The organism is Stutzerimonas stutzeri, assembly GCF_024448935.1.
GTDB classification, from domain to species: Bacteria; Pseudomonadota; Gammaproteobacteria; order Pseudomonadales; family Pseudomonadaceae; genus Stutzerimonas; species Stutzerimonas stutzeri_AO.
In genome coordinates, this window is the sequence record NZ_JAMOIE010000023.1 from 1 (window position 1) to 56,563 (window position 56,563).

The window sequence follows — 56,563 nt, forward strand, 5'->3', positions numbered from 1 at the left end:
ACTCCTTTATGCTTGGTAGCACTCGTAGGCGTGACTCGAGTAGATGAGCCACACTGCATATGTGCACCAAAGAATCGGATCTTGCTGACCACCGGATTCATCGGAAAGCGACTGCGTTCGCTGATCCGATTTCTACTAATCTGAGGACATACCACGTCAAGCTGACCCGTACGCGTTCCATATTGGTAAAGTATTTGGAGCGATCAAGAGCAAAAGGCACACCTAGCCGCTGGAGGACCGACGAGCGGAAGCCCCAGTATTTTTTTGTCATGCCGGTGACAGAAAGTGTCATGTGCAAAATAAGCTTTGTTGTGGTTAGAGCTGAGTGGTGCGGTGCCGCACTCGTAGTGCGTTGTGGCTGGTGTTTAGTCTGGACTCAGCTGACTTTTACAGTCAGGGATCTGACGAAAACAGTAGGGCTCTGGTTGCCGGCACGGAGCCATACATCTCATTTTGAAAAAGGTTTATCAAATAGTTGGTGCTGCACCAACTTGCAGGGCTCGCGCGATGAACCTAGCCAGCTCATCCGATGGAGGCTTGTCCAGCATGGCAATGACGGTCGCTGTGCTGGGTACGTCGTCGGTGACAGGGCGTATGATGACGTCGGAGTGCTTGTACAGGGTGACCTGCGACGACAGCCCTACGCCAATACCGTAGCCTGCGGCCACAAGCATCATCATGGGTTCGTGACCTGAAACGTATTCGGCGACGTTAAGTGATGGCAATGTGGGGGCGCAGAACCAATTGCGAATGACATCGTGCCCGCCCGAGCACCGTTCAGGATGGCAGAGAATCAACGGATGTCGGGCAACCTCGCGAAGCGGTATTTTATCGAGAGAAAGAAGTGGGTGGTTCCGAGGGATCGCGATAGCAGGACGATCTGTCCAGACCACTTCCTTGATGAGCCTACTACCGGGCTCAGTATGCACAGTGAAACCAGCATCAATCTGGTCGTGGCCTAGGGCTTTGACCATTTCGCTGACAGTCATCTCTACGATCTTTATCTCTGTGAGGGGCTCCTCCTCACGACAACACGCCAATAACCTCGTCAGTCTTGGCTGTGCAAGGTTATCGGCTAAGCCGATACGCAACCGACCACGAAATCCTCTTGCTGCAGCATGTACTCGTGCTCGTGCTCCATCCATGCGCATAAGCACATGGCGTGCTTCCTCCTGAAATACCTCTCCAGCCCAGGTCAGGCGAATACGCCCTTGGATGCGATGGAACAGGCGGGTTCCTAGCTCTGATTCCAGTTCTTTGATCGCCCGCGAGAGGGGGGAAGGCTCAATATGGACTCTGGTTGCAGCCCGCGAAAAGCTCAGTTCTTCGGCCACAACCAGGAAGTAGCGCAGGTGACGTATTCTCATACCGTAGCTGCCTTACCGTGTTGTGAGTTTGTCCAAAGGTACAGAGCGCAACAATCGGACATTGGTCAGTTTTTGTTCTTAAAAGTCAGATAGTGAACCAGACAGGAACAGGCGTAGACAATTCGCACGGGGTCTCCGTCGATGGGAGTAGCATTGTCAGGATTGAGCACTACGTCCCAAATGGAGTAGTGGCGATGGGGTTGAAGAGGGATAAAGGATCGGACCTGTGCCTGTAGCCCATCATGCCCGGGCGAAGGTGCCAGGCTGCAGGAAGCCAGTAGCTGTCTGTGAACTATCTTGGAATAAAATTGGCGTGGGGGTTGCCTGCCTGTCCAGATAAGTCCATACTTGTATCCGCTAATCAAACAGCGGAAGCGGAAACCCCTTTTAAATCAAAAGGTTGAAGGCTAGGCTCTAGTCTCGTTTCCCGCTCCAGTTTGTTGACGATAACGCAGCTGTATGTAGCGTCGTCGTTTGAGGCCGGTTGGCAGAGTGGTTATGCAGCGGATTGCAAATCCGTGTACGCCGGTTCGATTCCGACATCGGCCTCCAGTAATGAAGAAACCGCGAGCGAAAGCTTGCGGTTTTTTTGTTGTGCGCCAGGCATGGCGCGTTGCGCGCAAGCGCAACTGGCTTGGCTGGGGTGGGCTCGCTGGTGGCTTGGAGGCGTTAACCCCAGATAGCGCAAAACACTCTCTGCACTGAGCCCCGTTCGCCCCACGGCCGATACCGAAGTGTGATCAGATCTGCGGCCACCAGCTCAAGAATCCCGGGTTGCCTGTCCAGGACCCCCGACAGCTTCCGGAGCCTGACGCCATACTCGTGATTAGAGTAGTGTTCGAATATATCGGCCTGAGCATTGCGGGTCTCTCGCATGCTGATCCTCTTGGCTGTTTGATATTTTTTGTTCGCACCTAAAACATACCAAAGCCAAGAGGATTCTTTTACCCTTCCCCTAAATTATCACTTGAAAATCAGATGGTTGTTAGTTTCTGGATGGGCATTAACCAGGTCTCGTTTGCGCGTCGGACACACACAAAAAAGCTGCTCCGTACAGGGGGCAGCTTTTATGCAGATGCCAAGACATCTGTTGCACCGTTGACCCAGGCGGCGCCTGGGCCATATTCAGTCCTTAGTGGAACTGGTTCATGGTGTTGTCTTTACCGCTTGCCTTGAGAGCCGCTTCGCCAGCGAAGTACTCCTTGTGGTTGTCGCCGATGTCCGAGCCAGCCATGTTCTGGTGCTTGACGCAGGCGATACCCTGGCGCAGCTCTTCACGCTGTACACCTTTGACGTAGGCCAGCATGCCCTGATCAGCGAAGTACCCTTTTGCCAGGTTGTCGGTCGACAATGCGGCAGTGTGGTAAGTCGGCAGGGTAATCAGGTGGTGGAAGATACCAGCATGGGCGGACCCATCCTTCTGGAAGGTACGGATCTTCTCGTCGGCAACTTGCGCCAGTTCGGTTTCGTCGTACTCGACACTCATCAGCTTGGCGCGATCGTAGGCGGAAACATCCTTGCCTTCGGCAGCGAATGCATCGAACACCTGCTGGCGGAAGTTGAGGGTCCAGTTGAAGGACGGGCTGTTGTTGTAGACCAGCTTGGCGTTCGGGATCTCTTTACGGATCTCGTCAACCATGGCTGCGATCTGACCAACATGAGGCTTCTCAGTCTCGATCCACAACAGGTCCGCGCCGTTCTGCAGCGAAGTGATGCAGTCGAGTACGCAGCGTGCTTCGCCGGTGCCTTTGCGGAACTGGAACAGGTTGCTCGGCAGGCGCTTAGGACGCAGCAGCTTGCCTTCACGCTTGATCAAAACGTCGCCGTTGCCGAGTTCGGCTTCGGTGATCTCTTCGCAGTCAAGGAAGGAGTTGTACAGGTCACCCAGGTCGCCCGGCTCTTTGGTCACTGCGATCTGCTTGGTCAGGCCGGCGCCCAGGGAGTCGGTACGCGCAACGATGACGCCGTTGTCGATGCCCAGCTCGAGGAATGCATAGCGGACGGCGGCAATCTTGGCCAGGAAGTCGGCATGAGGAACGGTTACCTTGCCGTCCTGGTGGCCGCACTGCTTCTCATCGGAAACCTGGTTCTCGATCTGGATGCAGCAAGCGCCGGCTTCGATCATGCGCTTGGCCAGCAGATAGGTGGCTTCCGGGTTACCGAAACCGGCGTCAATGTCGGCAATGATCGGGACGATGTGGGTTTCGTAGTTGTCGATCTGCGACTGGATCTCGGCGGCCTTGGCAGTGTCGCCGGTTTCGCGAGCGGCATCCAAAGCGGTGAACAGCAGGTCCAGCTCGCGGCTGTCGGCCTGGCGCAGGAAGGTATACAGCTCTTCGATCAGGTCGGAGACGGCAGTCTTCTCGTGCATCGACTGGTCCGGCAGTGGGCCGAACTCGGAGCGCAGCGCGGCAACCATCCAGCCCGACAGGTAGAGGTAGCGCTTATTGGTGGTCTTCAGGTGCTTCTTGATGGAGATCAGCTTCTGCTGACCGATGAAGCCATGCCAGCAGCCTAGCGACTGGGTGTAGGCGGACGTATCGGCGTCGTACTCAGCCATGTCCTTGCGCATGATGTCAGCGGTGTACTGCGCGATTTCCAGACCGGTCTTGAAACGGTTCTGTGCACGCATACGTGCTACGGATTCGGGGTTAATCGCGCTCCAGCTGCTTCCAGCTGCTTCTTTCAGAGCGGCAACGGCCTTGATGTCGTTTTGATAAGCGGACATGGTCAATCCTTCAAAGAAATTCGTGTTTGGTTGAGCACCGACTTTTCCCACTGAAACCTACGTGCTTGCGCTGATGAAGCGGGCAAGACGTGGCAGAGCGTCGAAATATCGACCGAGACGAGGATTGAACCAAGAGGAGGAGGGTATGCAGTTACGACCGCAAGAGGATTCGGTTGGCTGTGGAATGATCGTGGCATTCCAACACACAGCGACGCGGGGCCGTTGAGTGGATCAGCGAACTGATGTCTCGAGCTGATGCGTTAATCGCTTCCCCGTCCCTCAGGACGACTCGTTCCAGTCGCAACCTCGTCAGTCCGCCTTGTGGGCAGTACAGTCACGGAACGCCTCTGCTGGTTGGCTGAGCGCGATCCGGAGACCCTTTCAGAGTCTCTGGTTAGCGGGAGCGGGGCCATCATGCTCCGGCTAAAATGGTTCGTCAAATGTTTTTGTAGTGAACTTTGTCAGGCACTACATTTCTCAGCCGAGCGTTATTTGTCTGCTGAACTTTCTTAATTCAGCGTGTCTATTTTCAGTCGTAGCGAAAGGTCTTGACGGCCGGCTGTGGAATATCTGCGTAGCATTCCGTTCTCGCTGGAGCTTGCAGATTCGTCGAGGCCGCCGAGCTCAATCCATTCGCCAAGCCGTCCGCTGACCCGAGTATCGGTTTGCTGGACGTTGATTGCGCCTGGCTGCGATGTGCTCATACGGTCGTTATGGCTGCTAATCGTAACCTGCACCTGGTCGCCCTGAACCGTAGCGGTGGCGTAGAAACCGCGCGTGACATCCCGATACTGAGTCTGTTGATAGATCTGTCCGTAGCCATCGGGCCCCGTGGTGGTGATTGGTACGCTTTGGCCTATCTGAATCAAAGCAGGATAGCCCTCGGTGGCTTGGACCTGTTGAACGCCTCCGCCTTGGCTATTGGTGCTGCGACGAATGATGCGCGCCTGATCTCTGCCTCTCTTCTCGCCGTGGCCGCTCTGCACTTCAACGTCACCGATGCGGGTTGTGCCGTCGACCCGATAGCCCCTTTCACCGCCTGCGGCCGAGTTTTGGGTATCGACACTAATAAGCAGCCTGCGAGGTTCGGTATCTAGCTTGGACAGCACAGTGCGCAGCTCAGTAATCACAGCGGACGGCGCGTTCACGATCAGCTGGTTGCCATATGCGTTGACCTTGCCCTGATCACCTACCACTGCTTGGGCGATTGGTAGCACGTCCTCCGCCATTCGGAAGTCCAGCGCGATTACTTCTGTCGCAGCATTGAGCGCCGAGCTGACGATGAACAGGCAAGCAGCGAAAAAACGACGAGTCATAGCAAAAAGCTCCGCATATCGGGATCAGGAAGGCCACGGTCCCAGGCGGCGTCGAATAGCCTTAGCTGTTGGCGAGCGCGACCAGGGTCTCGGTATAGCGCATGACCAGAGAATTGATCCGCATTCGGGCGAATCAGCATGCCGCACCCATCGACCACCAGGAACGCGGAAGTTTGTAGTTGATAATCCTGATGAGTGCGGCGAATGTGCAAGTTGCTGGTCAATCTGCGGCCCAGAGTGACCAGGCGGTGACCTTCTTTGACTGCGCGAGACGAGTCGCCCACCAAGATACGCAAACGATTGCGAGGATGGGCCCGTAAAAACTGCGAGCAAGCCTTTTGAATGCTGCTGTGGTTGTACAGCCAAGGTTCCAGGTCCGGCGTATAGATGCTCAGGCTGCGCCTGACTTGCTCGATCAGCGCAAGCGCATGCTCACGAGCTTCGCCCATGTCACTGAAAGCCTGAACTGTAGTGCTGACGCCTAGCGCAAACGGCGCTGCCTGCCATTCTTGTGGGGGAACAGGCCGTGCCGCTGGGTTACCAATCTGGAAGCGACCCGGTGATTGGAACTCGATCATCGACGGGGCGTCTTCGCTGACAGAGTGATCCGGGTCGTCATGCATCATATGGCTAGTGGCTCTTTCGTAGCATATCGACGTGTGGCAGGCCGGCCTCGAGGAACTCTTCGCTGACTACTTCGAAGCCGAGGCGCTCATAGAACGAGGTGGCATGCACCTGGGCGGTGAGTCGCTGTTCGTTGAGGCCGCGCCGCTCGGCTTCTTCAATGACTGCTTTCATCAGCGCACCGCCGACGTTCATTCCGCGCCAGTCGCGTAAGACCGAAACGCGACCGATGTGCCCGTCATCGAGCAGTCGCGCGGTACCGATCGGATAGCCGCTTTCCAAGGCGAGGAAATGCACGGCCTCGACATCGTCTGCGTCCCACTCCAGTTCCGGGGGCACTGACTGTTCAGCAATGAACACAGTTTCCCTAATCCGGCGTAGGTCGGCGTTATCCTGCTGCCAGTCGGCGATGCGAACCTCTATGTCACTCATCAGCAAACTCCAGACTTCCCTGTTTGACCAGTTGCAGCACGAGATTACGCCCATCCTCGTCGCTCAGCCAGCCAGCGAGATTTTCGGCATGGAGCGCATCGGCTGAACAGATCATCTTCAACAGCTCCTTCAGATGGCCTGGAAGCAGCCGGCTTTGACCGCTGGCGAACAGCAACAAGCCGATGTCCACTTCACTCCAGGCCAGGCGCGCGCTCAGGTTTCGCATGAGTATGGCGCCCTCATCCAGCGCTGCGAGCATTGCCTGCTCGTCGATTTCCGGACCCTGGACTCGCTCCGGATAGCGCGGTTCGGTCATGAACTGGCCGAACCAGGTCAGCAGCAATCGCTCGTCGCCCATATGCTCGGCGAGCATCGCGCGCAGGCGATCCAGCGCATCGCTTTGGATCTGGTGCGGGTCTTCGATCGGAAGCATGTCGGCATCGCTGTAGCGTTCCTCATCAGGCAGGAACTGCGCCAGGAAGTCAGTGAAATGGGTGAGGACCTCCGCTGCGCTGGGAGCTCTGAAGCCTAGCGAGTAGGTCATACAGGCGTCTTCGGCGGTACCGAAATGAGCCAGTCTCGGCGGCAGGTAAAGCATGTCGCCTGGCTCGAGCACCCATTCGTCGGTGCCTTGAAAATCCGCGAGTATGCGCAGGTCGGCATGCTTGAGCATGTTGCTCTCGCTGTCGCACATCTGCCCTAAGCGCCAGCGCCGCTGGCCATGCGCTTGGAGGAGGAATACATCGTAATTGTCGAAGTGCGGACCCACACCGCCCCCCGGCGCTGCAAAGCTGACCATGACGTCATCGATCCGCCAGTTGGGCAGGAAGCGAAAGTGCTCGATAAGCTCGGCAACTTCGGGCACCAATTGATCGACGGCCTGGACCAGCAACGTCCAGTCCCGCTCCGGCAGGTTCTGGTAGGTACCTTCGCTGAAGGGGCCGCGGTGCAGCTCCCACGGCGTTTCGCCATGCTCGATGACCAGACGTGACTCGACTTCTTCCTCCAGGGACAAACCGGCCAACTCGTCTGGAGAAATCGGGCTCTCGAACCCGGGAATTGCCTGGCGGATCAGTAGAGGCTTTTTCTGCCAATAGTCACGAAGAAACTCGCGCGCGCTGATCCCGCCAAGGATTTGCAAAGGGGTGTCGGAAGTCATGCCAGGTACCTTGCTCTGTTCAAGAGCTGCAAATAAAAACGCCCGGCACAGCCGGGCGTGCAAATAATGGGTTCGCTCAGATCCGCTTGGCCTGATCGGCTGCGTTGCCTATGTAGGCGGCCGGGGTCAGTTTGCGCAGCGCCTGCTTGGCTTCGGCCGGCATATCCAGGCCTTCGATGAAAGTCTGCAGCGCCTCGGGGCTGATGCCTTTGCCTCGGGTCAACTCCTTGAGTTTCTCGTAGGGATTCTCAATGGCATACCGACGCATGACGGTCTGGATCGGCTCGGCCAGTACTTCCCAGCAGGCGTCGAGATCCTCGGCAATTCGCGTTTCGTTGAGCTCCAGTTTACCGATGCCTTTGAGGCTGGCCTCGTACGCAATGATGCTATGAGCAAAGCCAACTCCCAGATTGCGCAGTACGGTGGAGTCGGTCAGGTCACGCTGCCAGCGGGAAATGGGCAGCTTGCTCGCCAAGTGACTCAGCAGTGCGTTGGCAATACCGAGATTGCCTTCCGAGTTTTCGAAATCGATCGGGTTGACCTTGTGCGGCATGGTCGAGGAGCCAATTTCGCCGGCAACGGTGCGCTGCTTGAAATAGCCCAGGGAAATGTAGCCCCAGATGTCGCGATCGAAATCGATAAGAATCGTGTTGAATCGAGCCACCGCATCGAACAGCTCGGCGATGTAATCGTGAGGCTCGATCTGTGTGGTGTAAGGGTTCCAGGACAGGCCAAGGTCGCCTTCGATGAATTCTCGCGCGTTGGCTTCCCAGTCAACGTCGGGATAAGCCGACAGGTGAGCGTTGTAGTTGCCGACGGCGCCATTGATCTTGCCGAGCAGCGGTACCGCCGCAACCTGCGCAATCTGACGCTCCAGGCGATAGACCACGTTAGCCAGTTCCTTGCCCAAGGTGGTGGGCGAAGCGGGCTGACCATGGGTACGGGAGAGCATTGGTAGGTCTGCATGCACGACAGCCAAGGCGCGGATCGCCTCGGCGAGCTGGCGCATCAGCGGCAGCAGTACGTCATCGCGACCTTCGCGCAGCATCAGAGCATGGGACAGGTTGTTGATGTCCTCGCTGGTGCAGGCGAAGTGAATGAACTCGTTGACCTTGGCCAGTTCTGGTAGCTGCTTGGCCTGCTCCTTCAGGAGGTATTCCACTGCTTTTACGTCGTGGTTGGTGGTTCGCTCGAATTCCTTGACCCGCTCGGCATGTTCCAGCTGGAAGTCTTCGGCAAGCTGATTGAGTAGTGCGTTAGCCTCTTCCGAGAAAGGCGCCACCTCTGGAATTCCGGCATGCGCGGCCAGACGCTGCAGCCAGCGGACCTCAACCTGAACGCGGCAGCGAATCAGGCCGAATTCGCTGAAAATGGGGCGCAGGGCGCTGGTTTTGCCGGCGTAGCGGCCATCGACAGGGGAAACCGCGGTGAGCGAGGAAAGCTGCATGGAGGGCATTCTCGGACAGTCGAGCGACGAAAAGAGGGCGCACATTATACACGAAGCGGACGGCTAATTGCCGCTGTGGCCAGTAAGTACGTTGCGCTCCGCGTTGCGGTTATTCAGATTTCAGCATGGGATAAAGCGCGTCGAGCAACTTGCGTCGGCTGAATACCATCTGCCAGCGATGTCCGCCGAGCTGGCGCCAGAGCCGCGCTGAACGAATCCCTGCCAGCAGCAGTGCGCGTATTTTTGCTGCGTTGTCGCTCTGCTGAAGATGGCGCATGTCGCCTTGGACCTGAATGCGCTGGCGAAAGGTGCTCAGTGTGTCCTGGTACAAACCGCCAAAAGAAGCGATTACGTTCTCGTGGGTCAGCCCAAAGTGATCGACTTGCTGCTGTATCTGGTCCAGGCGGCTTCCGATCACCTGCAACAGGTCACGGCGTTTATCCAGCTGTCGTTCCAGGCCGATCATCGCCAGCGCATAGCGCAGCGGCTCGCGTTGCAGGCTGCTGGTGTCTCGCTCCAGTGCGCCGACAAGGGCGCGATAGCCTTCGCGGAGGTTCAAGTCATCCCAGCCATAGATCTCCAAAGCCGGTTTGTCCTCTCGCACCAACAGGCTGCCCAACAGGTTCGCCAAGGCTGCGTTCGGCACTTGACCGGTTCGGGCTATTCGATCGACCAGTGCTGCAGCTTCGAATACAGCCCCAAGAGCTATCAGTTGTTCCTGTCGTGGCGTCATGGGCGGGCTCCGGCGAACCAGGGCTCTGCGGTCTCGATCACGCCACCACCGAGGCAAACCTCGCCATCGTAGAACACCACGGATTGGCCAGGTGTTACGGCGCGTTGAGGTTCGTCGAACACCGCTCGATAGCCGTTGGCGGTCTGTTCCAGCGTGCAGGTCTGGTCGCTCTGCCGATAGCGAACCTTCGCCGTGAGCCGCAGGGGGACGGTCAGTTCGATCGGATTGACCCAGTAGATTTCTGAGGCGAGCAGGGCGCGAGAAAACAGCCAGGGATGATCGTTGCCTTGACCTACCACTAGCACGTTGCGCTCGAGATCCTTGCTTAACACGTACCAGGGCTCGTCGCTCGCGTCCTTGAGGCCGCCGATACCCAGACCCTGTCGCTGGCCGATGGTGTGATACATGAGGCCGTGATGGCGACCTATGGTTTCGCCGTCTATCGTTTCGATGTTGCCCGGTTGAGCAGGCAGATATTGCTTGAGAAAATCGCTGAAACGGCGCTCGCCGATGAAGCAGATGCCGGTCGAGTCTTTCTTTTTTGCCGTCGCCAAACCGTGTTTTTCGGCAACTGCCCGGACCGCTGGCTTTTCCAGCTGCCCCACCGGAAATAAGGCCTTGCTCAGCTGCTCGCCGCCAACAGCGTGAAGGAAATAGCTTTGGTCCTTGTTCGAGTCCAGCCCCTTGAGCAACTCGCTGCGCCCATCGATGTCTCGCCGCCGTACGTAGTGTCCGGTCGCGATCAGGTCGGCGCCGAGCGCCAGGGCATAGTCAAGGAACGCCTTGAATTTGATCTCGCGGTTGCAAAGGATGTCGGGATTCGGCGTCCTGCCTGCCTTGTACTCAGCCAGAAAGTGCTCGAACACGTTGTCCCAGTACTCAGCGGCGAAGTTTGCCGTGTGCAGTTTGATGCCGATCCTGTCGCAGACGGCCTGGGCGTCGGCCAGATCCTCCCGGGCAGTGCAATACTCGGTTCCATCATCTTCTTCCCAGTTCTTCATGAACAGGCCTTCGACCTGGTACCCCTGTTCGAGGAGCAGCAGAGCGGAAACTGACGAGTCGACACCGCCGGACATGCCGACAATGACGCGCAGCTTTTCAGGGGCAACGAACGGTGAATCAGGCATAACGACTCAGGGTTAACTTTCAAAGCGTGCAATTCTAACAGGCCGGCCAAGCCAGCGGTTAGCGTCGCTCAGTCTCGTATCACGGCGAGATCGTGGGGCGGGCCAGCCAGGTAGTCGTCAATGCAGCGCAGGATCAGCTCGCTGCGCCAACGTTCCGGTTGGTCGGCCAGTTCGTCTCGAGTCATCCAGAGTGCTGCGACAATGCCACTGTCGAGTTCGCGGTGCGGCTCATGGCGAACCGGGGTGGCCGCGAAGCAGACGCGCTGATAGGTCACGCCGTTGCTGGGTGCAGTGTATAGGTAGATACCCACCACACCCTCGAGCGCAACCTCCCAGCCGGTTTCCTCTAGGGTTTCGCGTACCGCGGCTTGGCGTAATGTCTCGTGGGGTTCAAGGTGCCCCGCCGGTTGATTCAATACCAAACGGCCGCCTTTTGATTCTTCGACCATAAGGAAGCGGCCATCGACCTCGACTATCGTCGCCACGGTTATGTGTGGATGCCAGCTCATGTTCGGCCTCAGCGCGTCTATGGACTTCCATGGTAGCGTTTCGCGTGCACTGTAAAAAGAAACCCCGGCCTGGCGCCGGGGTTTTCTTTTTCTCACGCAGCAGTACCGCCAGCGAAGATCAAGCCAGGGCGGCGAGCGCGGCGTTGAACGTTGCGCTAGGACGCATCGCTTTGCGGGTCAGCTCAGGATTGGAGCGGTAATAGCCGCCGATCTCCACGGGCTTGCCCTGAACCTCGGCCAGTTCAGCGAGGATGGCTTGCTCGTTGTCCTGCAGCTGCTTCGCCAGGGGCGCGAAGTGGGCCTGCAGTTGAGTATCTTCGGTTTGTGCTGCAAGTTCCTGCGCCCAGTACAGCGCCAGATAGAAGTGGCTGCCGCGGTTGTCCAGCTCGCCGGTACGACGAGAGGGGGTCTTGTTGTTGTCGAGCAGCTTGCCGGTGGCAGCATCCAGCGTTTTGCCCAGCAGTTTGGCTTTGACGTTGCCGGTCTTGATGCCTGTCTCTTCCAGCGACACGGCCAGCGCCAGGAACTCACCCAGCGAGTCCCAGCGCAGGTGGTTTTCTTCGATCAACTGCTGGACATGCTTGGGTGCGGATCCCCCGGCGCCGGTCTCGTACATGCCACCGCCTGCCATCAGGGGAACGATCGACAGCATCTTTGCCGAGGTGCCGAGTTCCATGATCGGGAACAGGTCGGTCAGGTAGTCGCGCAACACGTTGCCGGTCACAGAAATGGTGTCCTGGCCACGAATCAAGCGCTCCATGCTCACGCGGATGGCTTCGTTGTAGCCCATGATGCGAATATCCAGGCCGCTCAGGTCATGCTCCTGCAAGTAGGCTTCAACCTTCTTCTGCAGTTCACGATCGTGCGCACGCTCTGGGTCAAGCCAGAAGATGGCCGGGGTGTCCGATTGACGCGCGCGGGTGACAGCCAGCTTGACCCAGTCGCGAATCGGCGCGTCCTTGGTCTGGCAAGCGCGCCAGATGTCACCTTTCTCCACTTCGTGCTGCATCAGCACGGTGCCGTCAGCCAGCACGACACGCATGGTGCCGTCAGCTTGCATTTCGAAGGTCTTGTCATGGGAGCCGTACTCTTCGGCCTTCTGCGCCATCAGGCCGACGTTCGGTACGCTGCCCATGGTTACCGGATCGAAGGCGCCGTTGGTCTTGCAGAAGTTGATCATCTCCTGATAGATGCGGGCATAGGTGCTCTCTGGCATCACCGCCTTGGTGTCTTTCTGCTTGCCGTCCTTGCCCCACATCTGACCCGAGTTGCGGATCATGGCGGGCATGGACGCATCAACGATCACATCGCTCGGGATATGCAGGTTGGTAATGCCCTTGACAGAATCCACCATGGCCATTTCAGGGCGCTCGGCATAGCAGGCGTGGATGTCATGAAGAATCTCTTCCTGCTGGGAGTCGGGCAGCGACTTGATCTTGTCGTAGACGCTGCTGATGCCATTGTTCGGATTGACGCCCAGTTCTTTGAACAGCTCCCCGTGCTTGTCGAAGGCGTCCTTGTAATAAACGCTAACGGCGTGGCCGAAGACGATCGGGTGCGAGATTTTCATCATCGTCGCCTTGACATGCAGGGACCACATAACGCCGGTTTCCTTGCAGTCCTGCAGCGTTTGCTCGAAAAATTCACGCAGCTTGTTGCAGCTCATGAACATGCCGTCGAGCACTTCGCCTTTCTGCAAGGCGAGCTGCTTCTTGACCTCAACCTTGCCATCCTTGCCGACAAACTCGATACGCACATCACCGGCTGCTTCCATGGTGATGGACTGTTCGCTGGAGAAGAAATCGCCGCCGCGCATGTAGTCCGCATGCGACTGCGACGCCTTGCTCCACTTGCCCATCGAGTGCGGATGCTTGCGAGCAAAGGCTTTCACCGCTGCGGGGGCGCGTCGGTCCGAGTTGCCTTCGCGCAGGACCGGATTGACGGCGCTACCGAGCACCTTGCCGTAACGCGCACGCACGTCCTTGTCGGCTTCCGTCTGCGGGTCTTCTGGAAAATCGGGAATGTTGTAACCCAATGCTTGCAGTTCAGCGATGGCCGCCTTGAGCTGAGGCACGGAGGCGCTGATGTTGGGAAGCTTGATGATGTTGGCGTCCGGCTGATTGGTCAGCTCTGCAAGCTTGGCCAGGTCATCATCAACCGCTTTGTCGGCACCCAGCCGATCGGCAAAGCTTGCAAGGATGCGCCCTGCGAGAGAGATGTCACGTGTTTCGACGGCTATATCAGCGGAGGCGGCAAAGGCTTCTACAATGGGCAGGAGCGAATAGGTGGCCAACGCCGGGGCTTCGTCGGTGAAGGTATAGATAATCTTCGAGCGGGTAGACATGTAGAGTTGACTCTCTCTTGCTGAGCGTGCACAGAACTTCGATTTGCGCAGGTAGGCGCCCTGGCTGCGTTAGCCATGCCAGTTTCGAGGTTCGCCGCGATGATGTTGGATGCAGCACCACTGGAGTGTTGAGGTTTGACCGACCGGCTGCGGTTGGCAGCCTGACGGTTCAGAGGCGAGGATCTCGTGGAGACTGGCTGCCTCTCATGACTCGTTAGCCACCTAAGCAGTATATCACTGCCGTCGGTTGTCAAAGAATGCCTTGACCATACGACGAACGAACATATGGTTTAGGCCGATTCAACTGGGTTATTCTCTGATGATGACCACTGTTTCATGTTTAACCACAAAAACGGAGTCCAGCATGGGATACCAAAAGATCCAGGTGCCTGCCAGCGGTGACAAAATCACCGTCAATACCGATAACACCCTGAACGTACCCAACAATCCGATCATTCCTTATATAGAAGGTGACGGTATTGGCGTGGACATCAGCCCAGTGATGATCAAAGTAGTCGATGCGGCCGTAGAGAAGGCTTATGGCGGTGAGCGCAAGATCGCTTGGATGGAAATCTATGCAGGCGAGAAGGCCACGCAGGTGTATGACCAGGATACCTGGCTGCCCCAGGAGACGCTGGAGGTCGTGCGCGATTTTGTGGTGTCTATCAAGGGTCCTCTGACCACCCCGGTCGGCGGCGGCATTCGCTCGCTGAACGTTGCGCTACGCCAAGAGCTGGATCTGTATGTCTGTCAACGCCCCGTACGCTGGTTCACAGGCGTACCCAGCCCGGTGAAGAAGCCCGCAGACGTCGATATGGTGATCTTCCGTGAGAACTCTGAAGACATCTACGCAGGGGTAGAGTGGAAGGCCGGCTCACCTGAGTGCGAAAAGGTCATCAAGTTTCTTACCGAAGAAATGGGCGTCAAGAAGATTCGCTTCACCGAGAACTGCGGTATCGGCATCAAGCCCGTATCGCTGGAAGGGACCAAGCGTCTGGTGCGCAAGGCGCTGCAATACGCAGTCGACAATGATCGCAGCTCAGTGACCATTGTTCACAAGGGCAACATCATGAAGTTCACCGAGGGCGCATTCAAAGAATGGGGCTACGAGGTGGCGCGCGACGAGTTCGGTGCAGAGTTGCTGGATGGTGGCCCATGGATGCAATTCAAGAACCCTAATACAGGCAAGAACATTGTCGTCAAGGATGCCATTGCTGACGCAATGCTTCAGCAGATTCTGCTGCGCCCCGCCGAATACGATGTGATCGCCACACTTAATCTGAACGGCGACTACCTGTCAGATGCTCTGGCGGCCGAAGTGGGTGGCATCGGTATTGCACCGGGGGCGAATCTCTCGGACACAGTTGCCATGTTCGAGGCCACGCACGGCACGGCGCCGAAATATGCGGGGCAGGACAAGGTCAACCCGGGGTCGTTGATCCTTTCGGCGGAAATGATGTTGCGTCACATGGGTTGGGGGGAAGCAGCCGACCTGATCATCAAGTCGACCGAAAGCGCTATCGCCGCCAAGACGGTGACATACGATTTCGAGCGTCTGATGGACGGCGCCAAGCTACTGTCCTGCTCGGAATTCGGCAATGCCATGATCTCCCACATGTAGTTTTGAGGGAGCAACACAAAAAGGCCGACCGTCGATCGGCCTTTTTGTGGCCTGGCATCAGGCGTCTACGGTCGAGTCCTGTGAGACAGGTGCAACCGCCTCCGCAGTGGTCTGCAGCGACCGAATGTTGGTTGCGTGCAGGCCCTTGGGACCTTGCAGTATGTCGAACATGACCGCTTGCCCAGCTTTCAGAGTTCTGTACCCTTCCATTTGAATGGCGGAGTAGTGGGCGAACAGGTCCTCATCGCCGCCGTCTGCTACGATAAATCCATAGCCTTTAGCGTTGTTGAACCACTTGACCTTACCGCTTAGCATGCTGTTATCCCTCTGCAAAGGAGTCCATCACTGGAGTAACATCCATTTCATTCCGCGCTGATGCAGCACATGGCCCACATGCGCAGCCCGTTGCCGTTGTGGCACATACTGTTTGTATCATCGTTTTGCCGATAGTCAAGGCGACTCGTCAGGTGGCTGTGAAGCCCTTCTATTTACCCGGCCTCGGCGCCCCGATCTAGAACCGTTATAAGCATGCGCGCATTTCCAGAGATTCGACTAATATTCAATCAAGATCGTCCGAAGCCATCGGACGACGACTCCTCTGGCCTGGCGGTCGAAGAAGCCAAGCCGCAGCTGAAGGCACCACCGATGTTCAAAGTTGTCATGTTTAATGATGACTACACGCCGATGGATTTCGTCGTGGAGGTGCTGGAAGGAATTTTCAATCACAATCGGGAGCTAGCCACCAGGATCATGCTGGCGGTTCATACCGAAGGGCGGGCCGTTTGTGGCGTCTACACTCGCGACGTCGCTGAAACCAAAGCAATGCAGGTCAATCAATACGCAAGGGAATGCCAGCATCCGTTGCTTTGTGAGATCGAGAAGGACGGTTAAACCCAACTGCTGGGTAAGAGGTGAAAGCTATGTTGAACCGTGAGCTCGAAGTCACTCTGAATCTGGCTTTCAAGGAGGCACGTACCAAGCGTCATGAGTTCATGACGGTTGAGCACCTTCTGCTAGCCCTGCTGGACAATGAAGCGGCCGCAACGGTGTTGCGCGCCTGCGGAGCCAGCCTCGATAAACTGCGTCATGACTTGCAGGAGTTCATCGACTCCACTACGCCTCTGATTCCGCCGCACGATGAGGATCGCGAAACCCAGCCGACCCTGGGCTTCCAGCGGGTATTGCAGCGGGCGGTGTTCCACGTTCAAAGCTCGGGCAAGCGCGAGGTGACTGGCGCCAATGTGTTGGTTGCGATTTTCAGTGAGCAGGAAAGCCAGGCGGTGTTCTTGCTCAAGCAGCAGAATGTCGCCCGCATCGACGTCGTCAATTATATTGCTCATGGCATTTCCAAGGTGCCCGGCAACAACGGCAATCCTGAAAGCGACGGGGAAATGCAAGATGAGGAGGGTGGCGATTCGTCCGCAGCCGGAAATCCACTCGATGCCTATGCAAGCAATTTGAATGATCTGGCGCGTCAAGGCCGTATCGACCCATTGGTCGGGCGTGAACATGAGGTCGAGCGGGTCGCGCAGATCTTGGCTCGCCGTCGCAAGAACAATCCGTTGCTCGTTGGTGAGGCCGGAGTGGGCAAGACGGCGATTGCCGAGGGCCTGGCCAAGCGTATCGTAGATAACCAGGTGCCCGAGCTGCTCGCCGACAGCGTCGTTTATTCGCTTGATCTGGGGGCTTTGCTCGCTGGTACAAAATATCGCGGGGATTTCGAGAAGCGCTTCAAGGCGCTGCTGAACGAGCTTCGCAAGCGTCCGCAGGCTGTCCTGTTCATAGACGAAATTCACACCATTATCGGTGCTGGTGCCGCCTCGGGCGGCGTGATGGATGCATCGAATTTGCTCAAGCCGCTACTGTCATCTGGGGAGATCCGTTGTATTGGGTCCACTACCTTCCAGGAGTTCCGTGGCATCTTCGAGAAGGATCGGGCGCTTGCCCGCCGCTTCCAGAAGGTCGACGTTTCAGAGCCGTCCGTTGAAGACACCATTGGTATCCTGAGAGGCTTGAAGGGCCGTTTCGAACAGCATCACCATATCGAATACAGCGACGAGTCGCTTCGTGCGGCGGCAGAGCTTGCCTCTCGGTATATCAATGATCGGCACATGCCGGACAAGGCCATCGATGTCATCGACGAGGCGGGTGCCTACCAGCGTCTACAGCCTGAAGACAAGCGTGTATCGCGAATAGATGTTGAGCAGGTTGAAGACATTGTCGCGAAGATCGCACGTATCCCGCCGAAGCATGTGAGCACATCGGATAAGGAACTCCTGCGTAATCTGGAGCGTGACCTGAAGCTGACCGTTTTCGGTCAGGATGATGCAATCGATTCGCTATCTACGGCTATCAAGCTTTCTCGTGCTGGTTTGAAGGCTCCTGACAAGCCGGTAGGCTCGTTCCTCTTTGCGGGCCCTACCGGTGTCGGTAAAACAGAAGCTGCTCGACAGCTTGCAAGGGCGTTGGGTATCGAATTGGTGCGCTTCGACATGTCCGAGTACATGGAGCGTCACACTGTGTCTCGGCTCATTGGTGCACCGCCAGGCTACGTCGGCTTTGATCAGGGTGGCTTGCTGACCGAGGCGATAACCAAGCAGCCACACTGCGTCCTGCTTCTGGACGAGATCGAGAAGGCGCATCCAGAGGTCTTCAACCTGCTGTTGCAGGTCATGGATCATGGGACGCTGACTGATAACAACGGTCGCAAGGCCGACTTCCGTAACGTCATCATCATCATGACGACGAACGCGGGTGCAGAAACCGCAGCGCGGGCTTCGATCGGTTTCACCCATCAGGACCATGCGTCAGACGCGATGGAAGTCATCAAGAAGAGTTTCACACCTGAGTTCCGCAACCGCCTGGATACGATCATCCAGTTCGGCCGTCTTGGCCATGAGGTCATCAAGAGCATTGTTGACAAATTTCTCATCGAGCTACAGACGCAGCTCGAGGACAAGCATGTCACGCTCGAAGTGTCCGATGCGGCACGTGGCTGGTTGGCTGAGCGCGGCTACGACGTGCAGATGGGTGCGCGACCAATGGCTCGGCTGATTCAGGACAAGATCAAGCGGCCGCTGGCTGAAGAGATCCTGTTCGGTGAATTGGCCGAACACGGCGGCGTGGTGCACATCGATATTCGGGATGGCGAGCCCTACTTTGACTTCGAGACGTCTGCCGAGTTGGCTTAACGCATTGAGGTGATGGAGCTAAAGCGCCCGGCATAGCCGGGCGTTTTTGTCTGATCAAGCTGGCGAAGCGCAAAGCTGGGACACCCAGCCCAGCGCTTTGCATGCTGCCGATCGAGCTGCTCGAGTTCGTTGCATGAGCACAAACAAAAAGCCCGGACTATGCCGGGCGTTCATGCTCGCGTCCTGTTAACGGGCGCGGTAGGTGATGCGGCCTTTGCTCAGGTCGTAAGGCGTAAGTTCCACACGAACCTTGTCACCGGTAAGAATCCGGATGTAGTTCTTGCGCATCTTTCCGGAGATGTGCGCAGTAACGACGTGCCCATTTTCCAACTCCACACGAAACATGGTGTTAGGCAGGGTGTCGACGACAGTACCTTCCATTTCGAAGCTGTCTTCTTTCGACATTCAGTAAAACCCTCGGTGTCCAATGATAGACCCGGTACGAAGAATGCCCGGGTAAAAGCGGCAAGTATTGTGCCTGAAAGGGCCCCGAGAGCCAAGGGCTCAGGTTAGAGTTATCCAGCGCTGGTTAACCAACAGTTCAATCGGCCTATATTCGGTTTTGTAGTTCATTTTGCGGCAGTTTTTGATCCAGTAGCCCAGGTAGATTGCTTTCAGTCCGAGTCGGGCCGCTTCACCCACCTGCCAGAGAATCGCAAAGCGACCAAGACTACGGCGTTCCTCGCTGGGGTCGTAAAAGGTGTAAACGGCGGACAGCCCATTGGGCAGCAGGTCGGTCACAGCCAGGGCGAGCAGGCGGCCTTCCAGGCGGAACTCGTAAAAGCGAGAAAAGGGCAGGTCACGGACCAGGAAGGTATAGAACTGGTCTCTGCTTGGCGGGTACATGTCGCCGTCTGCATGGCGCTGTTCGATATAGTTCGCGTAGAGCGCGTAGTACTCTTCGCTGAACGAAGGGCGGACGTCGGTCACGGTCAGGTCGGCGTTGCGCTTGAGGATGCGTTTCTGCTGACGATTGAGCTGTAGCCCGTCGGCCGGTATCCGCGCAGGAATGCAAGCGGTGCAACGTTGACAATGCGGGCGGTAAAGGTGGTCCCCGCTGCGGCGGAAACCCATTTCGGACAGCTCTGCGTACACCTGTGCGTCCATCGGCTGGCTGGGGTCGAGGAAGAGCGTAGTGGCCTGTTCGTCGGGCAGGTAGCTGCAGGCGTGAGGCTGTGTGGCGTAGAACTTGAGACGAGCCAGTGAAGTCATGGTCAGCTCTCGAAAAACTTGAAGTCAGTGTAGGTCAGCTTGGCTTCGTCGACCAGGACTCCCATCGGGCTGTACTGGGTTCATCCAGATAGCTGGCGAGGGCATTGGCGAAGGTTTGCCTGGGTACGGGTCTCGCGCCAAAACTGGCCAGGTGTTGCGTGTGCATCTGGCAGTCAATCAGTTTGAATCCCCAGTCTCCGAGACGTTCCACCAGTGTCACGAATCCCGCCTTGGATGCATCGGTCGTACGGCTGAACATCGATTCACCGAAGAATAGTCGACCCATGGCGAGGCCATAGAGGCCACCGACCAACCGTTCGTCTTGCCAGACTTCGACTGAGTGGGCGATACCGAGCCGATGCAGCTCCAGATAAGCGTCTTGCATCGGTATGGTGATCCATGTGCCGTCGGTGTGGTTGCGCGGTCCGGCACAGCCTTCGATAACGTCTCGGAACGCTTGGTCGAAAGTGATGCTGAATGTTCCTTGCCGTAACTTCTTGCGCAGGCTGCGAGAGACATGCAGTTCTTCGGGATAGAGCACGGTGCGCGGGTCGGGTGACCACCAGAGCAGCGGCTGCCCTTCCTGATACCAGGGGAAGCAGCCATGACGGTAAGCCGTCAGCAAGCGCTCAGGCGATAGATCGCCTCCTGCAGCGAGAAGCCCGTTGGGCTCGCGCAGAGCTTTTTCGAGTGGGGGGAACGACAGGTTGTCGCGCTGCAGCCAGGTCAGCATATCGATAGTCACGGGGCGGATGGCGGCATCCGCCCGGAGAAGGGGTTACAGGTCCAGAAACTTTTCGGCATCGAGCGCGGCCATGCAGCCGGCGCCGGCCGAAGTGATGGCCTGGCGATAAACGTGATCGGCCACATCGCCTGCAGCAAATACGCCTGGGATGGTGGTGCTGGTAGCATCTCCCTCGTTGCCGCCCTTGATGACGAGGTAGCCGTCTCTCATCTCGAGTTGGCCCTGGAAAAGATCTGTGTTGGGCTTGTGCCCGATAGCAATGAAGACACCTGCCAGTTCGAGGTTCTGCTCCTCGCCGGATTCGGTGCTCTTCAATCTTACTCCCGTTACGCCACTGGCATCACCAAGCACTTCTTCCAGTGTGTGGTTCCAATGCAGGCGAATATTGCCGTTGGCTGCCTTCTCCATGATCTTGTCCTGCAAAATCTTCTCGGAGCGAAGCTTGTCGCGGCGGTGGATCAAGTGAACTTCCCTGGCGATATTCGACAGGTACAGCGCTTCTTCCACGGCGGTATTGCCGCCGCCGATCACAGCCACAACCTGGTTGCGGTAAAAGAACCCGTCACAGGTGGCGCATGCCGACACGCCACGTCCGGCGAACGCTTCCTCCGAGGGCAAGCCGAGGTACTGGGCGGATGCTCCGGTTGCGATGATCAACGCATCGCAGCTGTAGGTTGCGCTATCGCCCTTGAGAATAAAGGGCCGCTGCAGCAGCTCAGCCGTGTGGATATGGTCGAAAACGACTTCGGTGTCGAAGCGCTCTGCGTGTTTCTGCATCCGCTCCATCAACGCTGGGCCAGTCAAACCTTCGACGTCTCCCGGCCAGTTGTCGACTTCAGTGGTGGTGGTCAGCTGGCCGCCGGGCTGAATGCCGGTGATCATTACCGGTTTCAGGTTGGCCCGGGCTGCGTATACGGCCGCGGTATAACCGGCCGGGCCCGAGCCGAGAATAATCAGACGTGAATGCTTGACTTCATTCATAAAAAGCCCTCATAAGCCTTTGTTACCAATAGAGAAGCGTGCTCCAGTCGAGTCACGTTTTGAAAACCTGTCGTTTATGCTACACCGAAGCACGGACAAAAGCCCAAGCCGGCACGGAACCGGCATGCCTTCGAATCGACAAACCCGTACAATGTCCAGGTTCAGGCTGACTACGGTTCATAGAGCGCGCCGCGGGCGCAGGAAATAAAGCGTTTTGAAGAATACCTCCTCTACCGCGCCAGCTTCCATCTGGCGACAGCAGTTGCATTACCGTCTCAAAGAAGGGGCACTGATCGCGCTCGGCGCGCTTTGTGCCTACCTCTGGATGGCGCTGCTTACCTACGATCCCTCCGATCCTGGTTGGACCCATACCAGCAACGTCCAGCAGGTCCATAATGCTGCCGGCCGCGCTGGCGCCTGGTTTGCCGATGTGCTGTTCATGGCGCTCGGCTACTTTGCTTTCCTGTTTCCGTTGCTGTTAGGCGTCAAGACCTGGCAGGTCTTTCGCGCACGTCACCAACCCTGGAGCTGGAACGGGTGGCTGTTTTCCTGGCGGCTGATCGGGCTCGTCTTTCTGATTCTTTCCGGATCTGCGCTCGCCTATATCCACTTTCAGTTTGCGGATGGTTTGCCTGCTTCGGCGGGCGGCGCTTTGGGCGAAAGCCTGGGACAGCTCGCCGAGGCAGCGCTGAATGTTCAGGGCAGTACGCTACTGCTGCTGGCGTTCTTCCTGTTCGGGTTGACGGTTTTTACGGACCTTTCATGGTTCAAGGTGATGGACCTGACCGGCAAGATTACGCTCGACCTGGTAGAGCTGATTCAGAGTTTCTTTAGCCGCTGGTGGTCCGCGCGTAACGAGCGTAAGCAGGTCGTTGCGCAGCTGCGCGAAGCTGATGACGTGGTAAACGACGTCGCCGGCTCGCTCCCGGATCACCGAGAGCGCGCCAAGGTCAAGGAACGGTTGCTTGAGCGCGAGGAGTCGTTGAGCAAGCACATGAGCGAGCGCGATAAGCGCCCGCCGCCGATGATTCCTGCCGCTGCACCGCCCAAGCCGGTCGAGCAGAGCAAGCGCGTGCTGAAGGAAAAGCAGGCCAACCTGTTCGTCGATCCGCTGATCGAAGGCAGCGTCCCTCCGTTGTCCTTGCTGGACGCGGCGGAAAAGCAGCAGAAGCAGTACTTACCAGAATCGCTCGAAGCCATGTCGCGGTTGCTGGAAATCAAGCTGAAGGAGTTTGGCGTAGAGGTCATCGTCGAGTCGGTTCATCCGGGCCCGGTGATCACTCGTTTCGAAATCCAGCCGGCCGCCGGGGTCAAGGTCAGCCGCATCTCCAACTTGGCGAAGGATCTGGCCCGCTCGCTGGCGGTCATTAGCGTGCGCGTCGTTGAGGTGATCCCCGGCAAGACTACCGTCGGTATTGAGATCCCCAACGAAGACCGTCAGATCGTGCGGTTCTCGGAAGTGCTGTCGTCCGCGCCCTATGACGACGCCAAGTCGCCGGTGACCATCGCGCTTGGCCACGATATCGGCGGCAAACCTGTCATCGCCGACCTGGCAAGGATGCCCCACCTGCTGGTTGCCGGTACCACCGGTTCGGGCAAGTCGGTCGGTGTGAATGCCATGATCCTGTCGATTCTTTTCAAGTCCACGCCGGAAGACGCGCGGTTGATCATGATCGACCCGAAGATGCTTGAGTTGTCGATCTATGAAGGCATTCCGCACCTGTTGTGTCCGGTCGTGACCGACATGAAGGAAGCAGCCAACGCGCTGCGCTGGAGCGTCGCCGAAATGGAGCGGCGCTACAAGCTGATGGCGGCCATGGGGGTGCGTAATCTGGCCGGCTTCAACCGTAAGGTGAAGGACGCGGAGGAGGCCGGTACGCCGCTGAGCGACCCACTGTATCGCCGCGAAAGCATGGAAGACGAAGCGCCGCTGCTGAAGAAGCTGCCAACCATTGTGGTGGTGGTGGACGAATTCGCCGACATGATGATGATCGTCGGCAAGAAGGTCGAAGAGCTGATTGCGCGTATTGCCCAAAAGGCACGGGCGGCAGGTATCCATCTAATCCTGGCGACCCAGCGGCCGTCGGTGGATGTGATCACCGGCCTGATCAAGGCCAACATTCCAACCCGTATGGCGTTTCAGGTATCAAGCAAAATCGACTCGCGGACCATTCTCGACCAGGGCGGCGCCGAGCAACTGCTCGGCCACGGTGACATGCTTTACCTGCCGCCGGGAACCGGTCTGCCGATTCGGGTCCATGGCGCGTTCGTTTCCGATGAAGAGGTGCATCGTGTTGTCGAGGCCTGGAAGGCTCGCGGTGCTCCGGATTACATCGAAGAGATCCTGGTCGGCGTCGAGGAGTCCGGCAGTGGCTTCGAAGGCGGTGGAGGCGAGGGTGGCAGCGGTGAGGACAGTGAAGACGATCCGCTTTACGATGAAGCGGTACGCTTCGTCACTGAAAGTCGCCGGGCTTCCATCTCTGCCGTTCAGCGCAAGCTCAAGATCGGCTACAACCGCGCCGCACGGATGATCGAAGCCATGGAAATGGCGGGCGTCGTCACCTCTATGAACACCAACGGCTCGCGCGAAGTGCTCGCGCCGCCTGCTACCCGCGACTAGGTCGCCGAGGGCTTCATGCAATTGATTCGTGCGTTGTTTGCATCCGCTCTGCTGTTTGCCCTGGTTCCGGCCCATGCCGACCAGGCCGCCTCTGTGCAACGCCTGACCGGCCTGCTGCAGCAGGCCGAAACCTTGACCGGCCGCTTTTCCCAGCTGTCTCTGGATGGCACCGGAACCCAGCTGCAAGAGACCTCCGGTGAGATGGCGCTCAAGCGCCCGGGCCAGTTTCGTTGGCATACCGATGAGCCGATGGAGCAGTTGCTGGTTTCTAACGGTCAGAAAGTCTGGTTGTACGACCCGGATCTCGAGCAGGTCACCATCCAGACACTCGACCAGCGCCTGACCCATACCCCGGCATTGCTGTTGTCGGGCGATGTATCGGCAATCAACGAGAACTTCGAGGTGACGCACCAGGAGGCGGGGGAAGTGGTCGATTTCACGCTCAAGCCGAAGGCCAAGGACACACTGTTCGACAGCCTTCGTCTGTCGTTTCGCGGTGGCGTGATCAACGACATGCAAATGGTTGACGGCGTAGGCCAACGCACCAACATCCTGTTTCAGGGTGTCAAGTTGAACCAGCCACTCAAGGCCGAGCTGTTCACCTTTGACGTTCCCGCTGGGGCCGACGTCATCTCCGAATAACAGGCATTCGCTTTTCCGTTTACCCACACGGCCTGCTTTCCCGCAGGCCGTGTGCATCAGAGGCTTGCGTCGCCGATGGATCTGTTCAGCCGTGAACCTGTCGCTCAACCCCTCGCCGCACGCCTGCGCGCCGCCAGTCTTGACGAATATGTCGGGCAGGAGCATCTGTTGGCGCGCGGCAAACCGTTGCGTGAGGCGCTGGAGCAGGGTGCGTTGCACTCGATGGTGTTCTGGGGGCCGCCCGGCGTCGGCAAGACCACCCTGGCGCGGCTGTTGGCCAAAGTGTCTGACGCGCACTTCGAGACCGTCTCGGCGGTGCTGGCGGGCGTCAGGGAGATTCGCCAGGCTGTAGAAATTGCCAAGCAGCAAGCGGCCCAGTACGGACGGCGCACCATCCTCTTCGTTGATGAAGTGCATCGCTTCAACAAGTCCCAGCAGGACGCCTTCCTGCCCTACGTTGAAGATGGCACGCTGATCTTCATCGGTGCGACCACCGAAAACCCGTCGTTCGAGCTTAACAATGCCTTGCTGTCGCGTGCCCGGGTCTACGTGCTCAAGAGCCTTGACGAGGCTGCGCTACGCAGGCTGGTCACGCGCGCATTGACCGAGTCCAAGGGATTGGGCGACCTCCATCTGAGCCTGCCGGATGAGAGTTTTCAGATCCTCCTGGCAGCCGCTGATGGTGACGGACGACGGCTATTGAACCTGCTGGAAAACGCCTCGGACCTGGCCGAAGAGGGTGGCGAGATCAGCGTCGAACTGCTGCAGGATCTGCTGGGCGACAGCCGGCGGCGCTTCGACAAGGGGGGGGAGGCCTTTTACGACCAGATATCGGCGTTGCATAAGTCGGTCCGCGGTTCGAATCCGGACGCTTCGTTGTACTGGTTTGCCCGCATGATCGACGGTGGTTGCGATCCGCTGTACATCGCCAGGCGGGTGGTCCGCATGGCCAGTGAAGAAGTTGGCAATGCCGACCCTCGGGCGCTGAGCCTGTGTCTGTCGGCGTGGGATGTGCAGGAACGGCTGGGAAGTCCGGAAGGCGAACTGGCCGTCGCCCAGGCCATCGTCTATCTTGCTTGCGCGCCGAAGAGCAACGCGGTTTACAGCGCCTTCAATGCAGCGATGCGGGACGTTCGGGAGAACGGCTCGGCGGAGGTTCCGTTGCACCTGCGTAATGCGCCGACCCGGCTGATGAAAGAGCTGGGTTACGGCAACGAATATCGCTACGCCCATGATGAGCCTGACGCCTACGCTGCGGGTGAGGACTATTTTCCAGAAGCAATAGAGCCGCGCCACTATTACGACCCCGTACCGCGTGGACTGGAAAGCAAGATCCGCGACAAACTTGAGCATCTGGCACGTCTCGATCAGCAAAGCCCGCGGCAGCGGAGAAAGACATGATTCGCACGGTGCTGGCCGTGGCCGCCGGCGGTGTTGTAGGTACGCTGATCAGATTCGGCGTCTCGACATGGGTCTCCGCTCAGTGGCCAAGGTACTTTTTCTTCGCGACCCTCGCGGTGAATCTGCTTGGCTGTCTGCTTATTGGCTATCTGTACGCCTCTTTCCTGCACCGTCCCGAACTGTCCCCGGAGATGCGCAGCGGGTTGATCGTTGGCTTTCTCGGTGCGTTAACGACGTTTTCCAGCTTCTCGCTGGACGGTTTGCGCCTGCTGGAAAGTGGCCAACCCGCGACAGCCTTCGGTTACCTGGGCGCGAGTGTGCTCGGTGGTCTGTTGGCCGCCTGGCTCGGACTTACGCTTGGCAGGTTATGAACCTGGCCTGGATCACAGTAAACTTCGCTTCTTTGCCTTTCCTCAAAGCTTCCATAGACGAGACCCACCATGCTTGATTCGAAACTGGTACGCACACAGCTGCAAGACGTGGCCGACCGCCTCGCGACCCGCGGCTACCAGCTGGATGTGGCGCGTATCGAGGCGCTGGAAGCCCAGCGCAAGACCGTGCAGACCCGTACCGAGCAACTTCAGGCCGAGCGCAACGCTCGCTCCAAATCCATCGGCCAGGCCAAACAGCGTGGTGAAGACCTTGCGCCGTTGCTCGCTGATGTCGACCGTATGGGCTCAGAACTCGAAGCCGGCAAAGTCGAGCTGGAAGGCATCCAGGGCGAGCTGGATCAGTTGATGCTGAGCCTGCCGAATCTGCCGCACGAATCGGTTCCAGTGGGCAAAGATGAAGATGAGAACGTCGAAGTTCGTCGCTGGGGTGCGCCCAAGGCCTTCGACTTCGAAGTGAAAGACCACGTCGCACTGGGCGAGCAGCACGGCTGGCTGGACTTCGAGACCGCGGCCAAGCTATCCGGTGCGCGCTTTGCCCTGCTGCGCGGGCCGATCGCCCGTCTGCATCGCGCCCTGGCGCAGTTCATGCTGGATCTGCACACCCGCGAGCATGGATACGAGGAGGCGTACACGCCGTATCTGGTCCAGGCCCCGGCGCTGCAGGGCACCGGCCAGCTTCCGAAGTTCGAAGAGGACCTGTTCAAGATCAGCCGTGAGAACGAAGCTGACCTTTATCTGATTCCCACTGCCGAGGTTTCGCTGACCAACATCGTTGCCGGCGAGATTCTGGATGCCAAGCAGCTGCCGTTGAAATTCGTCGCGCATACGCCGTGTTTCCGCAGCGAAGCGGGCGCTTCTGGCCGTGACACCCGCGGGATGATCCGTCAGCACCAGTTCGACAAGGTCGAGATGGTTCAGATCGTCGAGCCGAGTCAGTCGTTCGAAGCGCTGGAAGGCTTGACGGCCAACGCCGAGAAGGTACTGCAGCTGCTGGAGCTGCCGTATCGCGTTTTGGCGCTGTGCACGGGTGACATGGGCTTCGGTGCGACTAAGACCTACGATCTCGAAGTCTGGGTGCCAAGTCAGGACAAGTATCGTGAAATCTCGTCCTGCTCCAACTGTGGCGACTTTCAGGCGCGCCGCATGCAGGCACGCTACCGCAATCCGGAATCGGGCAAGCCCGAACTGGTCCATACGCTTAATGGCTCCGGGCTGGCCGTAGGTCGTACCCTGGTCGCAGTGCTGGAAAATTACCAGCAGGCCGATGGCAGCATCCATGTGCCGGCGGCGCTCGAACCCTATATGGGCGGTATCGAAGTGATCGGTTGATCCGGCGATAGCGTGCCGACGCAGGTGCAGAGAGACGGGTGATGTGCTTCATAGGGTAATGGCCGAACGACCGTCCGGGCTCTCTTGATTCTCGACAAGGGCCATCACAGCCGTAAGGTTTGAGATAGCTCTATCTCATGTTGTCACCAGGACTGGTCCATGGATTTTTTGCCGCTTTTCCACAATCTGAAGGGCCGTCCGGTACTGGTCGTCGGCGGCGGGGAAGTTGCGCTGCGAAAGGCTCGCTTGTTGTCAGAAGCGGGCGCCGTGCTGCGCGTTGTCGCCCCGGAAGTAGGGGCGCAGTTGAGCGAGCTGGTAGCGCAAGGCGGCGGACAGACAATCGTTCGAGGTTATCTCGCTGGGGACTTGTCAGGCTGCGTGTTGGCGGTCGCTGCGACCGATGACGAGCCGCTCAATGAGCAGGTATCCGAAGACGCCAAGGCGCTTGGCATGCCGGTCAACGTGGTGGATTCGCCGCAGCTGTGTACGGTGATTTTCCCGGCCATTGTTGACCGCTCGCCGCTGATGATCGCTGTTTCCAGCGGTGGTGATGCGCCCGTGCTGGCGCGCCTCATGCGCGCGCGCATCGAGACCTGGGTGCCAGCGGTCTATGGGGAATTGGCAGGCCTGGCGAAGAAATTCCGCCGCCAGGTCAAGGCCAAATTTGCAGACGTACAGCAGCGGCGTGTGTTCTGGGAGGAAGTCTTCCAGGGCAGCGTCGCGGAGCGTGCGCTCGCCGGTCAGGCGCAAGAGGCCGAGCGGCTCTTGGAGGAAAAACTGTCCGGTGCGGAGCCGAAAACCCTGGGCGAGGTCTATCTGGTCGGTGCCGGACCGGGCGATCCTGATCTGCTGACCTTCCGTGCCCTGCGCCTGATGCAGCAGGCCGACGTGGTCCTCTACGACCGCTTGGTAGCGCCCGCGATCCTCGACCTGTGCCGGCGCGATGCCGATCGCATCTATGTCGGTAAACAGCGCGCAGCGCATGCGGTGCCGCAGGATCAGATCAACCAGTTGCTGGTTACCCTGGCCAAAGAAGGCAAGCGCGTGTTGCGGCTCAAAGGCGGCGATCCGTTCATATTCGGGCGAGGCGGCGAAGAGATCGAAGAACTGGCGGCGCACGACGTGCCGTTCCAGGTCGTCCCCGGGATCACCGCGGCCAGTGGCTGCGCGGCCTATGCCGGTATCCCGCTTACCCATCGTGATCATGCACAGTCGGTACGCTTCGTGACGGGGCACTTGAAGGATGGCAGCTGCGATTTGCCGTGGTCGGAACTGGTCGCGCCCAGTCAGACCCTGGTGTTCTACATGGGGCTGGTCGGTCTGCCGGTGATCTGTCAGCAGCTGATCGCACACGGTCGCGCTGCCGATACCCCCGCTGCCTTGGTCCAGCAGGGAACGACGATCAATCAACGGGTATTTACCGGAACGCTCGCCAACCTGGCCGAGCGAGTGGCCAACGAGCAGGTGCAGGCACCAACGCTGATCATTGTCGGCGAGGTGGTGCAGTTACGCGAAAAACTTGCTTGGTTCGAAGACGCTCAGAACCGCGACAGGTAACTATCGCGGCCTCCGAGACGGTCATCGCCTTGACGCGACCAGATGCCCGTTCCGGCCAGCCGATCCCGATCATGCGCGCGGCCCAGCGACAGCTCTGGGCCTTTGGGTACGATGCCGTTGCCGTTGATATGCCGGTGACTGGCGTAGTAGTGGTGCTTGATGTGGGTGAAGTCGACGGTCTCGGCAATCCCCGGCCACTGGTACAGCTCCCGTAGCCAATTCGAAAGATTGGGATAGTCCTCGATCCGTCGCAAGTTGCATTTGAAGTGACCGTGGTAGACGGCATCGAAGCGAACGATGGTGGTGAACAGACGCCAATCCGCCTCCGTCAGGTATTCGCCGGTCAGGTAGCGATGCTCGTCGAGACGCTGTTCGAGCCAATCGAGCTCGGCGAACAATTCATCGAATGCTGCTTCGTAGGCCTTCTGCGTTGAGGCAAAGCCGGCCCGGTAGACGCCATTGTTGACGCGTGGATAGATGCGTTCGTTGAGGACGTCGATCTCGGCACGTAGCGGCTCTGGGTAGAGATCCAGCCTCGAGCCAGTCAGATCATCGAAAGCGCCGTTGAAGATGCGAATGAGCTCGGCCGATTCGTTGTTGACGATGCGTTGCGCCTGCTTATCCCAAAGCACCGGAACCGTCACGCGGCCGGTGTACTGAGCGTCATCAGCGGTATAGCGCTGATGCAGATAGCTCAGGCCATCCAGCGCATCGCCAGTCGAGCCCCGTTGCGGGTCGAATGTCCAGCCGTGCTCCGCCATCAGCCAGCTGACCACCGAAACGTCGATCAACGGCTCGAGCTGTTTCAGTTTGCGATAAATCAGGGTGCGATGAGCCCAGGGGCAGGCCAGCGAGACATAGAGATGATAACGGCCAGCTTGTGCCTGAACGGCAGGGCGGCTATCTGGCCCTGGCGAACCGTCCGTGGTGATCCAGTCTCGCCGTTGGGCCTGCTCTCGCTGGAATTCCCCCTCGTTACTGTTTTCGTACCAGCGGTCTTGCCACTGGCCGTCGACCAGAAGTCCCATGCTTACCTCCACGGTTTCGAATTAGAAACAGTGTAGGTGTCATGGCTCGATTGATGAGTCGCAAAGCCCGGTCAAACCAATCGTTCAGGTCGATAGATGCCGATGCGCCCAGAACTCACGAGCCTGATCGAACGCTGCTTCACGGGGCTGGCCAAGGCCTCGGAATGCCAAGGCCATCGTCGCAACGACCGCAAGCTCGCCGTAGGCATCTTCGGCACCTTGCCAGACAGCAACCAGCTGCTGCGGATCGAGCTGCGCAGGTTTGACGTGACGCTGCGGCGACAGCGCCGGCCAGTCTTCGTCCCAAGACTCGCCCGCCTGGGTACCGTACAGGTGCGCAGCGCCATCGGGGTTGATCTCGATCTCGCCGCCTTCGCCCTTGATCACGATTGAGGTATCGCCCAGTAGCCGGCTGGCTTCCCTGTGATTTGCCTGATAGCCCGGGTGGAAAATGCTCTGCAGCCCGCAGCGGGCACTCAGTGGGTTGAGGATGCGAGCCAGTGAATGGATAGGGGAACGCAAGCCGAGAACGTTGCGCTGATCGATCATGCGCTGAAGCCCCGGCATCCACGCACCGAGTGGCATGAAGGCAATATTACCCCGGTCCAGGGCCGCAGCCGCGCTAACCCAATCCTCACATTGGGCGATTTCCAACAACGCAAGCTGCTGCTCGGTATACATCCGCCCTGCGGTGTGCGCGCCACCGCCGTGCATCAGAATCCGAATGCCGTTTCGTGCCAGGCATTTCGCAGCAAGCAAATACCAGGGCAGATGACGCTTCTTGCCGGCATAGCTTGGCCAGTCAATATCCACCGCGATTGCGGGCGCTTGCAGGCGCTCGCGCACGGCTTCGGTGAATCCTGCCAGTTCTTCGGCACTTTCTTCCTTGTGCCGTAACAGCATGAGAAAAGCGCCGAGCTGCGTGTCTTCCACCTTCCCGTCAAGCAGCATGCCCATGGCTTCGCGCGCTTCTTCGCGGGTCAGGTCACGGGCGCCGCGCTTGCCTTTGCCGAGAATGCGGACGAAGACGGCGAAAGGATGTTCGGCAGGGGTGACCAGGCTCATATGCAATTGCTCGGTTTCGGCAGGCCTGCCAGCTTTGCAGCCAGCTTGGCAGGGGTGCCTTTGAATAGGCGGTTCAGATGCATGCTGTTGCCCTTTTCCGGGCCAAGTTTCAATGCGGTGTACTTGATCAGCGGACGCGTTGCGGGCGACAGCTGAAACGCCTGATAAAACTCGCGCAGCACCCGGAGAATTTCCCAGTGTTCGGCTTGGAGGGTGATCCCTTCAGCGTTCGCCAGTGCTTCTGCGACCGGCTCGCTCCAATCGTTGAGATCAACCAGGAAGCCTTCCTGATCCACAGCAACGCTTATGCCATTGATGATCAGCCCGTTCATAGCCAGGAATTGGTCCGGTCATAACGACAGCAGAGCTCGACGAAGCCGTCGTAGTCGACCTGCTGCAGGCGCGACGGCAGGGAGTGGATGCCACGGGCGGCCACGTCTTCGTCCAGCGCGAACAGTGCGATGCTCTCGGGCATCAGATCCAACGCTTTCCGCTGGGCCGTGCCGTCTTTCAGTGCATATACCGCATCCCCACAAAGCAACAGCGCATCGTCGGCAGTGACCAGATGCAAGCAGCTGGCCAGGCGGCTATCGGCAAACGGGGAGTGTGAAAGCAGGTGCAGAGTTGCCATCAGAGCGTGATCACATGGTCGTAGCGGTTAATAAGGGCGCGCAGGCCGGCATCGTCCAGTAACTCTACCGGCAGCGACAGCGTGGCCTCATCCAGCCCGCGCTCGTTGAGGCTGCGCTTGGCCGCGTACAGCGCGTCGATGCCAAACATGGGAAGCGCCTGCAGGTTGGCGGTCAGGTCCTTTTGCTGCAGCCGAGTGGCCTGCTGAGCAGGCGCCAGCTGAAATACCCCATCATCGAGAAACAACAGCCCGAGCGGCAATTCGAACGCGCCGCCGGCCAGAACGATATCCAGTGCCTCGCGTGCCGAAGGACCGGACCACGGCGACTGCCGCGTGATGATGAGCATCGAGCGCGCCATCAATGGCCTCCAAAGCAGACCAGGCGGTCGGCCTGCTGGCTGGCTTCGTGCAGCTGCCCCAGACCGGACAGCTCCCAACCCGCTGCAATGTTCGCTGCAGGGCGCTGGTGGCGTTTGGCTTCCTGTTCATCCAGTATGCCACGGCGCAGGCCCGCGGCGATGCAGACCACACCGTCGAGCCCGTGGAGGCTGATGAGTTGACGCCATTGCTCTGCGATATCCAGTTCGTCCTGCGCCGCCACGGCATTCGCCGAGGCGCTGTGGACGCCGTCCTGATAGAGGAACAGCCGGACGATTTCATGCCCCCCGGCAAGCACTGCCTCGCAGAAGCGCAGCGCGCGTCGTGAAGCAGGGGAGTGGGCGGGCGAGAACAGAGCGATTGCGAATTTCATGGGCCACCGTTGCATGACTGCCTGACATGATACGCCAGCTTCAGAAGCGAAAAAGCCCGCCGAAGCGGGCTGATTCGATGGCTACTGATCAGTCGTCGCCGCCCATGATGCCCATCAGTTGCAGCAGGCTGATGAACAGGTTGTACAGCGAAACGTACAGGCCGATGGTGGCCATGATGTAGTTACGCTCGCCGCCATGGATGATCGCGCTGGTCTGATAGAGGATGCACACCGAAGAGAACAGCACGAAGCCTGCGCTGATCGCCAGCTGCAGGCCACTGATCTCGAAGAAGAAACCAGCGACCATCGCGCCGAGCAGGACGAAGAAACCGGCGGTGATGAAACCGCTGAGGAAGCTCATGTCCTTACGGGTGATCAGCACGAACGCCGACAGGCCAAAGAACACCAGAGCGGTCATCGACAGCGCCGAGGCAATCAGCTCACCACCGTTGGCAGTGCCCAGGTACATGTTGAGGATCGGCCCCAGCGTGTAACCCATGAAACCGGTCAAGGCGAAAGTCGAAAGCAGACCCCACGCGGAATTGCGTAGCTTCACGGTCAGGAAGAACAGGCCGTAGAAGCCGATCAGCACCACGAAGATGTTCGGGTAGGCTGCGTTGGCCTGCATCGCCATGTAGGCGACGAAGGCGCTGAAGCCCAAGGTGATGGCCAGAAGGCCGTAGGTGTTGCGCAGAACGCGGCTGACTTCCTTCTGTTCAACCTGCGTATGCGTAGGTGCGTACTGTTGCTCGAGCATGGCGACACTCCTGTAGATGTATTCAGCCTAAGGTGAATTGCCCCGGATCATAGCAGAGCTTTTGTTTCCTCCTAACGTCAGTGTTTGACAGACTGTTTCGTTCGGGTACTATTGCGCCCGCTCTCTGCGGAGGAGTGGCAGAGCGGTTGAATGCAACGGTCTTGAAAACCGTCGAAGGGGAAACTCTTCCGTGAGTTCGAATCTCACCTCCTCCGCCATATCGCATACTGAAGGCCCCGTATTCCGGGGCCTTCAGCGTTTCTGGAGTATGGAAATGCAGGTGTGAGCGTTCCCATATTGATTGTTGCCAAGGGAGCGAGTGGGACAGGACGAAAACCTGGCCACAAACGGGGAAGCCGCGATTTCGCCTGACCCAAAAAACGGGTAATTTTGGAGACTCTTGCGAAATGCCAACCGAAATTGTACTGATAGGTCCCGCCAGCCTCGCGCTGGTCAATGCTGGGCCATTCCGGAGGCTGTGAACCTGTCTCCGGGGCTGGACGTGGTCAGGACGTATCCAATTTTCTGATCTGCGGGCACACGGGATCCTGCGCGATCTTGTGCATGGGGTGGTGTCGGGGGTGGTCGCTGCGGTTCAGGTGACCCATGGCAAGAGTTGCTCGGCGGCGAGCGCGAGCACCGCGACCATCATCTGAGTCATCATCTTGGCATGACCGCGCACGTTGACGCGGGAGATGCCGAACCCGTCCTTCAAACGGCCATTCACGCCTTCGACAGTGCTGCGCTCCTTGAAGCGCTGGGCCTGCTGCGGAGCAAAGTCGAGCTTGCTGCCGCCACGCGGGTTGTGATCGATCTGCGGCACATGGCCCGGGCTCTGCTGGCTGTGGGCGCGGATGACCGGGCTGCAATGGGCAGCGTCCATGAGGTCATAGCTGTGGCTGACACGTTGCGCGCTCATGGTGGCCAGCGGACGCGACCTGGGCGTCGTGCTCGCCGCCTGGGGCGCTAATGCGCCGGGTAGATGCGGTTTTTGCGAGCCATCTACATTCGAGCATGCCGGCATTATTGACCAGTACGTCGAGCCTGCCGAATTCGGCATCGAGCGCTTCGAGCAGGCGTACGACTTGCGACTCGTCCGCCTCGACCGCAATTGCACGCGCGCCCCCGGCTGCGCAGCTCGTTCAGTAGCTGGTCGGCTGCGTCCTGACGCGATCGAAAGTCAAGCACAACGCATAGCCTTCAGCCGCTGCGAGCCTGGCTGTGGCCGCGCCGATGCCACGGCTGGCCCCCGTTACCAACATCACTTTCAACATAAAAAATCCCCGACGAACGGTCTTGAAAACAGGCGAGCAGTTGCTATTTAGGGCATTACAGGATGCCGAATTCGGGTCCTGTATGAACCACTCGCTGAATATCAGGAGATAGCAAAATGACTAGTTTTTCGATGGCCCCACTGTTTCGTCAGTCCATTGGTTTCGATCGCTTCAACGATCTGTTCGAGTCCGCGCTGCGCAACGATGCAAACGGCTCGTTCCCACCCTACAACGTGGAAAAGCACGGCGATGACCGGTACCGCATCATCGTGGCAGCCGCTGGGTTCCAGGAGTCCGACCTGGATTTGCAGGTCGAGCGAGGCGTGCTGACTGTGAGCGGTGGCAAGCGTGAGAACAACGACGAAAACGTCACCTACCTGCACCAGGGTATCGCCCAGCGTGCTTTCAAGCTTTCGTTCCGCCTCGCCGACCATATTGAAGTGAAGGGCGCAGCGCTGGACAATGGGCTTCTCAGCATCGAGCTCGAGCGTGTCGTGCCAGAGGAGGCCAAACCCAAGCGCATCCCGATTAACGGTGAGCGTTTGGCGTTGGAGGGCTGATCGAGCCGCCAGCGCGTAGCTTGAACAGTAACCCCGCCTGCGCAGTTCGCACGGCGGGGTTTTCTTTTTCTGGCAACGCCATTCATCTGAGCGAATGGGTTTTCAGCAGTTCTCCGAAATTTACCGGCGCAAGAGGGCGGCTGGAGAGATATCCCTGATACAGGTTGCAGCCTTGCGCTTGGAGCAGGTCAAGCTGCGCCTGTTGTTCGACTCCCTTCGGCAATCACTTCCAGCCTTGGACTTCGAGCCATTGCGACAATGGCGCGAATGATCTCGGCGTCGCTACCGCACGCTCGCGTCTGGCCAGCAGACGCGATGGCGAAAGCTGAAACGCGATTCGGTGCCAGTGAGCATCGAACCTGCTACTGCAGTTTCGATATGCGGTCGGTCTTCAGTGACGATGAGTTCGAGATACCGATCTGGAAAAAAGCTCTACGAGCGGCGCTCAGGCCGAACAGCTTCCCCGTGCCGAGGGACCAATGCATGGGGTCGCGTTGAACATTCCGGGACCACAGGCCGAGCCCTGCACCGTCAAGCATCGATAATAGGCGCGCAACGTCCTGCCATGGTTTGGGCGCGCCGCCTGGGGAGCAATCGGGCGTGGCGTCAGAGGGCAACATGAGCGGCCTCGAAGAGCTGGGTCTGCGTGATGTTTCGACGGCAGGCGATGCGCATGGCTCTCTCGGATCTTGTTGTCGTGCCGCGAACCTATCCGTAGCTAATGGCAAAATGCAATGCGCTTAGTCGGCCTCCAACAGTGACATGAAGGCCTTTGCCGCATTGGACAGGGTGCGCTCGGTATGGGTGATGTAGCCGAGCTCCCTCGCCAGTTGAATGCCCGGGAGGGGCAATCGTACTACCTGATCATCAAGCATGGTGCGGGGCAACACACTCCAGGCGATCCCAATCGAAACCATCATCTTGATGGTCTCCATGTAATTGGTGCTCATCGTGATGTTGGGCGTCAGCCGCTCACGTTCGAACAGCCGGTGGGCGATGTGATGGGTGAACGTGTTACTGCCTGGAAATACTGCGGGAAAGCCGGCGACGTCGGCCAGGGTTATGTCAGGCATCTGGGCGAGCGGGTGTTCGGGGGCGACGACGATGTCCAGTGGATCGTCCCAGACCTTGACCGCGCGAATCGGCAATGCAGTCTGCGGTGCCAGCGTGATTACGGCCAGTTCGGCTCGGCCGTGCAGAACTTCATCGTAAGCGACCTCCGAATCGAGGAAACGGATATCCAGATTCACCTTCGGATAGGCACGCATGAAGGCTCTCAGCAACGCTGGCAGGCGATGCAGGCCAATGTGGTGACTGGTTGCCAGGCTCAGTTGTCCGCTGACGTCTTCGTTGAGGTTGGTCAGGGCACGACGGGTATCGTCCAGCACGTTGAGGATCTGATAAGCGCGAGGCAGCAGTGCGCGGCCAGCTTCGGTCAGCCCGATTTCCCGGCCAAGCCGATCAAACAGTCGCACGTTCAGTTGTGATTCCAGCGAAGCCAGGCGCTTGCTCACGGCCGGCTGAGTCAGATGCAGACGTTCAGCGGCGAGGGAGAAACTGCCCATCTCGGCGATCGCTATAAAAGCGTTAAGGCTGGCGAGGTCCATGGCGGGCTCCGGTCATCGGTTTTGAATCGACGTCATTGCCCTGAGGATAGGCGTCCGCATTCCGAAGAGGAATGGATCGGATGAAAAATATGAATTTGAGTAATCCGTTGCGAGTCCCTAGCATGACCTCATAAGCAAAAGGGCTATTGCCCAACGCACTGATGAGGAAGGTCCGATGGCCGGCAAAACGCTCTACGACAAGCTCTGGGAAATGCACGAGGTCAAGCGCCGTGATGATGGTTCGTCACTGATTTATATTGACCGTCATATCCTGCACGAAGTGACCTCACCGCAGGCGTTCGAAGGGCTTCGCCTGGCCGGACGCAAGCCATGGCGCATCGATGCCAACATTGCCACCCCGGATCACAACGTGCCGACTACCAAGGGCGAGCGTCAGGGCGGCCTGGAGGCGATTGCCGATGAGGTTTCGCGTATCCAGGTGCAGACCCTGGATGAGAACTGCGATGACTTTGGCATTCTTGAATTCAAGATGAACGACGTTCGTCAGGGCATCGTTCATGTGATCGGCCCAGAGCAGGGCGCAACCCTGCCGGGCATGACGGTCGTTTGTGGCGATTCGCACACCTCGACCCACGGCGCATTCGCCGCGCTGGCCCACGGCATTGGTACCTCTGAAGTCGAGCATGTGCTCGCGACCCAGTGCCTGGTCGCCAAAAAAATGAAAAACATGCAGGTGCGCGTTGAGGGCAAGTTGCCCTTTGGCGTGACCGCCAAGGACATGGTCCTGGCGGTGATCGGCAAGATCGGGACCGCTGGCGGTAACGGCCATGCGCTGGAGTTCGCTGGCAGTGCCATCCGCGATCTGTCGATGGAAGGGCGCATGACCCTCTGCAATATGTCCATCGAGGCCGGGGCGCGCGTGGGGATGGTGGCTGCAGACGAGAAGACCATCGCTTATGTGGAAGGTCGGCCCTTCGCGCCCAAAGGCGCTGATTGGGAGCGGGCTGTCGAACTCTGGACGACGCTGGTATCCGATGAAGAGGCCGTTTTTGACACGGTCGTGGAGCTGAATGCCGAAGACATTAAGCCACAGGTCAGCTGGGGTACGTCACCTGAAATGGTGCTGGCGGTTGACCAGAACGTGCCGGATCCGGCAGTCGAAGCTGACCCTGTCAAGCGTGACTCCATCTCTCGCGCGCTGAAGTACATGGGGCTGCAGGCCAACCAACCGATCACTGACATTCAGCTCGATCGTGTTTTCATCGGTTCTTGCACCAACTCCCGGATCGAAGACCTGCGCGCCGCAGCGGAAGTGGCGAAGGGTCGTAAGGTTGCCGCAACGGTCAAGCAGGCGATGGTGGTGCCGGGGTCCGGGCTGGTCAAGCAGCAGGCCGAGGCGGAGGGGTTGGACAAGATTTTCGTTGAGGCAGGCTTTGAGTGGCGCGAGCCGGGCTGCTCCATGTGTCTGGCGATGAACCCGGACAAGCTGGGCAGTGGCGAGCATTGTGCGTCCACCTCCAACCGCAACTTCGAAGGTCGGCAGGGTGCCGGTGGCAGGACGCATCTGGTGAGCCCGGCAATGGCGGCCGCGGCTGCGGTGACAGGTCGTTTCGTCGACGTTCGTGAATTGATGCAGGCCTGAGGAGACCACCCATGAGAGCATTTACCCAGCACACCGGTCTCGTCGCGCCGCTCGATCGCGCCAACGTCGACACCGATCAGATCATCCCCAAGCAGTTTCTCAAATCGATCAAGCGTACCGGTTTCGGGGCCAATCTGTTCGATGAGTGGCGCTATCTGGACGTCGGGCAGCCCAATCAGGATTGTTCGGCTCGCCCTGTGAACCCGGATTTCGTATTGAATTTTCCGCGTTATCAGGGGGCTAGCGTCCTGCTTGCGCGTGAGAACTTCGGTTGCGGTTCATCCCGCGAGCACGCGCCCTGGGCGCTGGAAGAGTATGGCTTCCGGGCGATCATCGCGCCGAGCTTTGCCGACATCTTCTACAACAACAGTTTCAAGAATGGCCTGCTGCCAATCGTGCTGAAGGAAAAAGAGGTCGACGAACTGTTCGAACAGGCAGAGGCCAGTGAGGGTTATCAGCTCACTGTAGACCTTGCTGCTCAGACGGTTACCCGTCCGGACGGTGTGCAGTACAGCTTCGACGTCGATGCATTTCGCAAGCACTGCCTGCTCAACGGCCTGGATGATATCGGCCTGACTCTGCAAGATGCAGACGCCATCAGGACGTTTGAAACCCGTCACCAACAGAGCCAGCCCTGGTTGTTTGGCGCTATCAAGTAAATAAAGAAGCGGCGAGCACAAGCGTGTTGCTCGCAGCTTTCAGCAGTTTCCGAGGGAAATCTATCAATGTCCAAACAGATCTTAATTCTTCCCGGCGACGGTATCGGCCCTGAAATCATGGCCGAAGCGGTCAAGGTGCTGGAACTGGCCAACAACAAGTTTCAGCTCGAGTTCGAGCTGAGCTATGACGAGCTGGGTGGCGCGGCGGTCGATAAATATGGCGTGCCACTGGCTGACGAGACGCTGGAACGTGCCCGTGCGGCGGATGCCATTCTGCTGGGCGCGGTTGGCGGGCCGAAGTGGGACGCCATTGATCCGGCGATCCGCCCCGAGCGTGGCTTGTTGAAAATTCGCTCCCAGCTGGGCCTCTTCGGCAATCTGCGTCCGGCGTTGTTGTACCCGCAGCTGGCGGCCGCCTCTAGCCTGAAGCCGGAGGTGGTGTCCGGTCTGGATATTCTTATCGTGCGGGAGCTGACCGGCGGCATCTATTTCGGTCAGCCCCGTGAGAGCAAAGTGCTGGAAAATGGCGAGCGTATGGCGTTCGATACGCTGCCCTACAGCGAAAGCGAGATCCGCCGCATAGCCAAGGTCGGTTTCGACATGGCTCTTGTTCGAGGCAAGAAGCTCTGTTCGGTGGACAAGGCGAACGTACTGGCATCCAGTCAGCTGTGGCGCGCTGTTGTGGAGGAGGTCGGCAAGGACTATCCGGATGTCGAGCTTAGCCATATGTATGTCGATAACGCAGCGATGCAGTTGGTACGTGCGCCGAAGCAGTTCGACGTGATCGTCACCGACAACATGTTCGGCGACATTCTGTCGGACGAAGCTTCCATGTTGACCGGCTCGATCGGCATGCTGCCTTCTGCTTCTCTCGACTCGAACAACAAAGGCATGTTCGAGCCCTGCCATGGTTCAGCTCCGGACATCGCTGGCAAGGGTATCGCCAATCCGCTGGCGACGATCCTCTCGGTGTCGATGATGCTTCGCTACAGCTTCAACCAGGTCGCTGCCGCAGATGCGATCGAGAAGGCAGTCAGCAACGTGCTCGACCTGGGGCTGCGCACAGGTGATATCTGGTCCGACGGTTGTGAAAAAGCGAACACTCAGGTGATGGGCGATGCGGTAGTCGCGGCGCTCGCGAAGTTGTAACCTCTCTGGCCCCATGGCACCGGCCGTTGATAGCGCTAGTGGGCGACGGCTAGGCGGAAACGCCGAATAGTGCGAGGCGTGGTGTTTGCTGTGTATGCACAACGCGCCCGCGCTTTCGAACCCGAAAGCGTCTTTGTTTATCGACGGCCCGTCACGCGGGCCACATATATAGGTGTAGCTGCGATGAAACGTGTAGGTCTGATCGGTTGGCGCGGTATGGTTGGTTCCGTGCTCATGCAGCGGATGCTGGAGGAGCGCGATTTCGACCTGATCGAGCCGGTGTTCTTTACCACCTCCAACGTCGGCGGTCAGGGTCCTTCGATCGGCAAGGAAATAGCGCCGCTGAAGGATGCCTACAGCATCGACGAGCTGAATACTCTCGATGTAATTCTCACGTGCCAAGGTGGCGACTACACCAGTGAAGTCTTCCCGAAGCTGCGTGAGGCGGGCTGGAAGGGCTACTGGATCGATGCGGCTTCCACGCTGCGCATGCATGACGACGCGGTTATCGTGCTGGACCCGGTGAACCGTAAGGTCATCGACCATCAGCTGGATGCGGGCACGCTCAACTATATCGGTGGCAATTGCACCGTCAGCTTGATGCTGATGGGGCTTGGCGGTCTGTTCGAGCACGGGCTGGTCGACTGGATGAGTGCCATGACGTATCAGGCTGCGTCTGGTGCCGGTGCGCAGAACATGCGTGAGCTGATCAAGCAGATGGGTAGCATCAATGCTTCGGTCGCTGACGAGCTTGCCGACCCGGCTAGCGCCATTCTGGAGATTGATCGCAAGGTTGCCGAATGCCAGCGCTCGGAGGCGTTCCCGGTCGATAACTTCGGCGTTCCGCTGGCCGGTAGCTTGATCCCTTACATCGACAAGGAACTACCGAACGGGCAGAGCCGCGAAGAATGGAAGGCCCAGGCAGAAACCAACAAGATTCTGGGTCGATTCAAAAGCCCGATTCCGGTGGATGGTATTTGTGTTCGTGTCGGCGCCATGCGTTGCCACAGCCAAGCGTTGACCATCAAGCTGAACAAGGATGTGCCTATCTCCGATATCGAAGGCCTGATCAGCCAGCACAACCCTTGGGTAAAGCTTGTTCCGAACCATCGTGACGCAAGCATGCAGGAGCTGAGTCCGACGTCGGTGACTGGCACATTGAGTGTACCGGTCGGCCGCCTGCGCAAGCTGAACATGGGATCGCATTACCTTGGTGCATTTACCGTCGGCGATCAGCTGCTGTGGGGGGCAGCCGAGCCGTTACGCCGCATGTTGCGCATTCTCCTAGAGCGTTAATCTCCTAGACGAAAGCGATACCAGAAGCGCCTCGGCAACCCGCGGCGCTTTTTTCTGCCGAAACCCACCGAGACGCATGCGGGGCGGCATAGCCGAGGCGGCGTTTCTCTGGTATTTCGTCGGCTTAAGTCTCGAATGCTCAGTGTCAGGAATGCTTTCCGCTACAGTGGTGTGCTTATGTGGTTGAAAAAACCGGCACTCGGCGAGTGCGGGTCGCCAGCAGTTGCGACTTGCTCGAAGCCCGCCGAGCTAATTTGTGGATTGGGTCTGATAACGTGCGAAAAGGCATAGTGGGCAGCGCTGCCTAGTCTGGTGAGTTATTGATAAAACACTACCTGTAAAAGATACTTGCTGGAAATTTGAAGAATTATCCTGGCTCACAAGGTTGTTTAGTCTTATCGCTGACGGGGGACCGCCACCTGGCGGGCGCAGGCAGTGGCTATAAGACCCTCTCGAAGATCCGAGAAAAGTTAAAAAACAAGGATTTACACAATGGTTCGGGTTCTCAATCTGGTGCTGGCAATCGCGGCTGCTACCGCGCTGACTTCCGAAATGGCTTATGCGCTGGGCTTGGGCGAGGTCACGCTGAAGTCCTCGCTGAATCAACCGCTGGTGGCTGAAATCGAACTGCTGGATGCGAAAACCCTGGCACCCGGCGAGGTTGTGCCGGTTCTGGCGTCCGCTGAGGACTTCAAGCGGGCAGGTGTCGATCGCCAACACTTTCTGACGGACCTGACTTTTACCCCGGTTTTGCGCCCGGACGGCAAAAGTGTCATTCGGGTGTCTTCGACCAAGCCGGTCCGCGAACCCTATCTAAATTTCCTGATCGAAGTGCTCTGGCCAAGCGGGCGACTCCTGCGTGAGTACACGTTGCTTCTGGACCCGCCACTTTACTCGCCGGAGATTGCCGCTTCGGTCGCGCCGCAACTGCCTGTTGCTGCTCCGATTTCCCGGCCTGCCGCAGCCCCGCAAGTCGCGACACGACCCGCGTCCTCGTCCGCCTCCAGCGCTGCATCGTCGAGTGACCAGTACAAGGTCACGCCTAACGACACGCTGTGGGAGATAGCTGAGCGTGCCCGTCAGGGCGGCACGGTCCATCAGACAATGTTGGCCATTCAGGATCTTAATCCCAACGCCTTCATTGGCAATAACATCAACCGCATGAAGAATGGTCAGGTGCTCCGCCTTCCTGATGCCGAGCAAATTGGCAGCCGTTCGCAAGCCGAGGCGATTCAGCAGGTCGCGCAGCAGAACGCGAGCTGGCGCCAGGCTTCGGGCTCGGCTACACCCGCCGCTCGTCAGCTCGACGCCACTCAGCGTGGCTCGGCAGGTGCTGCGCCGTCGCGCAGCGAACAGGGTGACAATCTCCGGCTGGTTGCCCCGGCGCCTGGCAGGTCGACCGCTGGAAGCGATGAAGGGGCTGGTGATGATGCGGCGGCATTGCGCGACAAGCTGGCTGTTAGCGAAGAGAGCCTCGATTCCAGTCGTCGCGAAAATCTCGACCTGAAGGACCGTCTCAATGACCTGCAGGGGCAGATGGACAAGCTGCAGCGTCTGATGCAGCTGAAAGACGACCAGTTAGCAAAATTGCAGGCACAGCTCGCGGCCGGGACGGAAGCAGGGGCAGGCGTCGCTGCGCCTTTGACGCCTTCGGTCGAGGAGGCTGGCACCAGCGCTGAGCTTGCGCCCGATGCGGCTGAAGGGGACCCTCAGCTTGGTGCTGGGGCCGATGCCAGGCCGGACGCAGCGGCGCAGGTTCCTCAGAGCGAAACCATAGACCCCCCTAATCCGGCCGAGCAGGCACCTGTTTTGCCGGCCGCGCCGGTTGCCGCTCCGCCAGAGCCAGAGACCGACGGCTACATCGACGAGTTGTTGGCCAGTCCCGTTCTGCTCGGTGTTCTGGGCGGCAGCGCCTTGCTGCTGTTACTGGTCGGATTAATGGTGCTGTCACGTCGTAACGCGATCAAAGAGGCCGAACTGCAGGAAAGCCTTCTTGCCGACAATTCGGCTGATAATTTTTATGCCGCTCAGGCGGAGCTGGAGTCGTCCGAGAGCGATTCGGCCGATCTGGGCGCCGCGCACGATGCTGAACAGGTATCAGCAGATTCGCTTGCTGGCACGGGTAATGATCCCTTGGCCGAGGCGGATATCTATATTGCTTACGGTCGTTTTAACCAGGCTGCCGAACTGCTACAGAACGCGTTGAACGACGAGCCGCAGCGAAGCGACCTGCGGCTGAAGCTCATGGAAGTCTATGCCGAACTGGGCGATCGAGATGGATTCGCGAGGCAAGAGGCGGAGCTTCGCGAAATAGGTGGTTCGTTCGCGGAGATCGAGCAGACCAAGGCCCGTTATCCAGCAATGGCGGCGGCCGGTTTTGGTGCTGCGGCTGCCGTTGCCTCTACAAGCGATGATTTTGACACCTTCAGTCTGGATGACCTCGAGCTGGAAGAGCCAGCCCCGGTGAGGGAGCAAAAGGCAGACGATGACTTCGATCTGAGCCTCGATGATCTCGAGTTGGAGGATGACCGGGCGGTTGCACCCGTAGTGCCCGCTAGCGAAGCCACCGCGGAACTCGATGAAGCCAACTTTGACGAGTTCAGTCTCGATGCGGCAGGCCAGGAGCAAGCTGCCGAGGACTTTTCTTTCGATCTGGACGAGCCAGCGACAGCCGGCCATGAATCCCTGGACGATGAGCTGGCCGGCTTCTCCCTTGATCTGGATGAGCAATCGACCAGCCCTGCTCGCGGCGACGATCTGATGCCGGGTCGAGCGGATGACAAGAGGGCAGCATCACCCGAGTCGGTGGAAGAGTTTGACTTTGGGCTTGCTGACCCTGTGCAGCCCGCCGATATGTCCGACGAATTCGATCTGGCATGGGATGACGAGCCTGCTGCAGAGTCGGCGCCGGAAGCTTTCTCCTCCGAGTCGGAAGGGGTCGAGGCCGAACTTGAGGATCTTTCACGAGATGTCAATGAGACGCTTGATCCATCGCCCGTTGTGGCGCAAGGCGCAGTTGAGCCGACCGCGTCTTCGGCCGAGGCGCTGGATGACGATTTCGATTTCGTTGCCGATACCGATGAAACCACCACCAAGCTGGACCTCGCGCGGGCCTACATCGACATGGGCGATGCCGAGGGCGCTCGCGATATCCTTGACGAGGTCATGAGCGAGGGAAGTGGCACCCAGCAGCAAGAAGCGCGAGAGATGCTCGCTAAACTAGCCTGACCATGATCGAAGCAGTACACCAAGCGGCAGCCTCTTCGGCTGCCGCTGACGTTTTCAGAATTGCCCTCGGGGTTGAATACAAGGGCGCCCGGTATCGTGGCTTTCAAAGGCAGCGTGACGGCGTGCCCTCCATCCAGCTGTCTTTGGAAGACGCCCTGAGCAAGGTTGCCGGGGGGCATTCGGTCACGTTGAGTTGTGCTGGACGTACCGATGCGCTCGTTCATGCGTGTGCCCAGGTCGTGCATTTCGATACGCCGGTAACACGATCCATGCACGCCTGGGTGATGGGCGCGAATCAAAACCTGCCCAGCGATATCAGCGTGACTTGGGCCAAGGAGATGCCGAGCAGCTTCGATGCACGGTTCAGTGCCATGGCCCGCCGTTACCGTTACGTGATTTACAACGATCACATCCGGCCTGCCCACCTGGCAGAGGAAGTGACCTGGAATCACCGTCCTCTGGATATCGAACTCATGCGTGAAGCGGCGAAAACCTTTGTCGGGACTCATGACTTCAGCGCATTTCGGGCGCGCCAATGCCAGGCAAAATCGCCCATCAAGACGATTCATCATTTTGAATTGCTCCAACATGGCAGGCTTATTGTGCTCGACGTGCGTGCCAACGCTTTTCTGCATCATATGGTCCGCAACTTCGCCGGCGTGCTCATGACAATCGGCGCCGGCGAGCAGCCTGTGACATGGGCGCGGGAGGTATTGGAGTCGCGCGTAAGGCGGACTGGCGGGGTGACGGCTCATCCCTTCGGACTGTACCTCGTCCAGGTGGACTATCCCGATCAGTTCCAATTACCTGAACGCTATTTGGGGCCGCACTTCCTGTCCGGTCTGCCGGATGTACGGGCACTCCCGCGCTGAAGTACAAAGCCCAACCCGAAACTGGCGCGGCGCAGGCGGTGATCCGGCTGAACGATGCAGGTTGCAGCCTCTGGTGCTTTTGTTACCATCCGGGGTCTTCTATCGCAGGTGTCCGCCGTTGCCTATCGTTCGCAGCAAGATATGTGGGATAACCCGTGTCGAGGATGCGCTTGTCGCGGCTGATGCCGGGGCGGACGCAATCGGCCTTGTGTTCTATGCCAAGAGCCCTCGGGCCGTCAACGTACAGCAGGCGCGGAGAATCGTTGCCGCACTGCCGCCGTTCGTCACCACTGTAGGCTTGTTCGTTAACGCGTCGCGTTGCGAGATCAACGAAACGTTGGATGCGGTGCCGCTGGACATGCTGCAGTTTCACGGTGACGAAGCCCCTGCCGACTGCGAAGGGTTCTCTCGGCCTTGGTACAAGGCACTCCTGGTCCAGGCTGGCAAGGATGTGCGACCGCAGGCTGCGCGCTATGCTGGGGCCAGTGCCATTCTGCTCGATACCTTCGTTGCAGGCGTTCCAGGTGGGACCGGAGAAGTTTTCGACTGGTCACTGATTCCGGCTGATCTGCCCAAGCCCTTGATACTCGCTGGCGGGCTCACGTGCCAAAACGTCCGGCAGGCTGTGGCCGAAGTGCGGCCATTTGCCGTCGATGTCAGCGGCGGAGTGGAGCTTAGCAAGGGCATCAAGGATCCTGATCGGGTGAGGGAATTCGTTCGGTTGACAAGGGCGTCGATGTGACGAACCTGAGGCGTTTGCCGTCCAGTTACAGTTCGCTGTGCTGGCGAGCCGCCATTCATGCATCGCCGTTGATGCGCGATGACTCAAGTCTCAGCGACAGCGCCTTATGGCCTATCGCTTACGCGACGCAGTGAGCTCCGAGTGGAGACCGGTCGCAACGATGAATTTGCCGGTGCGTGCAGACGCTACGCGCGGGACTGACAAGCTGTGGAGAATAAAAGCATGAGCAACTGGCTGGTAGACAAGCTGATCCCCTCGATCATGCGCTCGGAAACGCAGAAAAGCTCAGTGCCCGAAGGGCTGTGGCACAAATGTCCGTCGTGTGAGGCAGTCCTCTATCGGCCGGAGCTTGAAAAAACGCTGGACGTTTGCCCGAAGTGTCAGCATCACATGCGGATTGACGCACGCACCCGTCTGGACATCTTCCTTGATAAGGAAGGGCGGGAAGAAATAGCTGCAGACCTCGAGCCTGTTGACCGATTGAAATTCCGGGACAGCAAAAAGTACAAGGATCGCCTCTCCGCTGCGCAGAAACAAACCGGGGAAAAGGATGCTCTGATCGCGATGCGCGGAACCTTGATGCATATGCCAGTAGTGGCCTGTGCATTCGAATTTTCCTTCATGGGCGGCTCCATGGGCGCAATAGTTGGCGAGCGTTTTGTGCGTGCTGCGAACGCTGCGCTTGAGCAACGCTGCCCTCTGGTCTGCTTCGCAGCATCCGGTGGTGCTCGTATGCAAGAGGCGCTGATCTCGTTGATGCAGATGGCCAAGACCTCCGCTGTCCTGGCGCGTATGCGCGAAGAGGGATTGCCATTCATCTCCGTCCTCACCGACCCGGTTTATGGTGGCGTATCGGCGAGTCTGGCGATGCTGGGCGACGTGATTGTCGCGGAGCCCAAAGCGCTCATCGGCTTTGCTGGCCCGCGGGTGATTGAGCAGACTGTGCGCGAAAAGCTACCGGACGGGTTCCAGCGCAGTGAGTTCTTGCTTGATCACGGCGCTATTGACCTGATTGTTCCTCGTTCCGAGTTGCGCGCTCGTCTGTCGCGTCTTCTGGCTCGGCTGCAGCAAATGCCTACTCCGGGTGAGCCCGCTCTGGTCACGGCTGACGCATGACCCGGCGGAGCCTGGAGGACTGGCTCGGATACCTTGAACAGCTGCATCCCGTTGCCATTGATATGGGCCTTGATCGATGCCAAGAGGTGGCCGCGAGGCTAGGCCTGACGCGTCCAGCTCGCCAGGTCGTTACCGTTACCGGTACCAATGGCAAGGGATCCACTTGCGCCTTCATTGCTCGAATGTTGGCGGGGCAGGGCAAGACGGTGGGTGTCTACAGCTCGCCGCACCTGTTGCGCTACAACGAGCGGGTTCGTTTCAACCAGGTCGATGCGACAGACGAGGCATTGTGCGAAGCGTTCGAGGCGGTCGAGCAAGCGCGTGGCTCTGTTTCTCTCACTTATTTCGAAATGGGCACGCTGGCTGCTTTCTGGCTTTTCGAGCGTGAGGCGCTCGATGCCGTGGTATTGGAGGTCGGCCTTGGTGGGCGTCTCGACGCGGTAAATATCGTGGATGCCGACGTGGCAGTGGTGACCAACATCGGCTTGGATCATGCCGAATGGCTTGGAACGACCCGCGAAAGCGTGGCGTTTGAAAAGGCCGGGATATTTCGTGCTGCAAAGCCCGCGGTATGTGGTGATGCCGACCCACCAGAATCGATGCTGGAAAGCGCGGCTCGGTCCGCTGTGCCGCTTATGGTTCGTGGGCGTGATTTCGACCTGCGTAGGGAAGCAACCTGCTGGCATTGGCGTGGCCGAGACGCCCAAGGCGCCATCCGAGAGCTGGTGGATCTGCCGATGCTCACCCTGCCACTGGATAACGCTGCGCTAGCGCTACAGGCGTTTGCATTGCTCGAGTCGTCTTGGCAGCCTGAGCGACTGGTTGAGGCGCTACAAGGCACTCGAGTTACCGGGCGCCTGGACCGCCGCACCGTCTGTTGGCGCGGCGTTGAGCTTTCGATAATGCTGGACGTTGGGCATAACCCGCACGCAGCAGCCTATCTGGCTGAGCAGCTTCTTCAGGAGTCGAAGCCCGGCCGCCGCCTGGCGGTGTTCGGTCTTTTGGCTGACAAGGACCTGGCGGGTGTCATTGACGCGCTGGCGACTGTTGTTGATGCCTGGGCAGTCGCACCATTACCCACCCATCGCTCGCGCTCTGCGGACCAGTTGCATTCGGCATTGATGGAACGCGGCGCGGCAGTCACTATCTACACTAGCATATCCGAGGCGCTCCAGCGGCAGTGTGATGAGGCCCGCGAGGGCGATGAGATACTGGTGTTTGGGTCTTTTTATTGCGTGGCTGAGGCGCTGGCCTGGCTTGATCGGCACGCATCGAGTGGAGGGCATACTCTTGGTGGATAGAGGATTGTTGCAGCGTATCGTCGGCGCGTTGGTGCTTGTTGCGCTGGCAGTGATATTCGTGCCGATGCTTTTCAACCGGGATGATGCCGGCCAGCAGGTTGCCGTCGATGCGCCCGCAATGCCTGAAACACCGGCTACACCGGCAATCGAGACACAGCCTGTAGAGGTACCTGAGCCCGCGGTCGATCCGTTCCCGGAAAATTACGAAATTATCGAAGAAGGGTCTGTGGCTGAATCCGATAGCCCAGCGGACCCCATCAATCCCGCTCCTGTGGATTCACAAGCTGCCCCGGTCACTCCCGAGCCGGCGATCGCCCCGCCTCCACCGGCCAAGCCGGCCGCGACTGAAGCGCAGCGGTTGGACGCGGCCAATCTGCCGGTCAGTTGGTCCGTTCAGCTGGCCAGTCTTTCCAGTCGTGAAAATGCCGACAAGCTCGAGAAAACACTAAGATCTCAGGGCTACAACGCCTACATACGCACTGCTGACGGGATGAACCGGGTGTTCGTGGGGCCTTTGGTGGAGCGGGCGGAAGCCAATCGTCTGCGGGACCAATTGCAGCGACAGCAGAAGCTCGACGGGTTCGTTGTACGCTTCAAGCCAGAGCAAGGTTGACACATGACGGCGTTCCAGTTGGTTTAAGCGGCAGCCGGGAGGGCACCTACCCGGTGCTTACCCCCTGACTGGCGCTCTGGTAAAATACGCCGCCTTTCTCCTGTGCAGGAAACCCTGTGACATTCACCTGGGTCGATTGGGCGTTCATCGCCGTTGTGGTCATTTCCAGCCTGATCAGCTTGAAACGCGGTTTCGTCAAGGAAGCGCTTTCCCTGCTCACCTGGATCATTGCCGGCGTCATCGCCTGGATGTTCGGCGGTGCGCTTTCGCACCATCTCGCCGGGTTCATCAGTACGCCTTCCTTTCAGGTCATCGCAGCCTGCGCGATTCTGTTCGTAGTGACGTTACTAGTGGGCGCACTGGTTAATTTTCTAGTGGGAGAGCTGGTGCGCGTCACCGGCCTTTCCGGTACGGATCGCTTCCTTGGAATGGTATTCGGGGCGGCCCGAGGGGGCTTGCTGGTCGTGGTGTTGGTGGGTCTGCTCAGCCTCGCCCCTGTCCAGCAGGACCCCTGGTGGCGAGAGTCAACGTTGCTACCGCATTTTCTGTTGGTTGCCGATTGGTCGAAGAACCTGATCCTCGGGTTTGGAAGCCAGTGGGTGGCCGGCTCGCTCGATGCTTCAAGCTAGGACGAGCAATCCTTAGAAGGACTCGGCACGGCTAAACCTGTGTGATGTCCGGATCAGCCTGTAACAACTGAGAGGTTCCTTGCATGTGTGGCATTGTCGGCATTGTCGGTAAGTCGAACGTCAATCAGGCGTTGTATGACGCGCTTACCGTTCTGCAACATCGTGGGCAGGACGCAGCCGGAATCGTGACCAGCGACAGCGGCAAGCTGTTTCTGCGCAAGGACAACGGGCTGGTTCGGGACGTGTTTCAACAGCGTCACATGCAGCGGCTGGTGGGCAATATGGGTATCGGCCACGTGCGTTATCCCACCGCGGGCAGCTCTAGTTCGGCTGAGGCGCAGCCGTTTTATGTGAACTCGCCGTATGGCATCACGCTGGCGCACAACGGCAACCTGACCAACGTCGACCAGTTGACCAAGGAAATCTACGAGTCCGACCTGCGTCATGTGAACACCAATTCCGACTCGGAAGTGCTGCTCAACGTCTTCGCCCATGAGCTGGCAGTGCGGGGCAAACTGCAGCCGACCGAGGAGGATGTCTTTGCTGCCGTGGCCAAGGTGCACGAACGTTGTGTAGGTGGTTATGCAGTGGTGGCCATGGTCACCGGCTATGGCATCGTTGGCTTCCGCGATCCGCATGCAATCCGTCCAATCGTGTTCGGGCAGCGGCACACCGATCAGGGTGTGGAATATATGATCGCATCCGAAAGCGTCGCCCTGGACGTGCTGGGCTTCTCGCTGATCCGCGATCTGGCACCGGGCGAGGCCGTCTACATCACGGCAGGCGGCAAGCTGCACACCCGTCAGTGCGCGCCGAATCCGCGCTACGCGCCTTGCATCTTCGAGCATGTCTATCTCGCGCGTTCGGACTCGCTGATGGATGGCGTTTCCGTATACAAAGCGCGCCTGCGAATGGGCGAGAAGCTGGCCGACAAGATCCTCCGCGAGCGGCCCGAGCATGACATTGACGTCGTCATTCCAATTCCCGACACCAGCCGCACGGCTGCATTGGAACTGGCCAACCGACTGGGCGTGAAGTTCCGCGAAGGCTTCGTCAAGAATCGTTACATCGGACGGACCTTCATCATGCCCGGCCAGGCCGCACGCAAGAAATCGGTACGGCAGAAGCTCAACGCCATCGACCTTGAGTTTCGCGGTAAGAACGTCATGCTCGTGGATGACTCCATCGTCCGGGGCACGACCTGCAAGCAAATCATCCAGATGGCTCGGGAAGCCGGGGCGAAAAACGTCTATTTCTGTTCTGCAGCGCCAGCCGTTCGCTATCCGAACGTTTATGGGATCGACATGCCCAGCGCACACGAACTCATCGCGCACAACCGCAGCACCGAAGAGGTCGCTGCGCTGATAGGCGCCGACTGGCTGATCTACCAGGATCTGCCGGACCTGATCGATGCAGTGGGTGGCGGTAAGGTAAAGATAGAGAACTTCGATTGCGCAGTGTTTGATGGTAAGTATGTGACTGGCGACATCGATGATGTCTATCTGCAGAAGATCGAACAGACCCGCAATGACCTCAGCAAGAGCACGGGCGTCACCGGCAGTGCGATAATCGACCTCTATAACAACTGATCGACAACCTGGCGGCCATACCGCCTCGGTTCAAGGTGGAAACGACTATGACAAGCGACTGGGACGCAGGCCGACTGGACAGTGATTTATCTGGTGCGGGCATGGATACGCTGGCTGTTCGAGCGGGCCAGCGCCGCTCGCCTGAGGGTGAACATGGCGAAGCGCTGTTCTTCACCTCCAGCTATGTGTTCCGCAGTGCCGCTGATGCTGCCTCACGTTTTTCCGGTGAGGTATCGGGTAATGTCTATTCACGCTATACCAATCCCACCGTGCGAGCGTTCGAAGAACGTATCGCTGCTATGGAGGGCGCCGAGCAGGCGGTAGCGACCGCCTCTGGGATGTCGGCGATTCTGGCCATGGTGATGAGCTTGTGTTCTGCTGGCGATCATGTGCTCGTGTCGCGCAGTGTTTTCGGTGCTACGGTTTCGTTGTTCGAAAAATATCTCAAGCGCTTCGGGCTCGAGGTCGACTACGTACCGCTTACCGAGCATGCAGCCTGGGCGCCGGCATTCAAGCCCAACACCAAGTTGGTCTTCGTCGAGTCGCCATCCAACCCGCTGGCTGAGCTGGTCGACATCGCCGAGCTGGCGACGTTGTGTCACCGCAATGGTGCGATGCTCGCCGTGGATAATTGCTTCTGCACGCCGGTTCTCCAGCAGCCTTTGGCACTGGGTGCTGACATCGTCATTCATTCCGCCACGAAGTACATCGATGGTCAGGGCCGTTGTCTTGGCGGTGTGGTTGCCGGTCGTGCGGAGCAGATGAAGGAAGTGGTGGGCTTTTTGCGCACCGCGGGACCAACGCTCAGCCCGTTCAACGCCTGGGTATTTCTCAAGGGCCTGGAAACGCTGCGCCTGCGTATGCAGGCCCATTGCGCCAGTGCTCGTACGTTAGCCGAGTGGCTGGAGCAACAGCCGGGAGTCGAGAAAGTCTACTATGCAGGCTTGCCCAGCCACCCTCAACACGAATTGGCCAAGCGTCAACAGAAAGACTTTGGCGCGGTGCTGAGCTTTGAGGTGGTGGGAGGCAAGGAGGGTGCCTGGCGGTTCATCGATGCCACCCGCTTGATTTCCATCACGGCGAACCTGGGCGATAGCAAGACCACCATCACCCACCCTGGCTCGACCACCCACGGGCGGCTTTCTGCCGAAGACCGTGCCAAAGCGGGCATTCGCGATAGCCTGATAAGGGTGGCAGTGGGGCTTGAGGACGTGGTTGATCTACAAGCCGACCTCGCCCGAGGGTTGGCGGCGCTCTAACCCGATCCGGTCAAGCCAAACAAGCAAATAGGACCCCGCTAAGAGCAGGGTCCCATTTGATGAAACGGGCCAGCGCGAGCGGCGTGTGCTGAATTGCGATTTCAGTCCTTTGCCGGCTCGAAGTTCACCACGAAACCGTCAAGACGCTGTTCAGTCGCCAGTTGTTCTCGAACCCGATTGGCCTCCTGGCGAGCGTCTATCGGACCCACGAACACCCGATGCGTACGGCCGGTAATGCGCAGGTAGGCGTCAAAGCCCTCCTTGCGAAGCTTGCTCACCAGCGCCTGGGCGCTGTCGCCGTTTTGCAGGCTTGCCAGCTGCACTGCCCAGCCTGAGCGAGAGGACGCCTGAGCCGGCGGCTGCGTTTGCGGGGTGAAGCCTTGCGGCGCACGTTGCGTTGCGGGCGCAGAGGGCATGCGGCTGCGTTGGTCGGGCTCGTTGGAGCGCAGGTCGATCGCCGGGGCTGGTTGTCCCTGTCCATCGAATAAACTTTCCGGGGTGGCCGGAAGAATGGTCCGGCTGCCGGGGCTGGTTTCGATGACTCGGATGTCGCTGTACTTCTTGCCCGACAATGCGGCCAGACCGGCACGGTCGCGAATCACGGTCGGTCGCAAAAACACCATCAAATTGCGTTTGATATGACTTTCCTGCGTTGAGCGGAACAGCGCTCCCAGCAGTGGGATGTCACCAAGCAGTGGCACCTTCGAATCGGTTCGGGTCACATCGTCCTGAATCAATCCCCCCAGTACGATGACCTGGCCGTCCTCGGCAAGGATGGTGCTTTTGATGGATCGTTTGTTGGTGACCAGGTCGACGGCCTGAGCAGAAAGGCTGGCGGTGGGCGCAATCGAGGAAATCTCCTGCTCGATTTCCAGGCGTAGCGTGGCGCCCTCGTTGATATGCGGAACCACCTTGAGCGTGACGCCGATGTCCTCCCGCTCGATGGTCGTAAACGGGTTGTTCGCGCCGGAAGCGTCGGTGGTATAGGTGCCGGTTTGGAACGGCACGTTCTGGCCAATCAGAATCTCGGCTTGCTGATTGTCCAGCGTCAACAAGCTTGGGGTGGAGAGCAGGTTGCTTTTGCTGTTGGCGGAAAGTGCGGTGATCAGTGCACCAAAGCTACGGGTGCCAACGCCGATGATCGCGCCGTCAGGCAGGTTGCGGGGGATCTCGTTGTCGTTGATGGCGTTGAGCACGGTACCAATGGAAAGGCCTGTATTGCCAAAACTGACTCCGCCTGCGCCGCCCGTGCCACCGCGTGCATCAACGGCCCACTGCACGCCAAGGGCGTCGGTGATATCGCCAGATACCTCAACGATGGCCGCCTCCACCATCACCTGCGCCCGCGGCACATCGAGTTGGCGCACGATTGATTCGAGAGTCGAGATCAGTTCGGGTTCCGCCAGCATGACCAGTGCGTTGAGGCTCTCGTCCGCGCGAATGAGTATGTTCTGCTGACGTCCCCCCTGGACCTCGCCATCCCCCTGTTCGGCGAAGCCTTCGGAAATGTCACCGAGCATCTCGGCCAGAGCCTTGGCGTCATTGTGGCGAAGGCGAATCACCCGCGTATTGGCTGAGCGGGTGCTGGGCGTATCGAGTGTCTTGGCCAGGCTGGCCAGCTTCTGGCGCGCCAGTTCCGGTCCGGTGAAGATCAGGCGATTGGTGCGCGAATCGGCAATGATCTGCGCACCTGCAGTGTCCTTGGCTTCGCCGCGCGCCAGGGTGTTGCGCAGGACTTCAGCGATGTCGACGGCCCAGCCATATTGCAGATTCACCACTGAATAGTCGTCGTTCTGCGCTTGGTCGAGCTGCCGGACCAGCGCTTCGATGCGTGCGATGTTGGCGCTACGGTCGCTGATGATCAGCGCGTTCGCCGAGCTGACTGCAGCGAGATGCCCATACTGTGGGACCAGTGGGCGGATCAGAGGGATCAGCTCGGTAGCGGACGTGTGTTGGACCTGGATGACGCGCGTTTCCAGCAGATCCCCACCGGTCGGGCCGCCACCGGCCTCCGATTTCGCTTCGGCGTTCGGCACGATTCTGGCGACTTCACCCTGTGTGAGTACGCTGTAGCCGTGGGTTGCCATCACCGACAGGAACAACTGGTAGACCTCTTCCAGCGAGAGGGTCGTCGACGATACGACGCTCACCTGTCCCTTTACGCGAGGATCAACGATGAAGGTCTGCCCGGTCAGTTGGCTGATCTGATCGACGAAGGCTCGGATGTCGGCGTCCTTGAGGTTGATCGTCCAACCGTCCTGTTGGGTCTCGCTTGGTTCGATTCCGGGGTCGGCCGCGTACAGGGGCTGGGGGGCAGCGAGCAGACCGGCGGCGAGCAATGCTATGAGCGGGCGGGAGGAAAAAGGCAGCATCGGTCAGTTGTCTTCCGTGGTCTGTTCTTCGGAGGGCATGGTTTCTGGCGGGCTTGTAGCCCCTTCCATTTGTTGCCGGAGGGCTTCCATCTGCTGCTGAAGCATCTCCGCTTGCGGATCGGGAGCTTCCATCTCCGCTGGTTCATCGTAGTCGGGCAGGCTATCGGGTACGGCCGTCGGGGAACGGACGCTTGGGAAGAACAGGCTGTCGATACGACCGCCACGCTTTACCTCAACTCTGTCTGGATGAACGCTGTACAGGCGTACCCCTGATTCCAGCTCTTGATCGACCCGATACAGCTGTGGCGGTTGGCCGCTTAACTGAATGATCGCAGTCGACCGAGCCGGGTCGGCATGAACGAAGCTGCCTAGCAGGGTTAGATCAGAACTCGATTCCCCGGGCCTATAGCTTTGTCCGCTCGAGGCAGGCGATCCGAACAACCCTGCCATTCGCTCCAGATCAGGCGCGGCCCCGGCGGGTTGGCTGCCGTCCGTGATGGCTGCAGGCGGCGTTTGGGTCAGTCTGAGCCAGGCCATGACCTGACTGGCCAGGTAGAGACCAAATAGCACGACAATGACTGCGCTGAGGATCAGGGGCGCAAACCGGCGAATTTTCTGCAGTGCTGCGGGGGAAGCCAAGCTAGGCACTCCGTGAAACCAAAATGTTGATGGTCATGAACGCTGACTCCCGGCGACGGTTGCTGAAAGCGTGAACCGCAGGCTTGGCTGCCAGTGTAGAGCTGGACCATGACAAGGAGCACGTGAGTATGCCAGTGCAACTGACTGTTTTTCAGGTAAAAGGTGCCCGAAGGCAGTGGAATGAGCGATGGGAACACAAGGGCTCGGAATATTTCTGAAAAAATCGCGACGCACTGTTGACTTGATTTCCCTCGATGCGTAGATTGCGCGCCTCGCAGGGCGACCAGCCACCAGCCTTAACGGTTGACGCTAAAAGCCTTGCGAGTCGGACGAAAGTCCAGCCGAC

General features: G+C 58.9%; 50 protein-coding genes, 2 tRNA genes and 3 pseudogenes. 25 read left to right on the top strand and 30 right to left on the bottom strand.

Annotated elements, in window-relative coordinates:
* Positions 1-467: 467 nt before the first annotated feature.
* Complete coding sequence (locus tag NA637_RS09000; protein ID WP_256071946.1) at positions 468-1,367, bottom strand: LysR family transcriptional regulator; 900 nt, start codon at positions 1,365-1,367, stop codon at positions 468-470.
* A 478-nt stretch (positions 1,368-1,845) separates the two neighbouring features.
* On the opposite strand from NA637_RS09000, the gene NA637_RS09005 reads away from it, so the two are divergent.
* Positions 1,846-1,919 (top strand) — tRNA-Cys (locus NA637_RS09005).
* 124 nt (positions 1,920-2,043) lie between these two features.
* Here the strand turns inward: NA637_RS09005 and NA637_RS09010 are convergent.
* From NA637_RS09010 to NA637_RS09060, 11 genes and pseudogenes are all read right to left on the bottom strand, one after another.
* Positions 2,044-2,243, bottom strand: a pseudogene (locus NA637_RS09010) (ISNCY family transposase); the annotation flags it as partial.
* A 256-nt stretch (positions 2,244-2,499) separates the two neighbouring features.
* Complete coding sequence (locus NA637_RS09015; RefSeq protein ID WP_256071947.1) at positions 2,500-4,095, bottom strand: isocitrate lyase; 1,596 nt, start codon at positions 4,093-4,095, stop codon at positions 2,500-2,502.
* Between the two features lie 509 nt (positions 4,096-4,604).
* Positions 4,605-5,411 carry a secretin N-terminal domain-containing protein gene (locus NA637_RS09020; RefSeq protein ID WP_256071948.1) on the bottom strand — a complete coding sequence of 269 codons (807 nt, stop codon included), beginning with the start codon at positions 5,409-5,411 and terminating at the stop codon, positions 4,605-4,607.
* Positions 5,408-6,034 (bottom strand): histone acetyltransferase HPA2, encoded by a 627-nt coding sequence (locus NA637_RS09025; protein WP_256071991.1) that lies wholly within the window; start codon positions 6,032-6,034, stop codon positions 5,408-5,410. The genes NA637_RS09020 and NA637_RS09025 overlap by 4 nt, the downstream gene beginning before the upstream one ends.
* Positions 6,035-6,041: 7 nt before the next feature.
* Positions 6,042-6,467, bottom strand: coding sequence for a GNAT family N-acetyltransferase (locus tag NA637_RS09030; protein ID WP_256071949.1), 426 nt, complete (start codon positions 6,465-6,467; stop codon positions 6,042-6,044).
* Positions 6,460-7,626 (bottom strand): cupin domain-containing protein, encoded by a 1,167-nt coding sequence (locus NA637_RS09035; RefSeq protein ID WP_256071950.1) that lies wholly within the window; start codon positions 7,624-7,626, stop codon positions 6,460-6,462. The genes NA637_RS09030 and NA637_RS09035 overlap by 8 nt, the downstream gene beginning before the upstream one ends.
* Before the next feature lie 76 nt (positions 7,627-7,702).
* Positions 7,703-9,073, bottom strand: coding sequence for an adenylosuccinate lyase (gene purB / locus NA637_RS09040; protein ID WP_256071951.1), 1,371 nt, complete (start codon positions 9,071-9,073; stop codon positions 7,703-7,705).
* 109 nt (positions 9,074-9,182) lie between these two features.
* Complete coding sequence (gene hflD, locus NA637_RS09045) at positions 9,183-9,806, bottom strand: high frequency lysogenization protein HflD (RefSeq protein WP_256071952.1); 624 nt, start codon at positions 9,804-9,806, stop codon at positions 9,183-9,185.
* Entirely contained in the window at positions 9,803-10,933 is a 1,131-nt protein-coding gene (gene mnmA / locus NA637_RS09050) for a tRNA 2-thiouridine(34) synthase MnmA (protein WP_256071953.1), read from the bottom strand. The genes hflD and mnmA overlap by 4 nt, the downstream gene beginning before the upstream one ends.
* Before the next feature lie 68 nt (positions 10,934-11,001).
* Positions 11,002-11,442, bottom strand: a complete 441-nt coding sequence (locus NA637_RS09055; protein WP_256071954.1) for an NUDIX hydrolase — start codon at positions 11,440-11,442, stop codon at positions 11,002-11,004.
* A 118-nt stretch (positions 11,443-11,560) separates the two neighbouring features.
* Complete coding sequence (locus NA637_RS09060; protein WP_256071955.1) at positions 11,561-13,786, bottom strand: NADP-dependent isocitrate dehydrogenase; 2,226 nt, start codon at positions 13,784-13,786, stop codon at positions 11,561-11,563.
* Positions 13,787-14,150: 364 nt separating this feature from the next.
* Between NA637_RS09060 and icd the strand changes: the two genes are divergently transcribed.
* Complete coding sequence (gene icd / locus NA637_RS09065; protein WP_256071992.1) at positions 14,151-15,407, top strand: NADP-dependent isocitrate dehydrogenase; 1,257 nt, start codon at positions 14,151-14,153, stop codon at positions 15,405-15,407.
* Positions 15,408-15,464: 57 nt separating this feature from the next.
* Here the strand turns inward: icd and cspD are convergent, their stop codons facing one another.
* On the bottom strand, positions 15,465-15,722 hold the full coding sequence (gene cspD, locus NA637_RS09070; RefSeq protein WP_272888969.1) for a cold shock domain-containing protein CspD: 258 nt from the start codon (positions 15,720-15,722) through the stop codon (positions 15,465-15,467).
* Between the two features lie 213 nt (positions 15,723-15,935).
* Between cspD and clpS the strand changes: the two genes are divergently transcribed.
* Together clpS and clpA are read left to right on the top strand one after the other, a co-directional pair.
* The gene (gene clpS / locus NA637_RS09075; protein WP_256071956.1) at positions 15,936-16,298 is read left to right on the top strand and encodes an ATP-dependent Clp protease adapter ClpS; all 363 of its coding nucleotides are present in this window, start codon (positions 15,936-15,938) and stop codon (positions 16,296-16,298) included.
* Positions 16,299-16,327: 29 nt separating this feature from the next.
* Positions 16,328-18,598, top strand: coding sequence for an ATP-dependent Clp protease ATP-binding subunit ClpA (clpA, locus tag NA637_RS09080; protein ID WP_256071957.1), 2,271 nt, complete (start codon positions 16,328-16,330; stop codon positions 18,596-18,598).
* Positions 18,599-18,784: 186 nt separating this feature from the next.
* Here clpA and infA read toward each other — a convergent pair whose 3' ends face one another.
* The 4 genes from infA to trxB all read right to left on the bottom strand — a co-directional run bounded on the left by infA (position 18,785) and on the right by trxB (position 21,536).
* Entirely contained in the window at positions 18,785-19,003 is a 219-nt protein-coding gene (gene infA / locus NA637_RS09085) for a translation initiation factor IF-1 (RefSeq protein WP_002553999.1), read from the bottom strand.
* Between the two features lie 99 nt (positions 19,004-19,102).
* Positions 19,103-19,810 (bottom strand): arginyltransferase, encoded by a 708-nt coding sequence (locus tag NA637_RS09090; RefSeq protein ID WP_256071958.1) that lies wholly within the window; start codon positions 19,808-19,810, stop codon positions 19,103-19,105.
* A 34-nt stretch (positions 19,811-19,844) separates the two neighbouring features.
* Complete coding sequence (gene aat, locus NA637_RS09095) at positions 19,845-20,543, bottom strand: leucyl/phenylalanyl-tRNA--protein transferase (RefSeq protein WP_256071993.1); 699 nt, start codon at positions 20,541-20,543, stop codon at positions 19,845-19,847.
* Positions 20,544-20,588: 45 nt separating this feature from the next.
* Positions 20,589-21,536 carry a thioredoxin-disulfide reductase gene (gene trxB, locus NA637_RS09100; protein WP_256071959.1) on the bottom strand — a complete coding sequence of 316 codons (948 nt, stop codon included), beginning with the start codon at positions 21,534-21,536 and terminating at the stop codon, positions 20,589-20,591.
* A 214-nt stretch (positions 21,537-21,750) separates the two neighbouring features.
* Between trxB and ftsK the strand changes: the two genes are divergently transcribed.
* From ftsK to cysG, 6 genes are all read left to right on the top strand, one after another.
* Positions 21,751-24,156, top strand: coding sequence for a DNA translocase FtsK (gene ftsK, locus NA637_RS09105; RefSeq protein WP_256071960.1), 2,406 nt, complete (start codon positions 21,751-21,753; stop codon positions 24,154-24,156).
* A 15-nt stretch (positions 24,157-24,171) separates the two neighbouring features.
* The gene (gene lolA / locus NA637_RS09110; RefSeq protein WP_256071961.1) at positions 24,172-24,798 is read left to right on the top strand and encodes an outer membrane lipoprotein chaperone LolA; all 627 of its coding nucleotides are present in this window, start codon (positions 24,172-24,174) and stop codon (positions 24,796-24,798) included.
* A 75-nt stretch (positions 24,799-24,873) separates the two neighbouring features.
* Complete coding sequence (locus NA637_RS09115) at positions 24,874-26,199, top strand: replication-associated recombination protein A (protein WP_256071962.1); 1,326 nt, start codon at positions 24,874-24,876, stop codon at positions 26,197-26,199.
* Positions 26,196-26,570: a fluoride efflux transporter CrcB gene (gene crcB / locus NA637_RS09120; RefSeq protein ID WP_256071963.1), complete on the top strand. Its 375-nt coding sequence runs from the start codon at positions 26,196-26,198 to the stop codon at positions 26,568-26,570. The genes NA637_RS09115 and crcB overlap by 4 nt, the downstream gene beginning before the upstream one ends.
* A 69-nt stretch (positions 26,571-26,639) precedes the next feature.
* A complete protein-coding gene (serS, locus tag NA637_RS09125) occupies positions 26,640-27,920 on the top strand; it encodes a serine--tRNA ligase (RefSeq protein ID WP_256071964.1) in 1,281 nt (426 codons plus the stop codon).
* Between the two features lie 159 nt (positions 27,921-28,079).
* A complete protein-coding gene (gene cysG / locus NA637_RS09130) occupies positions 28,080-29,477 on the top strand; it encodes a siroheme synthase CysG (protein ID WP_256071965.1) in 1,398 nt (465 codons plus the stop codon).
* On the opposite strand, the gene NA637_RS09135 is transcribed toward cysG, so the two are convergent.
* The 7 genes from NA637_RS09135 to NA637_RS09165 all read right to left on the bottom strand — a co-directional run bounded on the left by NA637_RS09135 (position 29,459) and on the right by NA637_RS09165 (position 33,709).
* Positions 29,459-30,505 (bottom strand): glutathione S-transferase family protein, encoded by a 1,047-nt coding sequence (locus NA637_RS09135; RefSeq protein WP_256071966.1) that lies wholly within the window; start codon positions 30,503-30,505, stop codon positions 29,459-29,461. The genes cysG and NA637_RS09135 overlap by 19 nt on opposite strands.
* Positions 30,506-30,589: 84 nt before the next feature.
* Complete coding sequence (locus tag NA637_RS09140; protein ID WP_256071967.1) at positions 30,590-31,570, bottom strand: glycosyl transferase family protein; 981 nt, start codon at positions 31,568-31,570, stop codon at positions 30,590-30,592.
* Entirely contained in the window at positions 31,567-31,902 is a 336-nt protein-coding gene (locus NA637_RS09145; protein WP_256071968.1) for a TusE/DsrC/DsvC family sulfur relay protein, read from the bottom strand. Before NA637_RS09145 ends, NA637_RS09140 begins: the two co-directional genes overlap by 4 nt.
* Positions 31,899-32,201 carry a sulfurtransferase complex subunit TusB gene (tusB, locus tag NA637_RS09150; RefSeq protein ID WP_256071970.1) on the bottom strand — a complete coding sequence of 101 codons (303 nt, stop codon included), beginning with the start codon at positions 32,199-32,201 and terminating at the stop codon, positions 31,899-31,901. The genes NA637_RS09145 and tusB overlap by 4 nt, the downstream gene beginning before the upstream one ends.
* Positions 32,201-32,560, bottom strand: coding sequence for a sulfurtransferase complex subunit TusC (tusC, locus tag NA637_RS09155; protein WP_256071971.1), 360 nt, complete (start codon positions 32,558-32,560; stop codon positions 32,201-32,203). Before tusC ends, tusB begins: the two co-directional genes overlap by 1 nt.
* Positions 32,560-32,952 (bottom strand): sulfurtransferase complex subunit TusD, encoded by a 393-nt coding sequence (gene tusD / locus NA637_RS09160; protein ID WP_256071972.1) that lies wholly within the window; start codon positions 32,950-32,952, stop codon positions 32,560-32,562. The genes tusC and tusD overlap by 1 nt, the downstream gene beginning before the upstream one ends.
* Before the next feature lie 88 nt (positions 32,953-33,040).
* On the bottom strand, positions 33,041-33,709 hold the full coding sequence (locus tag NA637_RS09165; protein WP_256071973.1) for a Bax inhibitor-1/YccA family protein: 669 nt from the start codon (positions 33,707-33,709) through the stop codon (positions 33,041-33,043).
* A gap of 128 nt (positions 33,710-33,837) precedes the next feature.
* Between NA637_RS09165 and NA637_RS09170 the strand changes: the two genes are divergently transcribed.
* Positions 33,838-33,927: transfer RNA gene (locus NA637_RS09170), tRNA-Ser, on the top strand.
* Positions 33,928-34,304: 377 nt separating this feature from the next.
* Here the strand turns inward: NA637_RS09170 and NA637_RS09175 are convergent.
* Together NA637_RS09175 and NA637_RS09180 are read right to left on the bottom strand one after the other, a co-directional pair.
* Positions 34,305-34,628 (bottom strand): transposase, encoded by a 324-nt coding sequence (locus NA637_RS09175; RefSeq protein ID WP_256071974.1) that lies wholly within the window; start codon positions 34,626-34,628, stop codon positions 34,305-34,307.
* A pseudogene (locus NA637_RS09180) lies at positions 34,597-34,983 on the bottom strand (SDR family NAD(P)-dependent oxidoreductase). The gene NA637_RS09175 and the pseudogene NA637_RS09180 overlap by 32 nt, the downstream one beginning before the upstream one ends.
* A 116-nt stretch (positions 34,984-35,099) precedes the next feature.
* Between NA637_RS09180 and NA637_RS09185 the strand changes: the two are divergent.
* The gene (locus NA637_RS09185; protein ID WP_256071975.1) at positions 35,100-35,543 is read left to right on the top strand and encodes an Hsp20 family protein; all 444 of its coding nucleotides are present in this window, start codon (positions 35,100-35,102) and stop codon (positions 35,541-35,543) included.
* 82 nt (positions 35,544-35,625) lie between these two features.
* Here NA637_RS09185 and NA637_RS09190 read toward each other — a convergent pair.
* Both NA637_RS09190 and NA637_RS09195 read right to left on the bottom strand, forming a co-directional pair.
* Positions 35,626-35,827, bottom strand: a pseudogene (locus NA637_RS09190) (EAL domain-containing protein); the annotation flags it as partial.
* 456 nt (positions 35,828-36,283) lie between these two features.
* The gene (locus tag NA637_RS09195) at positions 36,284-37,150 is read right to left on the bottom strand and encodes a LysR family transcriptional regulator (RefSeq protein ID WP_256071976.1); all 867 of its coding nucleotides are present in this window, start codon (positions 37,148-37,150) and stop codon (positions 36,284-36,286) included.
* A 175-nt stretch (positions 37,151-37,325) separates the two neighbouring features.
* Here NA637_RS09195 and leuC point away from each other — a divergent pair, with 175 nt between their 5' ends.
* The 13 genes from leuC to NA637_RS09260 all read left to right on the top strand — a co-directional run bounded on the left by leuC (position 37,326) and on the right by NA637_RS09260 (position 53,206).
* On the top strand, positions 37,326-38,753 hold the full coding sequence (leuC, locus tag NA637_RS09200; protein WP_256071977.1) for a 3-isopropylmalate dehydratase large subunit: 1,428 nt from the start codon (positions 37,326-37,328) through the stop codon (positions 38,751-38,753).
* A gap of 11 nt (positions 38,754-38,764) precedes the next feature.
* Complete coding sequence (gene leuD, locus NA637_RS09205) at positions 38,765-39,412, top strand: 3-isopropylmalate dehydratase small subunit (RefSeq protein WP_256071978.1); 648 nt, start codon at positions 38,765-38,767, stop codon at positions 39,410-39,412.
* Between the two features lie 66 nt (positions 39,413-39,478).
* Positions 39,479-40,561 (top strand): 3-isopropylmalate dehydrogenase, encoded by a 1,083-nt coding sequence (gene leuB, locus NA637_RS09210; RefSeq protein WP_256071979.1) that lies wholly within the window; start codon positions 39,479-39,481, stop codon positions 40,559-40,561.
* 183 nt (positions 40,562-40,744) lie between these two features.
* Positions 40,745-41,857: an aspartate-semialdehyde dehydrogenase gene (gene asd / locus NA637_RS09215; protein ID WP_256071980.1), complete on the top strand. Its 1,113-nt coding sequence runs from the start codon at positions 40,745-40,747 to the stop codon at positions 41,855-41,857.
* A gap of 492 nt (positions 41,858-42,349) precedes the next feature.
* Positions 42,350-45,085: a FimV/HubP family polar landmark protein gene (locus NA637_RS09220; RefSeq protein WP_256071981.1), complete on the top strand. Its 2,736-nt coding sequence runs from the start codon at positions 42,350-42,352 to the stop codon at positions 45,083-45,085.
* A gap of 2 nt (positions 45,086-45,087) precedes the next feature.
* Complete coding sequence (gene truA, locus NA637_RS09225) at positions 45,088-45,957, top strand: tRNA pseudouridine(38-40) synthase TruA (protein ID WP_256071982.1); 870 nt, start codon at positions 45,088-45,090, stop codon at positions 45,955-45,957.
* Positions 45,958-46,075: 118 nt separating this feature from the next.
* A complete protein-coding gene (locus NA637_RS09230) occupies positions 46,076-46,699 on the top strand; it encodes a phosphoribosylanthranilate isomerase (RefSeq protein ID WP_256071983.1) in 624 nt (207 codons plus the stop codon).
* A gap of 222 nt (positions 46,700-46,921) precedes the next feature.
* The gene (gene accD / locus NA637_RS09235; RefSeq protein ID WP_256071984.1) at positions 46,922-47,815 is read left to right on the top strand and encodes an acetyl-CoA carboxylase, carboxyltransferase subunit beta; all 894 of its coding nucleotides are present in this window, start codon (positions 46,922-46,924) and stop codon (positions 47,813-47,815) included.
* Positions 47,812-49,116 (top strand): bifunctional tetrahydrofolate synthase/dihydrofolate synthase, encoded by a 1,305-nt coding sequence (gene folC, locus NA637_RS09240; protein ID WP_256071985.1) that lies wholly within the window; start codon positions 47,812-47,814, stop codon positions 49,114-49,116. Before accD ends, folC begins: the two co-directional genes overlap by 4 nt.
* A complete protein-coding gene (locus NA637_RS09245) occupies positions 49,100-49,729 on the top strand; it encodes an SPOR domain-containing protein (protein WP_256071994.1) in 630 nt (209 codons plus the stop codon). The genes folC and NA637_RS09245 overlap by 17 nt, the downstream gene beginning before the upstream one ends.
* A 116-nt stretch (positions 49,730-49,845) precedes the next feature.
* Positions 49,846-50,358: a CvpA family protein gene (locus NA637_RS09250; protein WP_256071986.1), complete on the top strand. Its 513-nt coding sequence runs from the start codon at positions 49,846-49,848 to the stop codon at positions 50,356-50,358.
* 83 nt (positions 50,359-50,441) lie between these two features.
* The gene (purF, locus tag NA637_RS09255) at positions 50,442-51,947 is read left to right on the top strand and encodes an amidophosphoribosyltransferase (RefSeq protein WP_256071987.1); all 1,506 of its coding nucleotides are present in this window, start codon (positions 50,442-50,444) and stop codon (positions 51,945-51,947) included.
* Positions 51,948-51,994: 47 nt separating this feature from the next.
* Positions 51,995-53,206, top strand: coding sequence for an O-succinylhomoserine sulfhydrylase (locus NA637_RS09260; protein ID WP_256071988.1), 1,212 nt, complete (start codon positions 51,995-51,997; stop codon positions 53,204-53,206).
* Positions 53,207-53,307: 101 nt separating this feature from the next.
* Here the strand turns inward: NA637_RS09260 and gspD are convergent, their stop codons facing one another.
* Positions 53,308-55,578: a type II secretion system secretin GspD gene (gspD, locus tag NA637_RS09265; protein ID WP_256071989.1), complete on the bottom strand. Its 2,271-nt coding sequence runs from the start codon at positions 55,576-55,578 to the stop codon at positions 53,308-53,310.
* A 3-nt stretch (positions 55,579-55,581) separates the two neighbouring features.
* On the bottom strand, positions 55,582-56,217 hold the full coding sequence (locus NA637_RS09270; protein WP_256071990.1) for a type II secretion system protein N: 636 nt from the start codon (positions 56,215-56,217) through the stop codon (positions 55,582-55,584).
* Between the last annotated feature and the right edge of the window lie 346 nt (positions 56,218-56,563).

Excerpts from the sequence above, each read along its gene's own strand:
- NA637_RS09000 (WP_256071946.1), bottom strand. The coding sequence starts at position 1,367 with ATGAGAATACGTCACCTGCGCTACTTCCTGGTTGTGGCCGAAGAACTG.
- NA637_RS09015 (WP_256071947.1), bottom strand. The coding sequence starts at position 4,095 with ATGTCCGCTTATCAAAACGACATCAAGGCCGTTGCCGCTCTGAAAGAA.
- NA637_RS09020 (WP_256071948.1), bottom strand. The coding sequence starts at position 5,411 with ATGACTCGTCGTTTTTTCGCTGCTTGCCTGTTCATCGTCAGCTCGGCG.
- NA637_RS09025 (WP_256071991.1), bottom strand. The coding sequence starts at position 6,034 with ATGCATGACGACCCGGATCACTCTGTCAGCGAAGACGCCCCGTCGATG.
- NA637_RS09030 (WP_256071949.1), bottom strand. The coding sequence starts at position 6,467 with ATGAGTGACATAGAGGTTCGCATCGCCGACTGGCAGCAGGATAACGCC.
- NA637_RS09035 (WP_256071950.1), bottom strand. The coding sequence starts at position 7,626 with ATGACTTCCGACACCCCTTTGCAAATCCTTGGCGGGATCAGCGCGCGC.
- purB (WP_256071951.1), bottom strand. The coding sequence starts at position 9,073 with ATGCAGCTTTCCTCGCTCACCGCGGTTTCCCCTGTCGATGGCCGCTAC.
- hflD (WP_256071952.1), bottom strand. The coding sequence starts at position 9,806 with ATGACGCCACGACAGGAACAACTGATAGCTCTTGGGGCTGTATTCGAA.
- mnmA (WP_256071953.1), bottom strand. The coding sequence starts at position 10,933 with ATGCCTGATTCACCGTTCGTTGCCCCTGAAAAGCTGCGCGTCATTGTC.
- NA637_RS09055 (WP_256071954.1), bottom strand. The coding sequence starts at position 11,442 with ATGAGCTGGCATCCACACATAACCGTGGCGACGATAGTCGAGGTCGAT.
- NA637_RS09060 (WP_256071955.1), bottom strand. The coding sequence starts at position 13,786 with ATGTCTACCCGCTCGAAGATTATCTATACCTTCACCGACGAAGCCCCG.
- icd (WP_256071992.1), top strand. The coding sequence starts at position 14,151 with ATGGGATACCAAAAGATCCAGGTGCCTGCCAGCGGTGACAAAATCACC.
- cspD (WP_272888969.1), bottom strand. The coding sequence starts at position 15,722 with ATGCTAAGCGGTAAGGTCAAGTGGTTCAACAACGCTAAAGGCTATGGA.
- clpS (WP_256071956.1), top strand. The coding sequence starts at position 15,936 with ATGCGCGCATTTCCAGAGATTCGACTAATATTCAATCAAGATCGTCCG.
- clpA (WP_256071957.1), top strand. The coding sequence starts at position 16,328 with ATGTTGAACCGTGAGCTCGAAGTCACTCTGAATCTGGCTTTCAAGGAG.
- infA (WP_002553999.1), bottom strand. The coding sequence starts at position 19,003 with ATGTCGAAAGAAGACAGCTTCGAAATGGAAGGTACTGTCGTCGACACC.
- NA637_RS09090 (WP_256071958.1), bottom strand. The coding sequence starts at position 19,810 with ATGACTTCACTGGCTCGTCTCAAGTTCTACGCCACACAGCCTCACGCC.
- aat (WP_256071993.1), bottom strand. The coding sequence starts at position 20,543 with ATGCTGACCTGGCTGCAGCGCGACAACCTGTCGTTCCCCCCACTCGAA.
- trxB (WP_256071959.1), bottom strand. The coding sequence starts at position 21,536 with ATGAATGAAGTCAAGCATTCACGTCTGATTATTCTCGGCTCGGGCCCG.
- lolA (WP_256071961.1), top strand. The coding sequence starts at position 24,172 with ATGCAATTGATTCGTGCGTTGTTTGCATCCGCTCTGCTGTTTGCCCTG.
- NA637_RS09115 (WP_256071962.1), top strand. The coding sequence starts at position 24,874 with ATGGATCTGTTCAGCCGTGAACCTGTCGCTCAACCCCTCGCCGCACGC.
- crcB (WP_256071963.1), top strand. The coding sequence starts at position 26,196 with ATGATTCGCACGGTGCTGGCCGTGGCCGCCGGCGGTGTTGTAGGTACG.
- serS (WP_256071964.1), top strand. The coding sequence starts at position 26,640 with ATGCTTGATTCGAAACTGGTACGCACACAGCTGCAAGACGTGGCCGAC.
- cysG (WP_256071965.1), top strand. The coding sequence starts at position 28,080 with ATGGATTTTTTGCCGCTTTTCCACAATCTGAAGGGCCGTCCGGTACTG.
- NA637_RS09135 (WP_256071966.1), bottom strand. The coding sequence starts at position 30,505 with ATGGGACTTCTGGTCGACGGCCAGTGGCAAGACCGCTGGTACGAAAAC.
- NA637_RS09140 (WP_256071967.1), bottom strand. The coding sequence starts at position 31,570 with ATGAGCCTGGTCACCCCTGCCGAACATCCTTTCGCCGTCTTCGTCCGC.
- NA637_RS09145 (WP_256071968.1), bottom strand. The coding sequence starts at position 31,902 with ATGAACGGGCTGATCATCAATGGCATAAGCGTTGCTGTGGATCAGGAA.
- tusB (WP_256071970.1), bottom strand. The coding sequence starts at position 32,201 with ATGGCAACTCTGCACCTGCTTTCACACTCCCCGTTTGCCGATAGCCGC.
- tusC (WP_256071971.1), bottom strand. The coding sequence starts at position 32,560 with ATGGCGCGCTCGATGCTCATCATCACGCGGCAGTCGCCGTGGTCCGGT.
- tusD (WP_256071972.1), bottom strand. The coding sequence starts at position 32,952 with ATGAAATTCGCAATCGCTCTGTTCTCGCCCGCCCACTCCCCTGCTTCA.
- NA637_RS09165 (WP_256071973.1), bottom strand. The coding sequence starts at position 33,709 with ATGCTCGAGCAACAGTACGCACCTACGCATACGCAGGTTGAACAGAAG.
- NA637_RS09175 (WP_256071974.1), bottom strand. The coding sequence starts at position 34,628 with ATGAGCGCGCAACGTGTCAGCCACAGCTATGACCTCATGGACGCTGCC.
- NA637_RS09185 (WP_256071975.1), top strand. The coding sequence starts at position 35,100 with ATGACTAGTTTTTCGATGGCCCCACTGTTTCGTCAGTCCATTGGTTTC.
- NA637_RS09195 (WP_256071976.1), bottom strand. The coding sequence starts at position 37,150 with ATGGACCTCGCCAGCCTTAACGCTTTTATAGCGATCGCCGAGATGGGC.
- leuC (WP_256071977.1), top strand. The coding sequence starts at position 37,326 with ATGGCCGGCAAAACGCTCTACGACAAGCTCTGGGAAATGCACGAGGTC.
- leuD (WP_256071978.1), top strand. The coding sequence starts at position 38,765 with ATGAGAGCATTTACCCAGCACACCGGTCTCGTCGCGCCGCTCGATCGC.
- leuB (WP_256071979.1), top strand. The coding sequence starts at position 39,479 with ATGTCCAAACAGATCTTAATTCTTCCCGGCGACGGTATCGGCCCTGAA.
- asd (WP_256071980.1), top strand. The coding sequence starts at position 40,745 with ATGAAACGTGTAGGTCTGATCGGTTGGCGCGGTATGGTTGGTTCCGTG.
- NA637_RS09220 (WP_256071981.1), top strand. The coding sequence starts at position 42,350 with ATGGTTCGGGTTCTCAATCTGGTGCTGGCAATCGCGGCTGCTACCGCG.
- truA (WP_256071982.1), top strand. The coding sequence starts at position 45,088 with ATGATCGAAGCAGTACACCAAGCGGCAGCCTCTTCGGCTGCCGCTGAC.
- accD (WP_256071984.1), top strand. The coding sequence starts at position 46,922 with ATGAGCAACTGGCTGGTAGACAAGCTGATCCCCTCGATCATGCGCTCG.
- folC (WP_256071985.1), top strand. The coding sequence starts at position 47,812 with ATGACCCGGCGGAGCCTGGAGGACTGGCTCGGATACCTTGAACAGCTG.
- purF (WP_256071987.1), top strand. The coding sequence starts at position 50,442 with ATGTGTGGCATTGTCGGCATTGTCGGTAAGTCGAACGTCAATCAGGCG.
- NA637_RS09260 (WP_256071988.1), top strand. The coding sequence starts at position 51,995 with ATGACAAGCGACTGGGACGCAGGCCGACTGGACAGTGATTTATCTGGT.
- gspD (WP_256071989.1), bottom strand. The coding sequence starts at position 55,578 with ATGCTGCCTTTTTCCTCCCGCCCGCTCATAGCATTGCTCGCCGCCGGT.